A 57671-nucleotide genomic window follows, 5' to 3' on the forward strand; every position below is an offset into this window, starting at 1 on the left:
TATGTTAGTAGATATTTGTAGGGGCGAATTGCAATTCGCCCGTACATTGGTGTCAGTTTGTTGGGGCGAATTGCATACGCCCATATATTAATGTTTGTATTGTAGGGGCAAAATATTTTTCGCCCGTATGTTGGCAGGTTTTTGTAGGGGCGAATTGCAATTCGCCCGTACATTGGTGTCAATTTGTAGGGGCGTATTGCATACGCCCATATATTAATGTTTGTATTGTAGGGGCAAAATATTTTTCGCCCGTATGTTGGCAGGTTTTTGTAGGGGCGAATTGCAATTCGCCCGTACATTGGTGTCAATTTGTAGGGGCGTATTGCATACGCCCATATATTAATGTTTGTATTGTAGGGGCAAAATATTTTTCGCCCGTATGTAGGCAGGTTTTTGTAGGGGCGAATTGCAATTCGCCCGTACATTGGTGTTAATTTGTCGGGGTGTGTTGCATACGCCCCTACGTTATGCCAATTTCACCACCAAATCATCGCCGTTTTTCTCGACTACGGCTACTTTTTTGCCGGTGAGTCCTTTGATGGTTTTGTCCCATTTTTTGTTGGACAAGCCCGATTGTGTTTTCAGCTCCTCCAACGGAAGTATTTCCACCTTTTGTAGGATTTCAAGTACTGCTTTTTCCTCATCTGAAAGTGTTACCTCGGGTGCAACGCCTCGTTGCGGTTTCATTTGTGGGAAGAAAAGCACCTCTTGTATGCTCTCGTTGTTGGTCAGGAACATTATGAGCCTGTCCATTCCGATTCCAAGCCCTGAGGTTGGCGGCATTCCGAATTCCAACGCACGCAGGAAATCTTGGTCGATGAACATCGCTTCGTCGTCGCCTCGCTCGGAAAGAGCCATCTGAGCCTCAAAGCGTTCGCGTTGGTCGATAGGGTCGTTCAGCTCGGAATAAGCGTTGGCAATCTCTTTTCCGCAGACCATCAACTCGAAACGCTCGGTCAAATTCGCATCATCGCGGTGTTCTTTGGTCAGTGGCGACATTTCCTTCGGGTAATCGGTGATGAAAGTCGGCTGAATGAAATTTCCTTCGCACTTTTCACCGAAAATCTCGTCAATCAACTTGCCTTTACCCATTGTCTCATCAACCTCAATGCCAATGGATTGGGCAAAGTCAAACAACTCTTTTTCGGTTTTGCCTGTGATGTCAAATCCGGTGTACTTCTTGATGGCTTCGGTCATCGTAATGCGTGGATACGGAGCCTTAAAATCAATTTCGTGTTTACCGAAAGTCGCTTTGGTTGAGCCGTTTACGGCAATGGCACAATGCTCTAACAATTGTTCGGTAAACGCCATCATCCAGTGGTAATCCTTGTATGCCACGTAGATTTCCATAGCGGTAAATTCGGGGTTGTGGGTTCTGTCCATCCCTTCATTCCGGAAATTTTTCGAGAACTCATACACGCCGTCAAATCCGCCTACAATCAGCCTTTTAAGATATAATTCATTGGCGATTCGCATATAAAGCGGAATGTCGAGCGAGTTGTGATGCGTAATGAACGGACGCGCCGCAGCTCCCCCCGGAATGGATTGCAACACAGGGGTTTCCACTTCCATATAACCGCGGTCGTTAAAAAACTGACGCATTGCATTGAAAAGTTTGGTTCGCTTGATAAAAACCTCTTTCACCTGCGGATTTACCACCAAATCTACGTAACGCATACGGTAGCGAAGCTCGGGGTCGGTAAAGGCATCGAACACATTTCCGTCGGCATCGGTTTTAGGAAGCGGCAACGGACGAAGCACCTTGCTGAGGAGTTTTATCTGCTTCACACGAACGGATTTTTCGCCAACCTGCGTGGTAAAAAGTTCGCCTTCCACACCGATAAAATCGCCTAAATCAAGGAGTTTCTTGAATACTTCGTTGTAAAGGGTTTTGTCGTCATCGGGGCAGATTTCGTCTCGGTTGATGTACAATTGCACACGCCCCTCGCTGTCTTGCAAGGACGCAAACGAGGCTTTCCCCTGAATGCGAACCGACATCAATCGCCCTGCCAAAATCACGTTTTTGCCTTCCTCAAAGTGCGTTTCCACCTCTTTGGAAGTGGTGTTCACGGGATACAAATCCGCTGGATACGGATTGATGCCCATTGCTCTTAATTTATCTAATTTTTCGCGTCTGATGATTTCTTGTTCTGAAAGTTGCATATTTTTTATGTATAATTTATGTATAAATTGTCTGTGTTTTTTTTGAAGTGAAAATGGTCGGCAAAAATACGAAATATTTGTTAATTCTCTAAATATTAATTTGATGTCTTTTGAAAGAATTCAAAAACCTTTTTGCCGCGATGCCCCGCAATGTTTTCCAAGGCTTCGAGACTTGCTTGTTTAATGCGTTTCACCGATTTAAAATGCTTTAAAAGAAGCTCTTTGGTTTTGTCACCTATGCCCTCAATGTTGTCCAACTCCGAAACGATGGCAGCTTTGCTGCGCTTCTGGCGGTGGAACGTAATTCCGAAGCGGTGCGCCTCATTACGAAGTTGCTGAATGATTTTCAAGGTTTCGGATTTCTTGTCCAAATAAAGGGGAATGCTGTCCTGCGGAAAGTAAATCTCTTCCAAGCGTTTGGCAATACCGATAATGGCAATTTTTCCGCGTAGGTTTAAATCGTCTAAGGCTTTTAAAGCTGCGGAAAGCTGCCCCTTTCCGCCGTCAATAACAATAAGCTGCGGGAGCGGTTGCCCTTCTTCTTGCAAACGATGATATCTTCTGTAAACTACCTCTTCCATTGAAGCAAAATCATTAGGTCCTTCAACGGTTTTAATGTTAAAATGCCGGTAATCCTTTTTGCTAGGTTTGGCATTCTTGAACACCACGCAGGCAGCCACCGGATTGGTTCCTTGAATGTTTGAATTGTCAAAGCATTCAATGTGAATCGGTGGGGCGGCGAGGTGCAAATCACGTTGCATCTGTGCCAAAATGCGGTTGGTGTGGCGCTCGGGGTCGGTAATCTTAACTTCTTTAAAGCGCTCCTGACGGAAGAGCTTGGCATTGCGAACCGAAAGCTCCAACAACTGAAACTTTTCTCCGGCTTTTGGGACGGTCAGCCGTAATTGCTCGGGTAAGGTTACCTCAAAAGGCGCAATGATTTCGCCCGAGTTGGAAAAGAAACGGGAACGAATGTCCACGATTGCGAGTTCCAAGAGTTCGCGGTCGCTCTCCTCTAATTTCTTTTTGATTTCAATGGTATGCGCGCGGACAACCGCTCCGTAAGCCACTTGCAGAAAGTTTACGTAACCGTACTCCTCGTCCGAAACGATGGAAAACACATCTACGTTATTGATTTTTGAACTTACAATGGTGGATTTAGCCTGATAGTTTTCAAGAATCTGAACCTTTTCTTTGATAAGCTGTGCCTCTTCAAAGCGAAGTTCGCCCGACAGAAAGTGCATCTCGTCCCGAAACCGTTTCAGCACGTCTTTAAAGTTGCCTTTCAAAATTTGAACAATCTCGGTAATGTTTTGCTCATAGTCCGCTTCGGTTTGAAGCCCCTCACAAGCGCCCAAACAATTTTTAATGTGATACTCCAAGCAAACCTTGTACTTTTGGTTTTCGATATTCTTTTGCGAAAGGTCGTACGAGCAGTTTCGAAGCGGGTACAGCTCTTTTATCAGTTCGAGAAGCGTGCGCACGGTTTTGATGCTCGTGTACGGACCAAAGTAAAGCGAGCCGTCTTTCACGACACGACGTGTTTGAAAGATGCGCGGAAATCTTTCCTTCTTGACACATATCCACGGATAACTCTTATCATCTTTTAAGAGGATGTTGTACCGCGGTTGGTATTTCTTTATCAAGTTGTTCTCTAAGAGCAGAGCGTCGCTTTCAGTGTCTACTACGATATGCGTTATGCGCACTATTTTTTTGACCAAAACACGTGTTTTTCCCGATTCGTGTTGCTTTTGGAAATAGGAGGAAACCCGTTTTTTAAGGTTGCGCGCTTTGCCCACGTATAAAATCACATCGTTTTTATCGTAGAATTGATAAACGCCCGGTGCTTCGGGTAAGATTTGCAGGGTGATGTCTATGCCTGTCGTTTCCATTTAGTTTTTTAAAGCGTTCCAACCCTTGGCAATGATTTCGACCGCCTCGCCCGAACGTGTGATAAGCTGTTTTCCTTCTTGGGAATCCGTGATATAGCCGATGACCGAAAGGTTCGGGTTTCCTTTTATCTTGTCATAATCCTTTTGCGAAATGGTGAAGAGCAATTCATAGTCTTCCCCGCCGTTGAGGGCTATGGTGGTGCTGTCGAGGTTAAACTCCTCACAGGTGCGAATCACTTCCGGGTCAAGGGGAATCTTATCTTCATAAAGGCGACACCCAACACCCGATTGGTGACAGATGTGCAAAATCTCGGACGACAAGCCGTCGCTTATGTCAAGCATTGCCGTGGGTTTGACATTCAATTCTTGAAGCAGGGGTGGAATATCTTTACGTGCTTCGGGTTTGAGTTGCCTTTCGATGATGTAGGCATACATATCCAAATCGGGTTGCGAATGCGGGTTCACCTGAAAAACAGCTTTCTCGCGCTCCAAAACCTGTAAGCCCAGAAAAGCGCCTCCCAAGTCGCCCGTAACTACGATTAAGTCATTCACTTGCGCCTTGTTGCGGTACACGATTTCCGTTTCGGAAGCCTCGCCAATGGCTGTGATTGACAGGATAAGCCCGCGGGCAGACGAGGTGGTGTCACCGCCCACCAAATCCACCTTATAGAACTCACAAGCAAGGCGAATGCCTTCATAGAGTTCCTCCAAGGCTTCCAACGGAAAGCGATTGGAAACCGCCACCGAAACCGTGATTTGCGTGGCTTTGGCATTCATCGCATAAATATCCGAAAGGTTTACCATTACAGCCTTGTAGCCCAAGTGTTTCAAAGGCACGTAGCTCAAATCAAAATGCACGCCTTCAATGAGCAAATCAGTGGAAATGACGGCTTTTTTGTCGGCAAAGTCAATCACCGCCGCGTCATCGCCAACGCCTTTTAGGGTGCTTTTGTTTTTTATCTCAAATTGCTTTGTTAAGCGTTCAATCAGCCCGAACTCACCCAAGTCAGCCAAGGCGGTTCGTTGTTGGTTTTTATCTTCTATCATATATAGGTAAACTATTTTATGGGGTTGCTATAAAAATTCTACTTTCAGGTCGGTTACCTTTCCGTTGAAGTACTCCAAACGTTTTAACGGAAACACCAAGGTTTGCACCCACTTGCGGCGTTTCTTTTCTTCCAAATGCGTGTCTTCGGGGTGGTAGATTTCCTTTAAGGTTTCAATGAGTTGGTCATTGACGTAAAGCGCCGTGGTTTTGTTCGTTCCTTTTATGGTTATTTTCACCTTTTGTCGCGTTGGGACGAAGTAATTAAAACGATAGTTGTATCCGTCTCGTGAAAAGCCCAGCTTTCCTTCCTTAGGGTCAGCCAGATAAAAAGTTGCGTAATCAGAGGTGAAGAGCGGGGTGTCTTTGCCGTTTGATTTGGCATTGACGAAAAACGTTACACGATAGTCATACCCGATGTCGGTAAGCTCTTGATTTAAGTCGGCACCATTGACCGGTTTTTTGATTTCAAAGACTACGCCTTTTTTGGCTTTGGCGGGCTTTCCGAGCAGGTTTACCGAAGGAGCTTCACTGAGCGCTTTTCGTTGGGCATCAAACATTTCAAAAGGGATTGTTGTGTTTTTTCCGCTCCACATCTTTACTGAAAGGGTTTGCATCGCGGGGAAAAGGCGGTGATACACGTCTTGCTGGCTGATGCCGTTGCCCACGTGGTCGTTCCATACGGCAAACATTCCGCCTTTTATTTTCGGGTGTTTGTCATCAAAGACAACATCACCGACAACATTAGGCGTCCATTGGTTGTACAATTTTTTGAGATTGAGATAATCAAAATAATAACCGGCAGCCGGAACAATGTACAACCAACCATCGGGAATGCTTACAATATCGTAGCCCAAAGCCAACATATCCTTGGGTTGAGCGTAGCCGTTGTACCAACAGAACATAAGCACATCGTCTACCTTTACGGGCGTTTTGCCTTGTGCGTGGGTGAGTGCGCCCCACAAAGCGGCTTTCTTCCCGAAACTTTCGATATACTTAATATAATAATCGGTGAAGTAGCGGAACTTCTCGACAACCTCCACATCTTTATTGCTGTACTCGTCCGTACCGATATGCACCAACTCATTCACAAAAACAGGCTTGTCGCCGGATAAGTATTCCTTGAATAAGGCATCTAAAAACTGATATGTTTTGGGGTTGAACAAATCCACGTGGTCGGCGCCATATTCCTTACTTCCGATTTCAGGCAAATAGTGTGAGAATGCCAACGTATGAGCCGGAGCATCGATTTCTGGAATGATGGTAACCCCGACTTTGAGTGCGTCGAGCTGTAATTGACGAAAGTCTTCCTTGCCGTAATGTCCGTCTTTGGCAGCCAAACCCGGGTAAGTGTCGCTTTGCAAACGGAAAGCCGAGTAGGTCTTTTGCCAATCCTCGCCGTAGAATTGTTTAAACCCGTTGTCATTCAAGTGAATCTGGAATGTGTTCATTTTATAGTAAGCCATTAGCTTGACAACCGATTTTAAATAATCGAGTGTGAAGAATTTGCGTCCGGCATCAAGCATAAAGCCTCGGAAATGATAATCCGGATAATCGATAATCTCACCCGAAGGCAAGTGATTGGATTGTTCGGCGAGTTGTAGCAGTGTTCGCGTTGCCCAATACAAGCCCGTGCGGTGGTTAGCACGCACTTTAATGGTGTTGTCGATAATGATTTGATAAGCTTCCTCGCCTTTGTCTTTCAATAGGTTTTTATCAATTTCGAAAAGAATGTCGGCTGTTTGGGCAGGCTTGATTTCCATTTCTTTTTGAAACATTTCTTTAAAGTCATCAGCAAACAGGCGTGCGACTTCATCGGCGCTGTTATCGGCGGCAATGCTTTTCTTTTCGAAGATGTTGAAAGAACCCTTACCTGCCTTCCATTCCCGAAGTTCAGGAATGACAAAAGGTTTGGCGTTCTGTGCGCTCACACAAACAACCAAGCCCAACAAAAAGTACAATAAGACGCTTTTTTTCATCGGTTTATTATTTTAAAAATTTGTTTTATCGAAACATAAGGCAATACAAACCATACCTTAAATATACTTATTTAACGGTTAGTTTATGAAAATAACATATTCCATAAGTTTGTCTAAAAAGAAGACAGGATGCTCGTTGCCTACGGATTTATTGCGGCAAAGATAATACACTTTGCCCAAACGGGCGGCATTCTTGTCTGTTTTCAAACAATCTTATGAAATATGTTTTGCTATTTTTTCAGGATAAGCAAACACCTTGCCAAGGGGTTGGGCAAGCCCGCCCGCTTGTTAGCGTTTGTCATCTATCCCGAATTTGCGCCATAACGCTTGCTCGTAATCGAGTTTTATGCGTTTGCGCATCTTGGCGGAACGTTCGTCCATCATTTTTAGCTTCTGGGCAGCCTCTTCGGTTTTCATTTTTAGTTCCGCTTTTAGGCGCTCTTGCTCACTATTGAGACGTTCCACATCGTTTCGAAGATTTTCTATCTCATCGATAGCTTCTTCTGTAATACCTGCGGGCAGTGAATCTTTGGATTCCCTCAGCCCATCGATTAGCACTTTTGCAAGTGCCATTCTTTCCGCATATGACTTCGGCATACTTAAAAGAATTTTAGTTGTACAAAAATATGGTTAAAAAATAAATTATTTTAATATAAACAACCTTTTGGGTGTGTTTTTTCATTGTTTAGGGGAGCTAAACCAATGTTTAGGCATTGTTTTTTATACTTTCAGATAGTTTTATGAGATTTTTTTGCTTCTTTTTTAGCTTTTGGCCACCAAAAAAATGATTTAAATATGATGAAAAAATATTTTTACATATGTTCTGAATTAAAAATCATCTTTCCCGAGTCTTAGTTCAGCTTCCCGAAGCTAAAATCCACTTGCCCGAAATGTAAAGGCATCTGCCCGAAACACAAAGGTACTTGCCCGAAATGTTAGGGAATGTCTCCCGAGTAATAGTTTAGCTCTTTTAAGCAATGGATTAGTTGGTTTTTGAAATGGTTTAGTTTTCTTAATCAGTAGGCAAATTGCTTTGTTTTATAGTCTTCCTAAAACCTTTGGCAAAGTATCAAACTTTGCCAAAGGTTAGTCTTTCCTAATTACTAATCACGATTTACTAACCACTAATCGCTATTTGCTAATTACGGATTGCTCTTCTATGAAAGTCCGGTAATCACGCCGTTATCGTCGATGTCCATTCCTTCGGCTGCGGGAACACTTGGTAAGCCCGGCATACGCATTGTATCACCTAAGATAGGAATGACAAAGCCTGCGCCCGAAGCAAATTCAAACTCGCGTACGGTTACTTCAAAGTCGGTAGGTCGTGCCAGCTTTTTGTCGTCATCACTTAATGATTTGGGTGTTTTTACCATACAAACGGGCATCTTGTCAAAGCCGAGTTTGTTGATGTTTTTCAGCTGGGTACGTGCTTTTGAAGTGAAGTTCACGCTGTTTGCTCCATAGATTTCCTTAGCGATGGTTTCGATTTTATCTTCGATGGAAATGGCGTGGTCATACAACGGTTTGAAATGGCTTTCTCCACTCTCGGCAATTTCAACCACGGCTTTGGCAAGCTCTTTTGTTCCTTCGCCTCCTTGGGCAAATCCTTTGGAAACGATTGCCTTAACACCTTTTTGCTGACATACTTCCTGAATGAACTTGATTTCTTCTTCGCTATCGTTAGGGAAATTATTGATTGCCACGACTGCCTTCAAACCGAACTTCTGCACGTTTTCGATGTGTTTCTCTAAATTCCCGATGCCCTTTTTCACCTTTTCGAGGCTTGGTGTGTTGTATTGGTCTTTCACAGCTCCTCCGTGGTGACGCAAAGCACGAACCGTGGCGACAATTACCGCAGCGTTGGGAGCAATTCCTGCCGAAACGCACTTGATGTTTAGGAACTTCTCTGCCCCTAAATCGGCTCCAAAACCGGCTTCCGTAACGGTGTATTCGCTGAGCGACATTCCGATTTTCGTTGCCAGAACGGTGTTCGTCCCTTGTGCGATGCTGGCAAACGGTCCGCCGTGCAAAATGGCAGGATTATTCTCCAAAGTTTGTACTAAATTGGGTTTGATGGCATCTTTTAAGAGCAAAGCCATCGCTCCCACAACGTTTAAATCGCGAGCGAAAACAGGGGAACCATCGAATTTCTTTCCGACGTAAATGTTTCCGATTCGGCGTTTCAAGTCCGAAAAACTTTCTGACAAACAAAGGATTGCCATAATCTCGGAAGCGGGCGTGATGTTAAATCCGTCCTCGCGGGGCATTCCGTTTGCACTTCCGCCTAGCCCGATAACGATTTGGCGAAGGGCTCTGTCGTTCATATCCATCACACGTTTCCATACGACGGTGCGGGGGTCAATCCCGATGGAATGCGTTTTGCTTTGGATATTATTGTCGATAACGGCGGCAAGCAGGTTATTGGCTTTTTCGATAGCGGAAAAGTCTCCGGTGAAGTGCAGGTTAATGTCCTCCATTGGAACTACTTGCGAGTAGCCCCCGCCTGCGGCTCCGCCTTTTATCCCGAAAACAGGACCAAGACTGGGTTCACGCAAAACGGCTACGGCTTGCTTCCCGATTTTGTTAAGCCCTTCGGTAAGCCCGATACTTACGGTTGTTTTGCCTTCGCCGGCAGGTGTGGGCGTGATGGCGGTTACTAAAACCAGCTTGTTTTTCTTGATTTTCGCCTCGTCGATGAGTGAGAGGGGCAATTTGGCTTTGTATTTGCCGTATTGCTCCAAATCGTCTTCATTGATATTTAATTTTTTGGCAACGTCTTTAATGGGTTGCATCTTCGCATTTTGTGCGATTTCTAAATCGGTTGGAAAACTCATATGTTTTATTTTTTAAATCGTTATTACTAATTTTTAAATGATTAATTCAGACCCAAAGGTATGAATATTTTTGAAACGGGACAATTAAAAATCAAAAAATTATTTAATTTTTAAGCTTTCGAGCGACTGTAATTGTGATAAAGCAAGATTATATTCTTCAATAAGCTCTTTGACAACTTGCCAAACGGGTTGTACTTTATTAATAACGGCGGCAATTTGCCCGATTTCAAGCTCGCCTTGGGTGAGGTCGCCCTCGAACATTCCTTTTTTGGTGCGCCCCTTGCCTAAAAGTTGTTTGAGATTTTCTGCGGAAGCCTCGCCCTTTTCGTAGAGCAACTTTACTTGTTCATAAAACGGATTTTTCAACAATCGGACGGGAGCCAATTCTTTTAAGGTGAGAATGGTATCGCCTTCGCCGGCTTCAACCACGCGTTGTTTGAAGTTGTCGTGACAAGTGGCTTCGTCAGTAGCAACGAAACGCGACCCGATTTGCACACCGTCAGCCCCGAGTGCCATTGCGGCAAGCATTCCGCGACCTGTGGCGATACCGCCTGCGGCAATAATCGGTAAATCAATATGTTGTTTCACGGAAGGAATGAGCGTGAGGGTAGTGGTTTCTTCGCGTCCGTTGTGTCCGCCGGCTTCAAACCCTTCTGCCACGATGGCGTCAACACCCGCTTTTTGTGCTTTGATGGCGAATTTGGAACTGCTTACCACGTGGGCAACTTTAATGCCTTCGTTTTGAAGTACGGAAGTCCAAATTTCAGGATTTCCTGCCGAAGTGAACACAATTTTAACTTTTTCTTCGATGATAATTTCGATGGCTTTATCCATATCGGGATACATAATCGGGATATTTACACCGAAAGGTTTGTCGGTGGCTTTTCGGCATTTTTGGATATGCTCGCGAAGCACTTCAGGATACATTGACCCCGCTCCGAGTAATCCCAATCCGCCTGCATTACTCACTGCCGAGACCAGCCGCCAGCCGCTTGTCCATACCATTCCGCCTTGAATAATCGGATATTTAATGCCAAACAATTGAGTGATTTTGTTTTCCGTATTTTTCATATTCATTTTACTTTTATTGTGGAAACTTAAAACCTTGCGAAGGTATAAAAACTTTTTCCAAACTGAAAATAAAATACATCTTTTTATTTTTATTAAATCTAAATAGCTATATTTGCCCCGTAATTTTAATTTTGAGATGATGAAAAAAATTATTTTTTCTTTTTGTATTGTGATTTCAGGCTGGTTATCAGCGCAACAAAATGTTTTTTTAAGCAATGATTACTGGAAAACAAAACCCACGGTTTTGCAAGTGAAGCAAAAAATAGCTGAAGGGAATGACCCCACGGCATTGAACGAGAGAGCTTATGATGCTGTTTCATTGGCAATTAACAACGATGCACCGTACGAAACCATTTTGTACTTGCTTTCTATTGACGGAAACAGTGTACATAAACTCACGCACGACAAACGTACGTATCTTTTCTGGGCGGCACTTAACAATAACTTGCCTGTGGCGGAATATCTTTTGAAAAACGGCGCTCAAACCAACGTTCGGGATTCACATCAGTATTCACCGATTTTATTCGCGGCTGTTCGCGGAAATACGCAACCCGCCATTTACGATTTATTATTAAAATACGGGGCTAACATACACGATGTGAACGAAAACGGAGCCAACGTGCTGTTGTTGGCAATTCCTCATATGAAAGATTTGAAAGAAGCGAACTATTTCATCAAAAAAGGACTTTCATTAAAAGCCACTGACACGGACGGGAACAATGCCCTGTTTTACGCTGCTCGAAATGGTAATAAGATTATTGTCAATCAGTTGATGAAGCAGAAAATCAGCGCAAAAGTGCTTAACAAAAAAGGACAAAATCTGTTGTTTGCCGCTGCCGAAGGCGCCCGAATGAAAAGCAATTCGCTGGAATTTTTCACCTTTATTGAAAAATTAGATGTCAATCCCAATCAGAAAGACAATGAAGGTTTGACTCCCTTGCACACACTCGCTGCCCGCCATCGTGATGAGGCTGTTATTAAGTATTTTATCGCAAAAGGAAATGACGTTAATCAAATGGATAAACAAGGAAATACAACACTGATGAATGCTTCTTTGCGAAATACACCCGAAATAGTGGCACTTTTGGCAGAAAAAACTACAGCGATTAACGCAAAAAATAATCAAGGTCACTCCGCTTTAACACAGGCTGTTACAGGAAATAAAGCAGACGTGGTTCGTATTTTATTGCAAAAAGGAGCTGACATTAATGTGAAGGATAATCAAGGGAATACGTTGGTATATCATCTAATAAAAAACTACAATGCGCGTGATACACAAAATTTTAATGAAAAATGGCAATTATTAACTGAAAACGGTGTGAATTTTGCTCAAAATCAATCCGGTAATGAAAATGTGTATCATTTAGCTATTGAAAAAAATAGTTTGGATTTGATGCACAAAGTAGCGACCACAAAAGCCGATATAAATGCTAAAAATAAAGACGGACTCAGCCCGCTACACAAAGCTGTTATGAGCGCCAAGAACTTGGAAATCATTGAGTTTTTGCTCAAAAACGGTGCGGACAAAACTCTTAAAACCGATTTTGACGAAACCGCATATGATTTGGCAAAAGAAAATGAAGCATTACAAAAACAGGATATTAATTTTTTAAAATAATAGCAAATGAGGATAAAAAATTTTATATGGATTTTTGCATTGGTGCTTGTTGCGTTTTCCTTTGCAAAACAAACACCTACAACGAAATACAAATGTATGATTCAGCTTACTAATTACAACGGTGAGGGTGCTTATGTGGTGGTTTCACTTTTGAATCCGCAGGGGAAATACGAAAGAACCTTGCAGGTGTTGGGCGATGACCCCGAGTGGTACAGCGATTTGCCAGAATGGTGGAAATTCTACGGAAAACGGCAAACTATTGATGCCATCACGGGGGCAACCATAAGCGGCGGACAACGAGCCGTTAAAATAATTGAAATTGAGGACAATAAACTAAATAAAGGTTATAAAATTCGTTTTGAAACAGCCGTTGAAGACCAAAAATATTACGCCAATGATGTGGAGTTTGAACTCACTTCCGAAAGCGTGAAAAGCAAAATTGACGGTAAAGGCTACATACGTTACGTTCGGCTGATGCCTAATTAAAAAATGAAAAAAGCTGCTTGGAAAACTCCGAGCAGCTTTTTTCTCATTAACCACCAATAATTATCGTACAAAAGTAATCGATTTTATAATCGATTCAAGTTCAAATAAATGATCGCGTTTATCGGTCATCGGGGCAGATACGAAGCCTTCAACCACCACCAAACGTTTGTTAGGTGCATCTTCAATAACATAATTCACGTACGGACCGCCAAGCAAAAAGTTTTTAACTTCCCACAGCCCTTTGCTTTCAATGGTGTTGCGCCCTTTTACCTTCGTGTTGTAAATGCTTGGTGCAAAGGCTGATTCGGTAATCATATACATACCTTCTTCTCTTCCGGGTATATATCGTTTCCCGATGGAATCACGCATTTTAACAATTGCCTCAGCCCGAGCATCGCCTTGCGGGATACTGTTCAGAGGCATTTCATAAATGATAATGTTTGCCGTTCCGCCTTTAATTTGCCGTTCAATCCAGAAAAAATTATTTTCTTTTTTAACGATTTTATAAACAGCCGGCATCATAAGTTTGAAGCCCAGACTTTTCTCAATGGTTTCATCGGTGTTTAGCGCTTTTTGAAAGCGGAGTAGGTTTTCTTGTATGTCGTTGTTTTTAAATTCTTTAACCAGCTTTTTGAAATGTTCTTGAATTTCACAAGTGATGTCTCTGTTGGTTTTTCCGGTTATGACAGCCACTTTTTGCGGTTGGGCGTACAGATTTTCTTTAAGGATTACGTTGTTTGAATTATTTTCTTTGATAATTAATACATTACGACTATTTCGTGTGTTGTCCGTAAAAATCTGTGGCGGAATTTGATGCAACGAAAAAATAGGCTCTTCGGTTGAAAGCCCTTCCACCGGCGAGGCAAAATACTTACGGATTGTGTCCCCGACGGCTCCTTTCCACAAATTATTTTCAATTACCACAGCCAGTGAGTTTATTTGTCCGCTTGATTGCGGTAAATAAATTTCGCCGTTATTTTTTCCTTCGTTAGCCCCGTTTTTACAAGCTATTAGTAAACACGTTGCCACAAAAATAGAAATGATTCGTTTCATAAAATGGTAGTTAATTTTTTCTTCTTGTTTTTTACAGCTAAAATCGTTCCAAAGTTGCATTTTTTTAATTTTTTTTTCAATTAAATTATATTTTAATTTTTCGTGCGAATGTTAGTTGCTGATTGTTAATTATTTCCTATCTTTGCAACGTTTAATTATCGCAACACGTTAATGGAGATATTACACGCACAAATTATAGGTGAAGGCAAGCCGCTTTTTATTTTGCACGGTTTTTTGGGAATGTCAGACAATTGGAAAACACTGGGGCTTAAATATGCCGAAAACGGATTTCAAGCGCATTTGATTGACCAACGAAATCACGGACATAGCTTTCATTCACAAGTGTTTAACTATTCGGTTTTGGCAGAAGATTTAAAGATTTATGCCCAATCAAAATCAATTGCTGAATTTGATTTGATAGGACATTCAATGGGCGGAAAAACGGCAATGCTTTTCGCTACTGAAAATCCTGAAATGGTAAAATCATTGGTGGTTGCCGACATCGCTCCGAAGTTTTATCCGGCACATCATCAAGATATTTTGCGTGGGTTGGCAGCCGTTGATTTTGATGTAATTACTTCACGTTCAGAAGCTGATAAACAACTGGCTTTGTATGTGAGTGATGGTTCGGTTCGGCAATTTTTATTGAAAAATTTGTACTGGGAAACTCGCGAACGTCTGGGTTTTCGGATGAATTTACAAGCCTTGACGGAAAATGAAAACGAAATTGGCGTGGAATTGCCAAAAAATAATATTTTTGCAGGACGAACCTTGTTTTTGAAGGGAGAATTTTCAGAATACGTGATGCCCGAGGACACGCCTTTGATAAAAACACATTTTCCCAATGCGGAAATTGACACGGTTTCAAAATCAGGGCATTGGCTTCACGCACAAAATCCTGCTGAATTTTTGTCGAAAACCTTACAGTTTTTAATCGATAAAACCTATTGATTATGAAGTATATACTAAGTTTGTTTATTACCGGGATTATTGTTTTTTTATTGGGGAACATCTTGCCGGGAGCCGCAATTTCAGATTATTTTTCGGCTGTTTTGGTCGCCTTCGTGCTTTCAATTTTAGATGTTTTGGTAAAACCCGTTTTACAGTTTATTTCCATACCGATTACGGTCATCACGTTGGGATTTTTCTTATTCGTTATCAATGCGTTAATAATCTTATTGGCAGCCGAATTGGTAAGCGGATTTCGGGTAAACGGCTTTTGGGGTGCTTTGCTGTTTAGCCTTTGTTTGTCATTGGTGCAATCGGTTGCGTTTAATTTAATGAAGGACGATAAATCTCGTAATTAATATAAAGACATTAGAATCATATATTTATGTTAAAAAAAATCATTACAAATCCTACAATTAAAAACATATTTTTCCATTTGGGACTGGCTGTTTTGGTGCTGGTTGTTTTAGGATTTTTGGTGTTAAAATTCTTAAAAGTATGGACAAACCACGGGGAATACGTCGTTGTTCCTGACCTTACCAAAAAAACACTAACCGAAGTGAAATTCATCTTGGAAGAGAATAAGTTACGATACGAAGTGCTTGACTCAACCGATTATAACCCGAAATTTCCGGCTTATTCGGTAATTGGGCAAAATCCGGAACCGGCTGAACACGTAAAGGAAAACCGAAAGATTTACCTGACAATCAATCCGTCGGGATATCGAAAAGTAACCATTCCGAAGGTGATTCAGGTAACGCGCCGCAGTGCCGAAGCCATCTTAAAATCCGTTGGATTGATGGTCGGGAAAATAACCTATGTTGATGATATTGGGAAGGATATGGTGCTTGAAATTTCGTACGAAGGTAAAAGGGTACAACCCGGCGAGCAGTTAATAAAAATGTCGAAAGTTGATTTGACGTGCGGAAACGGGCTTACTGCTTCTCAGAATTCTGAAAATGAAATTGTTATACCTATTGAAGAATTGGAATGATGCAAGCCTTTGATGACGAAATTGAAAAAGACGATGAGCTGTACGAGCATTACAGTTTCAAAGCCGGAAAAGGGCAAGAACCGCTTCGGGTGGATAAATTCTTGATGAATTTTGTAGAGAATGCTACTCGAAACAAAGTACAACAGGCTGCAAAACAAGGAAATATATTTGTAAATGGTGTTGCCGTAAAGTCCAACCATCGGGTTAAAGCCAACGATGAGGTGAAGGTAATGTTTGCCCACCCGCCACACGAGTATTTGCTTACGCCTGAAAATATTCCGATTGATATTGTCTATGAAGACGATGAGTTGCTCGTTGTGAACAAACCTGCCGGAATGGTGGTGCATCCCGGGCACGGAAATTACAGCGGAACGCTTATCAATGCGCTTGTGTATCACTTTGAAAATCTGCCTAATAACAGTAGTGACCGACCGGGTTTGGTGCATCGTATCGATAAAAATACCAGCGGACTTTTAGTCATTGCCAAAACCGAAGAAGCGATGCTGCATTTGGCGCAACAATTCTTCCATAAAACATCTGAACGTGAGTATATTGCCTTGGTTTGGGGCGATGTTCAGCAAGATGAAGGAACCGTTGTGGGGCATATCGGAAGACATTTAAAAGACCGCCTGCAAATGGATGTTTTTCCTGACGGAAGCCACGGAAAAGAAGCCATCACACATTATAAGGTTTTGGAACGTTTCGGGTATGTGACCTTGATTTCGTGTAGGTTAGAAACCGGACGTACGCACCAAATACGGGTTCATATGAAGCACATCGGGCATACGCTTTTCAATGATGAGCGCTACGGAGGCGATAAAATTTTAAAAGGGACAACCTTTGCCAAATACCGGCAATTTGTTGAAAATTGTTTTGACATATTACCCCGACAAGCCCTGCACGCCAAAACCTTGGGCTTTGAGCATCCCGTGACAGGAGCTTTTTTACGTTTCAGTACGGAACTGCCTGAGGATATGACACTTTGTATTGAAAAATGGCGAAAGTACAAAGCGGAAAAATAAAAAACTGACTTAAAAAAGTGTTAAAAAAATTGCTGTCTGTCGGTTTTTTTCTATTTTTGAAAAAATATCAATATTAAATAAAACAATTATGAAGAGGAAATATTTTATTCCTATGGCGGCATTGTTTCTTTCAGCTGCTGTTTTTTCACCGGAAGCTGTTTACGCTCAATCAAAAAAGAAAGAAAAATCGTGTTCAAAAAAGGAGGCTGCTACAAAATCGTGCACTAAAACAACTGATTATGGTAAGCCCGGCGATGTGAAAGCCAATGAAGGTGCTTTTAAAATTGTTCCGTTAAAATATGAATACAACGCGGTGGATTCGTATATTGATGCGCAAACGATGTTTGTTCATTTTTCCAAGCATTATGTAGGGTATTTAAACAATTTGAACAAAGCCGTTGAAGGGAAACCTCAGGCTATGCAACCTATTGAGCAAGTTCTTAAAGGGTTGGATATGAGCAATACCGCGTTGCGAAATAATGGTGGAGGTTATTACAATCACAATTTGTATTTTGATGTGATTTCACCCAAAGGGGGCGGAATGCCTACGGGAGCTTTGGCAGAGGCTATTAACCGTGATTTTGGTAGTTTTGAAAATTTCAAAAAGCAATTTTCAGAGGCGGGTGCAAAACGATTTGGTTCGGGTTGGGCTTGGCTTGTGGTGAAAGATGGTAAATTACAGGTTGGAAGCACTGCCAATCAAGACAATCCGTTGATGCCCGGATTGGAAATTTCGGGGCAACCCATTTTAGGAATGGATGTTTGGGAACACGCTTATTACTTAAAATATCAAAACAAACGCGGTGATTATGTGACTAACTTTTTTAACGTAATTGATTGGAAAAGAGTAGCCGAGCTATATAATGCTGCGATGTCAATGTAATTCAATTTCATACTTTTATTAAAAACGGGTTAATTGGAAATAATTAACCCGTTTTTGTTTTTTAGTAATGTGTTTTTTTGTATTTCTATGGATTATTTGGAACCATTGTTGGGGTTGCATCAATTTCTTTTTCTGGTATTTGAATAAGAAATCTTGGGTCACTAGCAGGAATATTAAGTTTACCAAACTGACCGTGGTTAGAATCAGTATAATTTCTCTCAACTCCTTTACCTAAACGTTTTAAGTCGAAGAAAGCCCAACCTTCTCCCCACATTTCAATTCGCTTTTGCAAAATGATCTCGTCAATGAGTTCACTACCTGTTTTTGTAGATTTTTGATAACCTGAATCTCTTTTAGAGGTGATTTCAAAGAGAATATTTTTTGCTTCGTCTTCATTTCCACTTTTAGCAAGAGCTTCTGCTTCAATATAGTACATCAAAGAGGAGCGTAAATAGATATAATCCCCCTGTCTTCCGTCTTCAGTTAAATCTCTGAATTTAAAACTTGTATATGCAGGATATGTTTTTCCTTCAAACTCTCCCTCTGAACCTGACAAAAACATTGATTTTCGGTAATCTGTATCCGGAATAGCATCATAAAGTCTTTTATCTATCGCTATATTTCCTCCTCTTGAATAACCTGCTCCGGTATTATCAAAATGCGAGAAGAAGTTTGCAACAAATGTGGTTAATTCCGAAGTAATGTCAGCTCCCCACATTGTTTCATCTTGGTTTATATCATAAAAACCATTCTTCCATCCTTTTTCATCCAGAAGCCCATACCCTTGGCGAGCTTTGCGAGCCGCCTGAGCAGCTTCACTAAATTTCCCCATTTCAAGGTAAGCCTCGGCTAAAAAAGCCTGCGCTACACTCTGATCAATAAGTTCTTTATTCTCTCTTTGATAGCCTGCTAATTCTTCCACAGCCTCTTTCAAGTCTTTCTCAATTTGTGCATACACTTCTTGATTTTTGTTTCTAAATTTAGAAACCTCTCCGGTATTTATCGGAATAGCATAAGCAGATTCATTACCTACATAAGTAGGGGCATAAAATCGAGTCAACATCAAATGAAAATACCCTCTAAGAGCTAAGGCTTGTGCTCTAATATATTTACTTTCAGCGCTTGCAGTTGCTACATCAATACTATTGATGATGGTATTTGTATTTTTAATTTGAATGTAATACGTAAACCAAGGCATATGGGAGCGCGAGCTAGTAGTAATTCTCCCCGCGTAATTATAGTAAAAACCATTCCAGCTTAAAGCATTCATTACTACATCATTACCCATCAAATCAGCAATTGATAACATTGACTTATGCCCATAATCTTCGTGACCTCCATAACCGCTAATTCCGTAAGAACGTAATCCAGCTAAAATACCTCTTAAAGAACCCTTTGCGGCTTCAGAAGACGCTCCAAGCTGTTCTTCCGAAATGTACGACTCGGGTGCTTTGTCCATAAAATCTTTAGAACAAGCCCCTAACAATAAAGCTCCTCCTAAACATATATATATTATTTTTTTCATTATGATATTCTTTTTAGTTTAAAACATTTTTTAGAATTTAGCAGAAAGCCCGAACGAAACAGTTCTATACAAGCTATATACGTTTTCAGTACCTCCATTACTTAATCGTGTCATTCGGGGGTCAAATCCTTGTCTTTTTGTCCAAACCCACAAATTGCTACCGGTTAAAGAAAATGTTATGTTTTCTACACCCAGTTTTTGGAGTTGATCATTGGCTAATTTATACGAAATACTTGCATTTTCCCAACTGATATAATCTGCTTTGGTTAAGAACAAGTCAGAGGCTCCAAATTGATTGGTATCCGTTGTTGTTAGCCTTGGTAGTGTTGCGTTTTTATTATTAAAATTCCAAGTTTTGTAAGCATCTTTATGCAAATTGTGCCCACTATTTCCAAATCCTTCTGATTCAACGAGAAGTCCTGCATAAACACTATCGTAATTATATCCTCCGATTTGGTAGGCAAATCCGGTTGAGAATGCCCAGTTTTTATAGTTAAAGTTTAACCCAAAACCTCCGTACACATCAGGGTGGGCAGTTTTATCAGAAAGGAATTTGGTGGATTTGTTGTAATCCATTGTTGTTGTTTTGTCTCCTTCTGCTTCTCCGTTTTCATTTGTTTTCCCTTGATTCCAAATACCTCTTCCGGTTGCCTCATCAACTCCTACAAATTCTCTGATATAAAATGTGTAAGCACTCTTTCCTTCTGCAAATCTATAATTTCCGGAAGTGAAAGGATCCGGCAATTTCGTTACTTTGTTTTTGTAGTGAGTGGCATTCGCCCAAACGTTAAGCCCTGTGTGTGCTTTTTTTATTATATCCACACCAAGTGTAACTTCAAATCCTTTATTTTCCATATTTCCTATGTTCTTAGAAATAGAAGGATTTCCGGAAGATGGTTGTTGTGGGAAATTGTATAACATATCAGAAACAGAACGTTTGAAATATTCAAATTCAAGATTAACTCTACCAAAGAATTCGGCTTCAAATCCGGTATTGAAGTTTTTAGAAACTTCCCATTTTAAGTCTTTATTTCCTAAGTAAGCCTCACGAATTGACGGATTACCTGCTGCATCGGGTGTAATATCATATTGGGTTAAATATGGTTTATAGTTTCTTGTGAAAGAGAAATGCGATCTATGGTCAAAAGAAACATAAGCAGGATATAAGATGTTGTCATTTCCTTGTTCTCCGTAACTTGCTTTTAATTTCAAATGGTTTAAAACATTGTTTTTAGGAATAAACGATTCATTCGTAACTACCCAAGCAGCACCTACCCCATAGAAATCACCCCAACGGTGATCCGGATGGAAAACGCTTGACGCATCTCTTCTATAGCTTGCATTGATGTAGTATTTATCACCATACCCGTAATTTAATTTTGACAAATACCCTTCCGTTTGGTAGTAATCATTATAACCATTCAAATATCCCAACTTTGAAGCATTTGAAATAAATACTTTTTCAGAAACAACTACGTTCGTTTTATTTCCGGCTAACATTTTTGAAATAAGTTCTTGGCTTTCATGCCCTATCATCAAGTCGATGCTATGTTTACCCAACACTTTTTTCCAAGAAAGCAATTGTTGGTTTGTTAGTGTTGTGGAGAATCGAGTGGCATTGGTTATTGAACCCTTAGAGGCAAAAGCATCACCTCCAACTTCCCAACCATATCTAAAACGATTGTCCGCTTTTAAATCATACCCAACATTGTAGGTGAAATTGAAGTCTTTCAAGAAATTGATAGAAGCATACGCTCTTGCACCCAAAGTGTGGCTATCGTTATCTCTAACATCTTTTAGGGTGGTTGCATAAGGGTTCATATTCTCAATATAAACCCTTCTTGTTTTAGAACCATCAAAATTTTCAGTTTGTCCCTTACCAAAGTCGTAGACAACTTCTCCTTTTTGGTTATAAATTATGTTTCCGTAGCGATCACGAGCATAGATAGGGAAAATTGGAGCTGCGTTTCTTGTCCAAGAAAATAGGTTAGAAAATGTCGTAGACCCTTTGCCTGCTTGTGGTGATTTTTGAGAAATATATGCGTAATTTAAATTCGTTCCTACCTTGATGTTGTCATTGAGTTTGAAATCAAGGTTAGCACGGGCTGTTACACGATCAAAACCAGAATTTAACACATAGCCATCTTCATTCAAATAACCAATTGAAAGGTAGCTATTTACTTTTTCTCCCGCCTGCATTAAACTCAAATAGTGTTCTTGTTTGATACCTACGCCAAACAATGCTTTATGCCAATCATCTTGATATAAAAGGCTTGCATTCGGATTTACTAATCCGGTAGCAGGGTCAATCACCTGATCATTAGGTACATTAAATACATTATATCCGATGCTTGACACCAAAGAATTAGCTGCACTTTGTGCTGCTTGCTGTTCTGTTAAAGCATTGTTTGCAACCCAAGCGCCTAATTTTCTTCTTTGGAACTCCAATTGGTAATATTCACGAGGATCGGTAATAATATCGTAATCAGGAACTGCACGCGTATTCATACCTAACTTTGTTTCGTAGGTTACGTGTAACTTTCCGCCACTTCCTTTTTTAGTGGTAACTACGATTACCCCGTTAGCCCCTCTGCTTCCGTAAAGAGCATTCGCAGATGCATCTTTCAAAAATGTAATTGATTCAATATCTTGTAAGGATATTGATGAAATATCACCATTGAAAGGAATGCCATCTACTACGTAAAGCGGATTATTTGACGCAGAAATAGAACCAATACCTCTAAAACGAACCTCGGAACCCTCTCCGGGTTGCCCCGATGTGTTTCTAACTTGCACCCCGGCAGCTTTACCTGTCAATGATTGGATAACATTGGCTGATTGACTTTTGGCAATGTCATCTGATTTTATGGTTTGAACAGAACCTGCCACCGATGCTCTACTTTGAGTTCCGTAAGCAGTAACCACCACTTCGCCAAGCTCTTCGGCTTCTTCTTGTAGGGTTACGTCTATTCTGCTGGTTGAAGCCGTTACCGAACGCTCAACCGTGGCAAAACCGATGGCGGTAAAGGTAAGTGCATCTCCTGCTTTTGTTTTGATGGTGTAATGCCCGTCAAAATCGGTGGCTACTCCACGCGTTGTGCCTTTAACGGTAACCGTTACTCCCGATAACGGCACGCCTCCTTCATCTTTTACTGTTCCGGTAACGGTTTTCTCTTGGGCAAATGCAAAGCCGAATGCCAAGAAAAAGAATGATACCAAACAAACGATTCTTTCTCTCATATGTATCTATTTTAATAGTTAGTTAAGTGCAAAGGTATAAAACTTATTAATAGAATCCAAATTTTTAAAGAAAAAAAAACGCCTTACGTTTATTTAAGTAGAAAAAAATCATAAAAATATCGTATTTATTATTGTATTGTTAATTAAATATTAAATTCGCATTTTTTTAACAATATAAATGTGAAATTCATATTTTTAAATGTTGTTTGTAAAATAATCGTAATCAAAGATATGAAGGTCTTTTGTTTTTTAAATAATTGATTTTGTTAGTTTTAACAACGAATATAAAAGTTGTATTTTTTTTAAAATTATTTTGAAAAAAATGAATTTTATGTTTTTTTAGCTAAATTTGAATGTAGAAAAATGTTTCTCGGGTTAGAAAATATTGCTATTCCGGATATTCTATTCGGATATGATAAATGTTCGTCAGTTTGTTTTTCAAAACTTTTTTTACGATTTCAATTTCTTTTAGTGTAATATCGGCATTACTAAACTGATTATCATCCAGTTGTTTTTTAATGATTTTTTCCACGAAATCATCTAACATTTCGTAAGTTGGGTTTTTCAAACTTTTGGTTGCTGCTTCCACCGAATCGGCCATCATCAGTATGGCAGTTTCTTTTGAAAAAGGTTTCGGACCCGGGTAACGGAAGTCTGTTTCGGTGCAATTTGTGTTGGTTTCCAGTTCTTTACGATAAAAATAATAGGTTAAGCTGGTTCCGTGATGCGTACGGATAAAATCAATGATGCGTTTCGGCAACTTGTTTTTTCGGGCGAGTTCAATGCCGTCACTAACGTGTTTGGTAATGATTTTTGCACTTTGCAAAGGAGTGAGTGCATCGTGCGGATTTATGCTTGTCTTTTGATTTTCAATGAAATAAACAGGGTTTAACATCTTGCCGATATCGTGGTACAGAGCCCCGACCCGCACTAGCAAAGCATTTGCCCCAATTTCGGAAGCGGCTGCTTCTGCCAAATTGGCAACCTGCATTGAATGTTGAAATGTTCCGGGAGCTTTTTCAGAAAGTTCACGCAGTAATTTTGAATTTGTGTCGCTCAATTCCAATAGTGAAACATCTGATACCAAACCAAATACCTTTTCATAGACGTATGTGAACGGTTGTGAAAACAACACACCGATTCCGTTTAAAATAAAGAGCGTGAGCAGTGAAATATCCAATCGTGCAATGGTGCCTTCGGTAATGATGTGAAATGCTACATAAATAACTAAGTAAGAGATTGTTATCAGCAAAGCCGACACAAAGTTGTTCAGCCGATAGTGTAAATCTTTCGGAGCAATGATGATAGCCAATGAGGCAACTATCTGAATAAAAACAAATTGAAAGCTATTCGGAACGATAAATCCTAAAATTAAAATGGTGGAAATGAACACGAAAATCACCGTCCGCAAATCAAAAAATGCTTTGAGAATCAGTACCATCATCGCCACCGGAACCACATAAATATACTGCGGAAGCGTTTGTGTGATAATCCCCACCAAACCAATGGTTATCAGCATATTAAGCAAAATAACCGAAATTTTGGCGTTATTATGGAAAATGCTTTTTTCATATATTTTTAAGTACAAGCCCATCAGTAACATAATGATACTCACTAAAATATAATATCCGGCTGATGACCAAATGTAATTGCTTCGGTTCCACGTACCGTCCTCATACTCTGATTGTAACGACGATAACATATTGAGTTTTTCGTCCTCAACCATTTCACCTTTGGCAATGATGAGTTGCCCTTTTTTTATCCATCCGCGGGTGTAGACCAGTTCTTTTAGGTTTTCGGTAAGTGTTTTTTGCGTAAAATGCTGGTCTACACTGATGTCGGGTTGCAGAATGTCAAAAAACAAATCATAATAGGTGTTTTTATATTCGTTGTACGGATTTTCAGCAAAATACGTGTCAATTTCTGCATTTAGGTTACTCAAATTGAAAATTTCAAAAATCGGTATTTCAACAAATTCATTATTTGCTTTGATGAGATTTATTTCGCCCTCGCTTATGTTTTTGGTGGAAAGCATCACGCCGTTTCGGTAAATTTCTTTCAGAAAAGTTTCGGCTTTGGCAAGCAATTGTTGTTTTTTTTGGTGTGAAACGGCATTGAAGTAAACATCTTTTTTACTGCCAAAATTAGCTGTAACTGACTGATAAACAGTTGTATCTTTTGCGTAATAAACAACTGAATTTTCTTTAATTTCTTCCCGTTCGGCATCAATTTGGTCATCGGTTTTTTTTAGCGAAAAATCAAACGGGGCGTAAAGCGTTTCGTGTTGCCAAAGTTTTCCTTTTTGAAATTCATACTTAAATTTTGCCTTCTTCGGAAATATTTGCACAATAAGAATTACTGCCACCAAAAAGGATAACACCTTAAATGTCAAAGACTTTTTTAAGTATGAAAAGTACCGATTTCGTTTCATTTTCGTTAAAATTAAGTTGTGAACCTCTCAACGTACAAAGATACGCAAAATATTTTAATGACAATCGTTTGTGAAAAAACCGAAAAAATAATTATCTTTGCTTCACATCGGTATAACGTGCTAAAAAAGACTTGAAAAATGGCAATTTTAATACAAAACGTAGCTGAATTACAGTTTATTGACAATTTCAGTGTTGAAAATTACTGCATTTTGGCTTTTTGTGGCAAAGGAAGTTTTTGGGTTGATTTTGCGGAATATACCTATGACGGCAACACGCTGCTTTTCCTTTCACCTTTTCAAAATTTTCAAAAAAAGGACGGAAAAATGGAGAAAATCAAACTGTTACAATTTCACGGCGATTTTTACTGCATTGAGTATCACAAAAAAGAAGTTGCCTGTAACGGACTCTTATTCAACAATATATTTCTGTTGCCGCATATTGCCGTTTCCGATAAAAGTTTTAATGAAATTTTGCATCTTTTTGAGCAAATTCAAAACGAATTGCACTCAGAATCAGCCTATTCACAAGCCGTGCTCCGTTCGTACTTACAACTGATTTTGGCACTTTCAAGCAAAGAAAAAAGCCTCATTTTGGCAAAAACCAAACAAAATACCGAGCATAACGTAGCTTTGAATTTCCAAAAAATGCTTGAAAAATATTTTTTAACCGAGCGAAGTGTATCGTTTTATGCCGAAAAAGCGCATCTCTCACCCGATGCTTTTAGCAAGAAAATCAAACTGTTATTAGGAAAATCGCCTATCAAATTAATTCAAGAACGGCTTGTTTTGGAGGCGAAAAAACAACTGCATCTCACACATAAATCCGTCAAGGAAATTGCTTTTGAAATGAATTTTAAAGACGAATTTTATTTCAGTCGATTTTTTAAAAAAGCTGTCGGGACATCGCCTAAATTTTTTCGCGAAACGGTCGGGATTTCTGTCGTTGCAAAATAATCTATGTTATATCCTTTTTTGTCCATTTGATATACGGACTAAAAAAACGAATTTTGCCACCGAAAAATTTTATTTATAATAAATTTAAAATTAGTATATTATGGAAAAAATTCTTGTTTTTTTGGCTGACAGTCAGCGTTCCTTCGTGAATTTCATACGGGTGGGAATCTTTATTGTGATGGCTTGGATTGGCGGACTGAAAGCCTTTCAGTATGAGGCAGATGGCATTGTGCCGTTTGTGATTAACAGCCCTTTTATGAGTTTTTTTTACAACAACACCGGAAAAACGGCAGTGAATGACAAAGGCGAAACGGTTGCCGAATACACGTTGCATAAAAACCCTGAGGGGAAGATGGTTGCCAAAAACATCGAGTGGCACAAACAAAATGGAACTTATTGGTTTTCATACGGTTTAGGAACTGTTATTTGCCTTATTGGTTTGCTGGTTCTTTTGGGAATTTGGTCGCCTAAAATTGGGATTATCGGCGGGTTGCTTACTTTTGGAATGTCCATCGTAACACTCTCATTTTTAATTACAACCCCCGAAGTGTATGTGCCTAATTTGGGTGGTGATATGCCAACGCCCAACTTTGGTTTTCCGTATCTTTCAGGGGCGGGACGCTTGGTTTTGAAGGATATTATTATGTCGGCAGGTGGTTTAATCGCGGCTTCCGATGCGGCACAGCGCCTGTTAAAAAATAGAACGGTTTAGCGTTTATATCTTTATAAGTGAAGAGGTTGCTGTAATTGCAACCTCTTTTTGTTTTACCAACCAATTAAAAAAGATATTTGTGATAAAGACGAACCAAAGCCAAAAATGTTACAACGAAAGGATATTTTTTTATAGTTCAAACCCGATGTAATTCAAAATAAATGAATATTTTTGCCTAAAAATCAATAAAAATTGGAAAAAGAAACCAAAAATACCTTTTTTATTACGGGAATTTCAACCGATGTGGGCAAAACGATTGTTTCGGCAATTGTAACCGAAGCTTTGCAAGCCGATTACTGGAAACCCATTCAGTCGGGCGATTTGTATAATTCTGATTCTGATAAAGTTAAAAGATTGATTTCTAATCCAAAAAGTGCTTTTCATCCGAGTGCTTATGCGTTACAGACTCCTGCAAGTCCGCATTGGGCAGCTCAGGTAGATGGTGTGCAGATAGAAATAGAAAAGATAATCCGACCTGCTACTGAAAATCAATTGGTTATTGAAGGTGCGGGCGGACTTTTAGTGCCACTGAACAACCAATATACCATTGCCAATTTGATGTTGCCATCAGATAAAATAATTTTGGTTTCGCGTCATTATTTAGGGAGTATCAACCACACGCTACTTACTTTTGAAGCGCTGAAACAGCGAGGGTTATCCGTTTTTGGGATTGTTTTCAGCGGGGAATCAAATCCGTCTTCCGAAGCCGTTATTTTAGAGAAAACGAATGCCCGTCTTTTAGGGAACATTGATGAAGAGCCGTATTTTGACAAAAGTGTAATTGCCTATTATGCCGATAAGTTTAAGAGTATGTTTATTTAAAATTAGAGATTTGTATTTGGAGTGTTTTCTCCAATGATTAAAAAATCGTTTTTACAAGTATTTCTTACAACGAAAAACTTCGGAATTATAGCTGATTCTAAAATAGTTTATCTTACTAATTCTCCTTTTGCAAGGATATGAGTTTAAGAATAACCTCCAATTCAGTTACAAAAATGCTGATAAATCAAAACTGAAAATAGATAAACGGCTGAAACTCGGCAGAGTAGGCTTGGTAACAGATAATTACAATAACCACAGCAATAGCTCCTTTTACCAGAATATGGCTTTCTGAAAAAACGTGTTCTACTTCGTCTTTCCAACGCTGTGGTATCCAATGTGTTATGTAGCCAATAAGCATAATGATGAAAACCGCCCGATAGTGTGTGAGCACCTGCCAAGCCGTTCCCCAATCCATATTATTACCTACCTGATTGAACCATTGATAGATAGCCTCCATATCCTTGCCCCGAAAAAAGATGCGCGTGAAAGTAATAAATATAAAGGTAATAGCTATTTTCCAAAATGTTGCTAACCAGTGTGTTGAATGCTCGTACGGACTTACTTTTCGCCAAATTTTATACACCAAAATACCAATGCCGTTTAATCCGCCCCAAATGACGTACTTCCACGAAGCTCCGTGCCAAAGTCCGCCAATGAGCATCGTGAGCATAATATTGATGTTGGTAACGACCTGTCGTTCAATCGTTTTGTTGTAAAACATTAAAAAAGATGCCGTAATGAGAATGATGCCTGTTATGATTGTGAAAATCAGGCTGTTCACAGCAATAACCAGCCCAACGACAAAAACAAGTGAAATTACAATTGTGCCCACCGAACTGTTTCGGTTGCCTCCCAACGGAATATACAAATAGTCTCTAAGCCAAGTAGATAACGAAATGTGCCATCGTTTCCAGAAATCCCCACAATTGATGGCCTTATAAGGTGAATTGAAATTGACCGGCAACTGAAAACCCATCAGTAGTGCCAATCCGATGGCGATGTCCGTGTATCCTGAAAAATCACCGTAAATTTGCAGTGAATATCCAATCAAAGCCATTAAGTTGGTAAAACCCGAAAATAGGGTAGGGTTATCAAAAACTTGATCCAAAAAATGAAGCGCCAGAAAATCAGCAAAAATCATTTTTTTTATCAATCCTTTGAGAATCATAAAGATACCTTTATTGAAGTTTTCCGTAGAAATTTCTGTTTTTTTAACAATTTGCGGAACAAAATTCTCTGCTCTAACAATAGGACCTGCCACCAATTGCGGGAAGAAGCTCACATAAAAACCAAAATCAAGAATTGATTTCAACGGTGCTATTTTTTTTCGATATATATCCACCGAATAACTAATGGTTTGAAAGGTGTAAAACGAAATCCCGACGGGCAACACAATGGTTTCCACACGGAAATAACCTTGACTGTCAAAACCGTTTGCCCAGTAAGCTAAATAGTTGAAAACTTGGTTGTTGGTGTGAAATAGTGTGTTGTAGGTTTCTGTGAAAAAATAAGCGTATTTGAAATAAGCCAGCACTCCCAGATTGACAATAATGCTCAGCGTTACGCCCAGTTTTCGTTTTTTTTCATCGGTTTGAGTGTAGATGTAATTTCCTAAATAAAAATCAGTTATGGTGCTGAAAACCAGTAATAAAACAAATAATCCGCTGGCTTTGTAATAAAAGTAAAAACTTGCAAAAAGCAAAAACAGATTTCGGAGTTTTATTCGCTTGTAAATCAGAGAGAAAAAAGCATACGTGATAGCGAAAAATATCCAAAAATCAATCCGAACAAAGTTGAGCGGACTTTTTTCGTTAAAAGTGAATATATTTAGAATAAAATCCATATTATTCAATTGCTAAAATATCGTTATGTAAATGCTCAAAAAACAATTCTGAAATCAGGTGCGTGCCTTTCGGGCTTAAATGCACATAATCAGAGGCTGCCATTCCTTTTTTAACCCAATCAACCATTGAATTTTCACCGCCCATTGCTTCGTAAATGCTCCAAAAAGCAATGCCGTTGCTTGTGCATTCAACCTTCATCATTTCGTTCAGGGTGATGAGAAACGGGTAGGTAATCATTTGTCCGTCTTTTGAAACTGACATATCGCCCGGTCCAATTACAATCACCGAAGCCCTTGGATTACTGCGTTTTACCCACCGGATGTTTTGAATAAACGAAAAGACGTAATCCACAATTTGCCTTTCACTTTCAAGATAGGGAACCGTATTTCCGCCAAACTGAAAAATAAAAATATCGGGTTTGCGAACGTTTGACATCTGTCGGAAATTTTCGTAGTTCAAACGGGTAAACAAATTCCCTGATTCACCCCGCATCGCCACGTTATCCATACGAACACCTTTCGTATCGTCGAGTGTAATTCCATAAAAATCAGGGCTTACCGTGCCTTCCAACTCCACTTTTATTTCTTTGGGCGTTTCAACAAAATCAATTTTGAAGTTGTGATAATTTCCGTCGGTGTTTAGTGAATCTTCTTTTATAAGTGTCCCGTCTTGGTAAACGGCAATTTTAGTTTTGTGTGTGCAATTCCCGTAATGCAAGCCAAATTCTTTAAATTTTTGCAAGCGGTTATAGACTCTGGTTGAGGGTTTTATGATAAAAGAAGCCTTTTTAACGGTGGTTGTGTCAGTTGATTTGTACTCAGTAAATCGCGAAAAAGTGGTGTACAATCCGAACTTTTGATGCGGAACTTTTCGTCGGCTGTTGCGGTCAAAAAAAGCAAACCGAAACCAATTGGGGCTGGCTTGTAAATTAATGCTATTTTGTTGATAAGCAATCTTTATCGGAATAAATCCGGGACCACCACCACCAAAAAGCGTTTGAAACCGATTGCGAATATACACCGTAATGCGGTCGCCTTCAATTTGTGAATCGCCGTAGTGAACTATCTGGCAATTAGGTTGTTTCAGTTTTTCTTTAAGTTGAGTGATAAATTCATTGGCATTGTCTGGGTAGTAAATTCCTCCCGGGGTATGAGATGTTGTATTTTCTTCCTTGACGGTTTCAACAGCAACCGAAGCCGAATCTTGCACTGTTGTCTTAAGTTCGTCTTTCTTTTTTTCGATACTTTTGATGGCCTGTTTTGGCTGGGTGTTTTCAGACTTACTGCTTTTTAAAAGAATGTCGGAAGTCGGGTATTTTATGATGGTACTCCCCATAACAATTCCCTCTCTTTCAAAACCTTGTGATGTTTTGTAATGCCCACTGAGAAATGTGAACATAAAAAGAGACAGAAGTACTCCGATGATGAATATTGTTATTTTTTTGGGGGTCATTCCTTATTTTAAATTTTTGAAGCTACGAAAGTACACTTTTTTGATTATTTACAAAAATTTTGAACCAATATTACCATAAATTTTAATTTTTTAATAGCTTTTTTACAATAATTATAGCAATAAGGCTTCCCATTGGTTCATTAGCGTGTCCAATTCATTTCGTTTTTTCTCATAATTTACATAAAAATCATCATTTTGAGCCTCTTGTGCGATGCGTTCATTCATCTGATTGAGTTCATTTTCCACTTCGGTTATTTGTTTTTCGAGTTTATTTATCTTATTTTGAAGCGCTTTTTGCTGTTTTTGCGCTTCAAATGATGGTTTTTCAACTTTTTTTGTGTTTTTTTCGTCAGAAGGTGCGTTTTTTTCTTGTTCCAGTTCACGAAAATGGCTTATTTCGCGTTGTTCCAGATAAAAATCAATGTCGCCTAAATATTCCTTGATGTTTTTATTTTTAAATTCGTACACTTTGTCGGTCAAACCTTGCAGAAAATCACGGTCGTGCGAAATGATGATGAGCGTCCCTTCAAAGGCTTGAAGTGCTTGTTTTAAAACATTTTTTGATTTGATATCCAGATGGTTAGTGGGCTCGTCCATTACCAAAACGTTAAAATCGGAAAGGAGCATTTTTGCCAAAGCCAACCGATTGCGTTCGCCCCCCGAAAGTACTTTTACTTTTTTCTCAACTTCATCGCCTCGGAACAGAAAAGAACCTAATATATCTCTGATTTTCATTCGATTACCGTCATTAGCGGCGTTGAACATCGTGTCGAGAATGGATAATTCACCATCGAGGTAATTCGCTTGATTTTGAGCGAAATAACCAAGCTGTACGTTATGCCCAAGTTTGATGTTTCCGTCAAACGGAATTTCATTTACAATCATTTTTGCCAACGTGGTTTTTCCTTGTCCGTTTTGCCCCACAAAGGCAATTTTACTTCCTCTTTCTATCAGTAAATCAATGTTTTGCAGAACTTTCTTTGCTCCGTAATTCTTCGAGGCATTTTGGATTTCCAGTACCACTTTTCCGGGTGTTACCGAAACCGGAAAACGAACCGCCATCACGGCATTGTCTTCCTCATCAACTTCAATGCGGTCAATTTTGTCTAATTTTTTGATAAGTGATTGAGCCATAGATGCTTTTGAGGCTTTGGCACGGAATTTTTCAATGAGTCTTTCGGTTTGTTGTATCTTTTTTTCCTGATTTTTTTGCGAAGCCAGTTGCTGTTCGCGAATTTCCTGCCGATGTTCCAAAAATTGGGAATATGGCTTGGGATAATCGTAAATTTTCCCAACGGAAATCTCTATGGTTCTGTTAGTTACGTTGTCCAAAAACATTTTGTCGTGCGAGACGATAACCACCGCACCCGCGTATGAAGTCAGGAATTGCTCCAACCAGATGATGGATTCGATGTCCAAGTGGTTGGTAGGCTCGTCAAGTAACAGAATATCATTGTTTTGCAACAGAAGTTTCGCCAGTTCAATGCGCATTCGCCAGCCTCCTGAAAAAGTGTCGGTTTGTTTGTCAAAATCGGAACGCTGAAAGCCCAAACCGAGCAGCACTTTTTCCGTATCTCCTTGATATTGATAGCCTCCGATGATGTCGTAGCGGTGTGTGATTTCACTGAGCGAGTCCATCAATTGATGATACGATTCACTTTCATAATCAGTGCGTTGAGCCATTTGTTGCTGAATTTCGTCCATTTGATGCTCCAAGCGTTTGATTTCCTGAAAGGCTTGATAGGCTTCTTGCAAAATGGTTCTTCCGTTCTCAAAATCAATATCTTGCTTTAAAAAACCGATTTTGACATTCTTGTCAGTGGCAAGTTTTCCCGAATCGGGTTTTAGTTCTTTGGCGAGCAACTTCAAGAGTGTGGATTTTCCGGCTCCGTTTTTGCCGATAAGCCCCACGCGGTCGCCTGCGTTTAACATAAAAGCAACGTTTTCAAATAGATATTCGCCTTGAAATGAAATAGATAAATCGTGTACGTTTAACATTCTGTGAACTTTAAGCGGGCAAAGATATGTATTTTTCTGTTATTTTTCGCTTTTCACGATGGTTCCGTCTTCTAAAAAAATCAGGTACTTTGCCGTGATTTTCCAGCCCATTGTTGCCAAATCGGTGGCGTAATCCTGCATTTGTTGCTCGTATTTCGGGTTGGGTTTTCCGGTTTTATAATCAATAATGATGGCTTCTTGGGTTTGCCGATTGTAAACAATACGGTCGGGTCTGAAAAATTTTCCATTTTGGTTAATGAATTCTTTTTCAATGAAATATTCATATTTTTCGGTAAAAAAATCTGAAATTTCAGGGTGGTGAATCAAATCAAAAAGTTGCGGATAAATAACTTCATACTGAACGTTGGTCAGAATGCCTTCGGTAAGGAAGTTATTCATAACTTTTTCTAAATCAAAGTGATATGTTACTTTTGAGAGGATTTCGTGAATAAGATTTCCTTTTTCGATGGCGTGTTGCCGTGAAGTGTCCCACAGCAGTGATGCGCCCGTAGCGATTTTGTAATTAGGCTGCATTCCGTCTTTTTGAAAGTGAATCAGAGTGTCGGTTTCAGGTGTTGTTTTTTGTTTTTTTGCGGGGAAAACAGGCGTGCCAAACTCGTATGTTTGTACGGCTTCGTCCCAAGTGCTGTGTTGCTGAATAAAATGTTTGAAAAGCGTTCCGTAAGTTTCTGATTTTGATTCTTTTCCGCTTTTTGTTTTAGGCTGTGAAGTGATGACGTATAAAAACGATTCGGGGCGGGTTAATGCCACGTAAAGTACGTTAATTTGGTCTAACAATTGTTGCTCGTTGTGTTGCAGCATAAGTTGCTCTGAATGTGGCTCGTAGTGAATCCAATTTTTGCTAACCTGCACCAAAAGCGACTGAAACCCACTGAATTCCGTCTCAGCAACCGGATACCAAATCGTGTCGTCTTTATGCTTGTCAATGAGCTTGTTATCAGCAAAAGCATAGATAATCACAGGAGCGGACAGCCCCTTGCTTTTATGTACGGTCATTATTGAAATGGCATCTAAGCCTTCGGGTGAACTGATGCTGATTTTGTCTTTTTCTTCTTCCCAAAAGGCTAAAAAATCAGCCAAACCACCTTTTCGAGCCGTTTTAAAATCGAATATTAAATCCAGAAAATGAGTTAAATACGCATCCGATTCCTTTGCTAAATCAAAACAATTGACGGCAAAAGTAACGCCTTCGTACAACGAATGTGTATTGAATTGAGTCAGTGAAAATCCGTAATCAGCAAAAAAGACATCAAGCGGAGCTTCAATATACTGGGTCATAAACTCGTGTACTTCTGTTATCTTTTTCACTCCGACGAAATTAAATAGCATTTTTGATTTAAGCTCTTGACTGTCTGAATTATAAATCAATTTCAGAAGGGATATTAAAAACTGTATGCTATCAACGTTTTTCAGCAATAACGAGTCGGGCGAGATGATATTTCTGCCTTTTGCCGATAAAAAAGAAGCCACGGCAGCACCTTCCGAATTTTTTCGCACCAATACGGTAATGTACTGGTCCTTAACCCCTGAGGCATTGGCGTGTTCAACAGCTTTTAAAATAGCTTGGCAATAAATGAGTTCTTTTTCGGTGAAATCGGTGGTGTTTTCGGAGGAATCAGTTTGATTTTCAGCTTCTTCATCTTCTTGTAAATCAACAAAATGAATATTTACGTATCCTTCCGGTAATTCTTTTCCCTTTTTGATTTCAGGAAAATTTTGAGCAGCATTTTTGTACAACTCCCGATATGTTTCTGACTTAAATTTTTCTGAAATAAATCTGAAAAACAGGTTGTTAAACTGAATGATGCTGGGTAAACTTCTGTAATTTTCTTCCAAATCAACCACCCTTCCTTCAATTAAAAAAGGATTTTCATCACCCGAATACAACGAGATGAATTGTTCTGCTTTTCCGCCCCGCCATCGGTAAATGGATTGTTTGGCATCGCCCACCAATAGCACCGAGCCGCGTTGTTTGGTAAGCGTTTCGCTTTGTACTGCATTTAATATCAGCGGAATAAGGTTCTTCCATTGCAAAACGGACGTATCTTGAAATTCATCGATAAAATAGTGGCGGTAACGCTCACCGATTCGTTCGTAAATGAATGGCGCGGGTTGTGTAGCTATTTCGTTGAAAATGATTGAATTAAATTCCCAAATGGGTAGGATATTTTCGTCTTCTTTAATCAGTTCAATTTCATTTTGAATGCGATTGAGTAACGCTAACGGAACCACATTTCGGAGTACATTTTTTACAAAATTTAACAAACCAAAAGCTGATTTTATATTGTTAAAATAGGTAACGATTTGAGGTTGTAAAGCATCGATTAGGGCTGTGTTTAAGTTTTTTGCTGTTGATGCGTAAAGCGGTTTGTCGGGTAAATTTTCTTGCCAAGCACTTCCCCAGTTAGGTTCATTTTCAGGGTTTTGATTAAGTTTGTAAAAAAAATCGTAGGCATATCCACCTTTGAAAGCCGATTTATCCAATGCATTTTCGTCCAGTAACTTTAAAAAATCAGCAGCATTTTTTTGAATGGAATCAAGTGCCTTATTTTTTTTGTTCAACAAGTTCTTTTTTAACGCTTGAAAGTCGTATAAATTTTTGCTTTTCAGATTGTTAAGTTGCCAATAATGATTTTCAACGGTAAGCATTTGCGCAACACGAAGCAATTCGCCTGTGATGTCCCAGCTTTTATCTTCTTTGATTTTTTCTTTTGAAAATTCGTTTAAAAGTTGGGTCAGTTCGGCATCTTCTCCGGCTTGATTGAGCAAATTATCAACGGCGCGTTGCAAGAGTGTTTTTGCATCTAACTGAACTTCAAAGAATTGGTTCAGACGCAAGTCAAAGGCAAAATTCCGAATCAGTTGGTGATTAAATCCGTCAATGGTGCTGATACTGAAAGCGGCATAGTTGTGCAAAATGTGTTTCAGTACCATTTCGGAGCGTATTTTCAGTTCGGTAGGTGCTATTTTTAGTTCTTTGCTCAGCTCTGAAAACATCGGGTCGGGCTGGCTCAGCATTTTGTCATCAGAGAAGAGGGTCAAGTACTCAATAATTCGGTTTTTCATCTCAAAAACAGCCTTGTTGGTAAAGGTAATGGCTAATAATGAGCGAAATACTTCCGGATTTTTGTTGCTCAGCACAATTCGCAAATAGGATTTTGCCAATCCGTAGGTTTTTCCGGAACCAGCAGAGGCATTGTATATAGTATATGAAGCGGGTTGCATAGTTAATTTTCAGCTAATTTTACATAAAAAAAGAATGAGATGCTAATCTAAAAAATAAACTCCAAACGAGTTAAAGTTTGGAGTTTATTTTTTTTAAGATTTTATTATTTTCGCCCGTTCACCTTGCTGATGTATTGCTCTAAGGCTTTTGTCATTGACGGATTTTCGGGTGAAGGTGCTTTGATGTCGATGGTGAGTCCGGCACTTTCGGCGGCTTTCAGGGTTGAGTCGCCATAAACGGCGATGCGCGTTTTTTTCTGTGCAAAATTCGGGAAATTTTTAAACAATGATTCAATGCCGGCAGGGCTGAAAAATGCTAAAATATCATAATTAATTTCCTTAATACCGGATAAATCACAATGCACGGTACGATAAAAAACGCCTCGTTCCCATTTCAATTTCAAATCGTCAAGTGCTTTTGAAATTTCGGGTTTTTGTGTGTCTGACCCCGGCAACAGAAAGTTTTCCTCTTTGTATTTTTTTAAGGTTGGCAACAAATCGGCAAATGATTTTTTACCTACGTAAATCTTTCGTTTTCGGTAAGTTATGTACTTTTGCAGGTAGTATGCAATGGTCTCGGACTGGCAGAAATACTTCATCGTATCAGGCACTTTGAAACGCATTTCTTCTGCAATTCGGAAGTAATGATCAACCGATTTTCGGCTGGTTAAGATGATAGCTGTAAATTTAGTTAAATCAATTTTTTGAATTCGGATGTCTTTGGCTGACATTCCCTCCACTTTAATAAACGGAATGAAATCAATTTTTACTTTTTGACTTTCAATTATTTGAGTGTAAGGAGAGCCTTCTGCTTTGGGCTCGGGTTGTGAAACTAAAATTGTTTTTACTTTCATAAATTTATTTGCTTTGCGCTAAATATTCTTCTAACAAAAAGGGGAAACCCCGAATTTATTTCTATAAAAATCGATGTCCGTAGGTTAAAAAAATGTAAGGCGCTATTTCAAGGGTGCAAAGATACAAAATAAAATAAATAATATACCGTTTTATTGCATTTTGGTTCATTTTTATTATCGTAACCCAACTTAATAGGTTGATAACTAAAAAGATAAGTAAAAGGATGTAAAAATAGATTTCTTTCAGCTCGGTAGCGTACATCACAAAAAATAACAGCATAATCATCAAAAGAGCGGCGTAACTGGAATAGGCAATCCGAGTGAAAATATAGGGTTTTGCAAAATTTTTAAGTTCAAAAAGTGAACTTATCCATTTTTGAATTGCTAATTTAATCATAAAAAAAAGCAAAATACCTATAATAATATCTAAAAAAAGAAAATGACTCACAAGGGTTTTAATTTGGAGGAATTGCGCCCAAACATAGAAAAACAACCCTAATGAAATCCATTGTAAAAACAAGGAAACTACGGTGAAAGGTTGTACTTTCCGTTCTTTTTTTTCATAAATAACGATGTATTTATTATCAAACGGAAGTTTTAAATATTCCCAAAAATGATTCGGATACGCCACACGAAGCAGTGCAACGACCGCAAAAATGCCCAAAAAAGCCGGAAAAATCCAAGGTAGGGAAGCGTTATTTAGTGCGATAGATTCCAATGTATCAATTATTTATGGGTTCACTTGTTAATTCAGTCGTGTTGATAATTTCATCAATTGGTTGTTGGTTTTCTTTTTCAGTGGGGGCTGAAAGTTTTTGACGTTCTTCTTTCAGGCGAGCCTCTACTTTTTTGATGATTTTATCGTATTTATTTGGAAATGAGGCGTAGTACACCATATTTTCAATCAGTGAGAGGCTGTCGGTATCGTGTTTTTTGTACACAAAATCATTGACGTTGATTTTCAGCGAATCCAGCAGTGAATAGTCAGTGAGCCGAACCCCGTCAATGATTGCCAAATCATACATCAAATCTTCCATTTGCTTTTCGGAAAGCATTTTTTCAGGGGGCGGAACAACACTTTGCCCACAAGCCGTTATCAAACTGATTATTAGTATGTAAATGTAATTTTTCATTCGTTTAACGATTAAAAAGAATTCGTTTTCCGTATGGTACGGGATTGATTTTTCCGTTGTCAAAAGCCAGATTTCCGTTCACAAAAGTAGCTATTATTTTTGAATGGAAAGTAGTCCCTTCAAAAGGAGACCAGCCGCATTTGTACAAAATGTTGTTTTTGCTCACTTGCCAAGGTGCGTTTAAGTCCGCCAAAACCAAGTCGGCAAAATAGCCTTCGCGGATAAACCCACGGTCTTTCACTTCGAAAAGAATAGCCGGATTGTGGCACATTTTTTCAATTATTTTTTCAATGGAAATTTTTCTATTTCGCACATTTTCAAGCATTGCTACGAGTGAATGTTGCACCAAAGGACCGCCCGAAGGGATTTTTCCGTATGCCGAATTTTGCTTTTCATCAAGTGTGTGCGGGGCATGGTCGGTGGCGATAACGTCCAAGCGGTCATCAAGCAGAGCTGTCCACAATTCGGCTCGGTCAGCAGGGGTTTTCACGGCAGGATTCCACTTGATGAGGCTTCCTTTTTCTTGGTAGTCTTCATCGGAAAACCATAAATGATGCACGCATACTTCGGCAGTTATTTTTTTGTCTTTCAATGGAATAGTATTGTCGAAAAGTGCTGTTTCACGTCCTGTTGAAAGGTGGAAAACGTGCAGTCTTGCGCCCGTTTTCCGAGCTAAATCAACCGCCTTTGATGACGAAATGTAACAGGCTTCACCACTGCGGATTAGCGGGTGCATTTTCATCGGAATGTTTTCGCCGTATTGTTGCGTGTAAATTTCCAAATTTTTGCGAATGGTTTGCTCATCTTCACAATGTGCGGCAATGACCAAATCGATATTTGAAAAAATGGTTTCGATTGTTTTTTCATTGTCTACGAGCATGTTACCGGTGGAAGAGCCTAAAAATAATTTTATTCCCACGCAGGCATTACGGTTGAGTTTTTTGAGTTCTTCGAGGTTGTCATTAGTTCCGCCAAGAAAAAAAGAATAGTTGGCAAAGGCTGTTTTTGAGGCGATTGCAAATTTTTCTTCAAGTAGGTCTAAGGTTGTTGTTTGTGGCAAAGTGTTGGGTTGCTCAAAAAAAGTGGTAACACCACCAGCAACGGCAGCAGCGCTTTCAGTGGCAATGGTTGCTTTATGTGTCAAGCCCGGTTCGCGAAAATGCACTTGGTCATCAATCACGCCCGGAAGCAGGTACTTTCCTTGTCCGTCAATGATTTTATAATTGTGTTGTGCTTGAATTTGAGGAGCAATTTTTGCAATTCGATCATTATCAATAAGTACATCGCCTTGCTGAATGGTATTCTCATTAACAATAAGTACGTTGGTGATGAGTGTTTTCATAAAAATGCGTATTTTGCCACAAAAGTACTTTTTATTTTGCGAAAACCAAAATAAGTGAATGAAATTATATGTTGGTACTGCCGAAAAAGAGTTTTTAAATAAAAAGAAAGTTTTCGCAAAAAAAAAATATCGTCTTGTACTTTATTATAATACAACTCACTACTAATAATTATTGATAATATCCTCTCTTTTTTGTTTTAATAATTTTGTCATTATGTTAATATGTTGTATATTTGTACACTGTTTTTTGAGGATTTTTCAAAAAAAAGAGGTGAAAACGGAATTAAATAAAAAAACGGTGTTTTACAACTTTAAATACTATTGCTTTAAAATGGAAGCTATTAATTTGTAAATTTTTGGATTCGTTTCTGTGGGTTAGCTTGCCCATAGGAGCGTTTTTTTATAATTTTAAAAAATATTAACTAATTAACAACTAATGTAGAGATGGTGAATTTATTAAGAAAATCTGGAGCAAGGAAAGGAAGATGGATACTTCTTGCATTGCTCATCAACGGATTTTGGATGGCATCGGCTTCGAATGGGGTCGAAAATTTGCGTGAGGGCTACGAAGAAATAGTCCAACAACGTACCAAGAAGGTAAGTGGTATGGTTACGGACGCCAATGGTGAACCGCTTCCGGGAGTGAACGTTTTGGTAAAGGGGACTTCTGTTGGGGTGGTTACGGATTTTGACGGAAACTTTGAGATTAACGTTCCGGAAGGGAAGACCGAGTTGGTGTTTTCATACATCGGTTTTAAGGATCAGACTCTTACAGTGACGCAGGCGCGCTCGGGCGTTAAAATTGTTTTACAAGAGGATACACAACAGCTTGACGAAGTGGTAGTAACCGCTTTGGGTATCAAACGCCAAGAAAAAGCGTTGAGTTACAACGTGCAGCAGGTAAAATCTGATGAACTTACCCGTGTGAAAGATGCAAACTTTGTAAACAGTCTTAACGGTAAAGTTGCCGGGGTAAATATCCAACGAAGTGCTGCCGGAGTAGGAGGTGCTACTAAAGTGGTGATGCGGGGCTCTAAATCCCTTGAAGGAAATAACGGGGTGCTTTACGTAATCGACGGGGTGCCAATGTATAACTTCCAAACTCGCGAAGGAGGTGGAGGTGTAGGCACCAAACCAGTCAGTGGAGAAAGTATTTCAGACATTAATCCAGATGATATTGAAAGTATCAACGTACTTACAGGTCCTTCGGCGGCAGCTCTTTACGGTAGTGAGGCAGCTAACGGTGTTATACTTATCAACACTAAAAAAGGTAAAGAAGGGAAAATGGAGGTTACAGCTTCCAGTGGTTTGGAGTTTTTGACTGTTGGTATCCTTCCTGAATTTCAAAATACTTATGGAAGCGTAAGAGGTTCACACAGAAGTTGGGGGGAGAAATTAGAAACTCCTTCGGATTTTAATCCTAAGGGTTTTTTTAACACAGGGACTAATATAAATAATTCTGTTACCCTTTCTACCGGAAATAAACAAAACCAAACTTTTGTGTCTGTTTCTCAGACTGATGCGAAAGGGTTGATTCCATCCAATGCTTATTATCGTTATAATATTGGAGCCAGAAATACATCTTCTTTTTTGGATGATAAATTGCATTTGGATGTAAGTGCAAACTACATTTTGCAAGGAGATAGAAATATGATTACAGGAGGAGGTTACTATAATCCGTTGGTGGCTTTGTATTTGATGCCTCGCAGTATGGATTATCGTGATATCCAAGCGTATGAGAGATATAATCCCGAGCGTGGTATTCACGAAAAATATCAACCCTACGGAGAGAGACCTGGTATAGGAATTGCGTTTTCAGAAAATCCTTATTGGGTAGCTAATAGACAGATATTTTTGTCGAACAAGAAACGTTATATGTTTTCTGCGGCTTTGAAATATGATATATTGGATTGGTTAAATGTTTCAGGACGCGTTCGTATAGACAATACAGATGCTATTTTGGAAGAAAAAATTTATGCAAGTTCAACGTTACTTTTGGCAATATCAAACAAAGGACGCTATGCACACAAAAGTGCTAAGTATGACCAAACTTACGCGGATGTAATCTTCAATATGAATAAGGATTTTGGAGAAAATTTGAATTTGGTAGCTAACGTAGGAGCGAGTTTTAATGACCGTTATGAACACGGAGTTTCAATAGGAGGTCCTTTGTTACACGTTCCTAATTTGTTCTCTGCTCCAAATTTAGATCCTGCACACCCTGGACAAGGACAATCGTATAACCGAAACAGAAATGTAGCTGTTTTTGCAAGTGGAGAATTGGGGTATAAGCGTATGTTGTATTTAACTTTAACAGGACGTAATGACTGGTCTTCTCAATTGGTGAATTCAAAAGAGCCATCTTTCTTTTACCCGTCAGTTGGACTTTCTGCTGTTGTGTCGGAAATGCTTATAATGCCTAAATTTATAAATTACTTTAAGGTGAGAGCTTCATACACCGAAGTAGGTTCTCCTATTAGTAGAACGGGGCTTACACCAGGTACGATTACTCACGGTTTGGGTAATTCCGGAATTCAGGCTCGTTCGGAATATCCTTTCCCTGATTTTAAAGCAGAAAGAACTCGTTCGTGGGAAGCAGGTGTTAATGCTAAATTCTTCAACGGTTTAGGATTTGATTTAACTCTTTATAAATCAAACACATTTAATCAATTTTTTGAGCAAGAATTATCAGCCTCATCGCCATATAGCAAATTTTATTTGCAAGCAGGTAATATTGAAAATCGTGGTATTGAGTTAGGACTTAATTACAATAAAGAGATATTTAAAGGCTTTACTTGGGATTCATCATTTACGTATTCGAGAAACATTAATGAAATTATTGAACTAGTTAACGGCTACACAAATCCATTTACAGGTGCAGATTTGACATTTACTGAATTGTATAAAGGAGGAAATCGTTTAGTTGTAGGAGGAAGTATGGCTGATATTACTACTACAGGTGTACTTCTTCGTGACGCGAATGGAAATTTGATAGAAGAGGGAGCCGATAAGTATAAAGTGGATAAATCACAGATTATTAAGTTAGGGCGTTCTACTCCTGATTTCACAATGGGTTGGAGAAACTCTTTTGATTACAAAGGATTTAATTTAGCTTTTGTGTTTAACGGATACTTCGGAGGTGTGGTTCAGTCTGATACTCAGGCATTTTTAGATGCTTTTGGAGTTTCGAAAGTTTCCGCAGAAGCTCGTGATAATGGAGGTGTTTGGGTTAACGGAAAACAGTATTCTGCTGAAAGATATTACAGAACCATAGGTGATGAGCAATTGGGTGGATATTACACTTATGATGCTACAAACGTTCGTTTGCAAGAAGTTGCTTTGAGTTATAGTCTTGATGGAAAGTTGATAAGTGATAAAATCAAGCGTATCACATTGGGAGTAACGGGAACTAATCTTTGGATGATTTACAACAAAGCTCCTTTTGACCCACAAGTAACCGGAGGTACTGGAACGTATGCTGCAAGAGAGTTTTTCCAAGTTCCGAGTATGAAAACTTATGGGCTTAATGTTAAATTACAATTCTAAATAATAGATAATTATGAAGTTAAGATATATAGAAAGATACAAGGCCATTGCTTTATTGGCTGTATCAGGAGTATTTTTAACCACTTCTTGTGCAAAATTTGAGGAAATTAATACTAATCAATTACTTCCTACCGACAAACACAAGCAGTTAGATGGGTTGGCATCAGGAGGTTTATTTCCGGGGTTGATGCAAAAGGTAATCCCTACGGGTAACGGAGGTACGGATTTTCCTAATACGTATCAGAATGTTATCAATATGACAGGGGATAACTGGATTGGTTACTTTTCACCCGGCGCATATCCTTGGGATGGGGGTTCAAGTTTCCCTAACTATTATGCAACAGATGGTCGTTTAGATGGTGTTTTTGCTTCAATGAGTGACATTATGAACTCGTATTTGCAAGTTAAAGTGGCAACACACAATTTGGAAATTACTCCAGACAAAAAATATGTGTTTCATAAGAAAGATTTGAAGGAACAGGCAATATATTCTGTTGCTCAGATTGTTAAGATTATGGGCTTTCATAGAGCTACGGATATGTTTGGACCTATGCCTTACAGCAAAGTTGAGCCTGGGGTAACTTACGCCCCCTATGATTCACAAGAGGCTATTTACCAGTCTTTTTATGAAGAACTGAAAGAAGCTGTTACAACATTAAATAATTACAAGGCATCTTCTGCAAAAATTATCCAAGATTACGATCCTGTATATCAAGGAAATGTTGAAAATTGGGTTAAATTAGGAAACTCGTTGATGTTACGTTTGGGACTTCGTGTGCGTTTTGCCGATAAAACGTTGGCAACTAACTTCATTACAACGGCTCTTGACCCCAACAACGGAGGCGTAATTACAGAGGTTAAAGATGCGGCCAAATTGGTAAGTAACGGAAAGTACCGATTTTTCCATTCGTTGTATACGCTGTCTGTAACTTATAATGAGGTGAAAATGGGAGCAACTATTCACTCTTTTTTAAAGGGATATAACGATGCTCGAATTGAAAAGTATTTCCATAAAGGGAAAGATGATTTAAAAGAGGATTATCATTCAGTTCGTTTAGGAGTGCGAAACGGTGATTATAAAGGATTTTCTGCCCCTATTGTTGAGGAGAATTCAGCAACATATTGGATGCGCCCCTCTGAAGTCCAGTTTTTATTGGCAGAAGCACGTTTGGCAGGTATTATTACCGAGGGCACAGTGCAGGGTTACTATGAAAATGGGGTAGCACTTTCTTTCCAAGAAGCAGGTGCGTCATTAGGAGATTATTTACGAGTGTCGGCAACTCCGGCAAGTTATACAGATCCTAAAAATGCCCAAAATAATCTTTCTAACGTAAGTACAGTTGATAGAAAGTGGGACGAAGGAGATATTGATGAGGTTAAACTTGAAAAAATTATTACACAGAAATATCTCGCTATATTTCCTGATGGATTAGAAGCGTGGAGTGAATGGAGAAGAACAGGATACCCCAGAATTTTCAAAGAAGTACAAAATTTGAGTAATATTGGGGCTGTTGGGGTTTCTGCAAGTGGTAAAAACGGAGGAATGAGAAGATTTCCTTTCCCACTTAAAGAACATCGATTAAATAAAGACAACGTAGCAGCTGCCAAAGGAATGTTAGGAGGAGTAGATAAGGCTTCTACCAATGTTTGGTGGGATAAGAAATCTAAATAAATTATAGTAATTATGAAAAAATATATAATAGGACTAGCAGTAGCTTCGATAGTTTTGACTTCCTGTGATAAGGATTGGACAAAATCTGAAGCAGACATAGAGAGCTTTGAAAAAATCGCTCTTGAAGATTTGAAAGAAAAAAGAGACCAGTATAAGTGGACAAAAGAAAGTGAAATTACCGGAGAATCAAAAGCGGTTATGGACAAGTATTTTGCCGAACTTACTGAATACAAGAAAAAAGCTTGGCTTAACGGAGGTGACGAAGTTGGGCAAAAACCAATGTTTTATTTTTGGTATGCAGATTGGAATGCTACACCGGGGATTCCTAAATCTTGGTTGCAATCAATTCCTGATTCAGTTACGTGTGTTTCTATTTGGGGTGGTCTTGGGGGAAAACGACCTTCTGAGTTGACTCCGGAGCAGAAAAAGGATATTGAAGTTTTTCATCAGAAAGGAAGTGCTATTTTAATGTGTTGGCAAACCCCTAGTGTGGGTATTGCTTTGCCCGGTAAAAAAGATGGAAGTATAGATGGGTATCGATATTTCCGTGAAAAATATCCTTTTGACACACGTTATGAAAAATGGGCAGAAATTTATGCTCGTGAATTATCACGCTACATTATAGCCCTTGACTTTGATGGTTATGATGTGGATTGGGAAACTTGTGGAGATCATAGAAAAGATTTAACAGAAGAAGAAGCAAAAAAATCTATTCCGTTAATGGTGGATCATCAAAACCCTGATAGTAATATAGCAAAGTTTGTCAGAGAAATGGCTAAATATTTTGGGCCTGTTGGAGCAGAACACACTGTAAAAACACAGCAAGAGCGAGAGCGTAATTTACAGGCTTTGTTTGATGCTGGTACAGCAGGCTTTGATCCCAAAGAGACTGAACTTATTGAAGAACTTAAGCCATTCTTGCCTAAAAACTATCTTACAAAAAGATACTATTTCTGTGCGGACGTGCCTTGCGGTGTTGCGAGAGTTTTTGAAACTGAATTTGAACAACACTTTGATAAGCATTTTATGCAGGATTACACAATCGGAGGAGTAGGAACCCATATTAAACAATTGGGAGGAAAACTTTACAATTCCACCAGTGCAAACTATCAATCAGGAGGTTTTGGTGTAGTTCCGGCCAAAGCAAGAGCTATTAGTAATAAACAAATATGGGGCTTTGGGGCTTATCACGGAGGAACAGATTATGGTAAATCAAGTGATGATCCTCAGTTTCAGGTGTATATGAGTAGTAATGGAGTAAAAAGAAAATACAATCACTATGCTTGGACAAGGGAGGCAATACGCATAGCAGATCCTCGTCCTTCATACTTTAATACCAAAGAGTTTGACCAAGTGATTATAACCCCTTAATATTATGATAATGAAAAAAATAATTTTTAAAACAGCTATGTTGGCTATGTTTGCTGGCATTATGGCTTGTGATACAGAACTTGATACCGTGCCGGGTTATGTGAACGGGAACGTTAGTGGTTCAGCTACTACTAGTGCGGGTGCTTATATGAGTAAAACAAGTGCCACGGTGGTTTTCCCAAAAGAAACTGAAGGAGGAGAAACAATAATTGAACCTCGATTAACGGATATAGCAGCAGCAGATACCAAAATAACTCTTTCGGTTGAGGATTATCTGACAGCATTTAATCAAAATAACAATACTGAGTATCAAATGCTGCCATTGGAAGGGTTTGAGATGTACGAGGAAGCAAATCCTGCTAACAAGATGAGAAACGGAAAACTTACTGTAACCGTTAAAAAAGGAAATTTTTCTTCAAAGGTACGAGTAAAAGTAAATCCACTATTGGAAACCAAGTATCCTATCAGTAATCGATATGCCATACCGGTGCGGATTGCTTCTACTTCGGCTGCTCGTGTTTTAAGTGATGGTAAAGATGCTTTGGTAACGTTTTCGCGTCCGTTCAAAACCTCGGTACTTGAACTTCCACGTGGAAGATCGTTTGTTTTAAAGCTGTCCGATGAGATAAAAGAAAGTTCCGAATTTACTATACAAGCCCAATTTATGTTTCACGACCAATGGACAGAATATGAGCCTAAAACGATTAATATGACTCTGATGAATATGGGATATTATTCACGTGTTTACCCTCACGCTATCCAAATTAAGGATGGATCATCAGATGGAGATGATACGCACGCTAAATATGATATGAAACTTGATACTTGGTATCAAGTGACTTTCACTTTCAAAGATAATGACTTTAAGGTGTATTTGAATGGAGAACTTATTAAAGTATTCCGTAGAGCAAATTTAAGAATTCGTCCTGGTTACGGAATAAGTATTTTAAATCCACAGAATTCGTATTCTACACGTACTCATATTAGAGAATTTAGATTGTGGGATAGAGTGCTATCGGATGCGGAAATTAAGGATAAGCTATATTTGCCTGTAAATCCGGAGAGTGAGGGTTTAGTAGCTTATTTGCCTATGGATAAGAAAAATGTGTTTAAGGATATTTCAAAATATAAGAATGAAGTAAGTCTGAATATTGGTATAGGTCCAAATAGTGGTAACCAGGATCATCCTAGGGATCGCTATGTTAAGGATAATGTAGAAATAGAAGAATTTACACATTCTTGGACGGATAATGTAAAATTTCCATCAAAGGATAATAAATTAGAGATAGAACCTTAAAAATAATAAAGATGAAAAAGATAATATATACACTTTTAAGCGCAGGAGTTTTGTTTTCCTGTGGTAAAGATGAAATTTCCATAGAGAAAAACCTCAATCTTGATTGGGAGGTTGATCAAAAAGTAATCGAAGAAGATATTCGTAGCCGTATTGGTTATGATCCCAATTTTGAGTACGTGTTCTTGCCTAATGGCTATGCGGATATTCCTATGATTTCTTTTTCTACACTAAATATTGTAGAAAATAATGTTCGTGATGTGGAGGCAAAGTTTCTCAAACCGCTTCAAAAAGATTGTAAATTAGTATTGGAATATGATGCAAGTCTTTTTGAGAAAATTAAAGCAACCTTTCCTGATTACGAACTGGGGGAAGCTAGTTTGGTAAAAATTGCCGAACCTGAAAAAAGCCTAACCAAGGATGCTACCGGAACAACTTTTCAAGTAGAAGTAGCAAACAATTCAAGTTTTACCAAAAAACTATTGGTGCCTTTTTCACTCAAAGTAAAAGAAGGAGATAAGATTAAGGTTTTTGAAGAAAATTCCTTCTTTGTTGTGAAAATTCACCCTGAGAATATCAGTTTGGATTTTCCTGCGTCTATCAATATTGATGGCCAGATGAATTATGGGGAAGCCCAATTATCTCCCTACGTGACCGTTAAGGTACAATCTTCAAAACCGATTCCTACCAATGTTAAATTAGGCTTGGTTCGTGACAATACATTGTTACCGGAAGGAAGTACATTGGCTCCTGAAGGAATGGAGGGAGATTTATCTGAAGAAGATTGGGTTGATTTCCAGAATAAAACAGAAGCAGAGTTTCGACTTTATCTTGAAAATACAGAGCAAATAACAGAGGCAGGGACTTATGTTCTCCCTTTGAAGTTGGTAATGTATGATGAGAATAAGCAAGCGTATAAAGTTCCTGAGGAACAAATTTTGTTAAATGTCAGAGTTGTAGAAAAACATAATTTGCAATCTGATCATTCTGAATTGATAGATTTTCGTTGGAAAGGAGTTGACAAAAACTCTATTACGTCTTCTGCTAAAAATGGAACGATTTATGGGTTAAATAGAAGTCACGATGGTTTGTCTCGTACATCTGTTAACATTCCAACTGGGAATAAAAATTTAGAGCTCACCTATGCTTTTGACACGTCTCGAAAGATAAAAGCAATTGTTTTAAGGGTTAATGCTTATAAGAATAGTTATTATTTATCTTCTATCAAAAGTGTTAAGGTTACTTCGATTAAAAACTCCGTTTTTGAATCAAAAACACAGGTTCAAGGGGTAGCCACTTTTGATCCGGAAGGAGGTAATAGCGTTTTAAGAATTATATTTGATAAACCCTTGGAGCAAATAGATGGAATTACGTTGAGTGATTTTATGCCAACAAATGAGAAAGGGTATATTTATTCTCTGTATGAAATAGATTTCTATGAAGAAGAATAATTTCTAAAAGGATAAACTCTTTTTTGAGTAATTTTATTAAAGAAACGGGCCATTCAAAATTTTGAATGGCCCGCTTTCTTATGGATATTGTTTGCATGTGGTAATCTCAACCAAAATAAACCTAAATTTTTCTAAAATTTTAACGACTATTATTTTTTTTGAATTTTAATGAATAATGGCTTGATAGGTGTTTTCTTCTTAAAAATTTAACTATTTAACAGCATTAAATTTGCTCTTACGCTTTATTTTTTTTAATTTTCTTCAATACTTTAACATTTGCCTGTTTGCAAAAGAAATCGTAAATTTGCCCCAAGAAATTAACTTATTATTAACTCTTTAATACGAATGAATTATGTTGAGGATTTTATTTATGCTAAGTTTGGTAGTATCCGTATTTAATGTTTCCGTTGCACAAGTGGGCACGCCCGAAAAGCCATTGAGCAGACTGGAAGACTACCAATTAAGAGGAAAGGTCAAAACGTATAAATTAACACCCTATCACGTGCTTGACTCTTTCGGAATTATCAGAAAAGACAAAAAACCCACTTTTTGGAAAGGTGACATCCTTTCAATGTTTGACAATAAAGGCTACAAAGTGGAAAGTGAAGTTTACAACCGCTTAGGCAAACTTCAAAACAAAATCATTTACAAATACGATGACAAAAACCGCCGCTTATCACGTGATGTTTACGGTGAAAACGGACTTATTAAACACAAATACGTATATGTATATGATGAAAACGGACACAAAACAGCTTATCAATGTTACAGTGACCGTGGCGAAATAATGGAATCGTGGTTGTACAGCAATGACAACAGAGGGCGTGAAACCGAAGTGATTCATCAAACGCCAAAACGCTCGCCCGAAATGCGAAAATACACCTATAAATATGACAATGCGGGTAAACTCATTGAGCTGACAAAATTTGCCAAAAACAATATGCCCGAAATCACTTGGAAATACAATTACGACAAAAGAGGGCAAGTAGTCGTATTGTACACATACAAAGGAGATAAATTATTCCGTAGGAAAACAACTAGTTATGACGCGTATAGTAACCCCGTAAAATCAATGGAATACGACGGGAACGGGCGTTTCATCGAGGAAACTGACTACGAATACCAATTCGATAACCACGGAAATTGGATACAACGTGTTGATTACGTGAATAGTTTTCCGAAAATTATGTACGAACGAGAAATTACATATTATTAATTTAGTTATTGCACATAGATTTTGTTTGTGAGATTCACTTAAAAAAACCTCATTCGGCGATGGCTGAATGAGGTTTTTGATTGGATAATACGAGGTTTTTACTCGCCGGTGATTTTCTTTTTAGAAACATCCATTACGGGAACCAATCCTTCCGAAGGCATATAAATAATCTGCGGAAGATTGCCCTTATCTGCCAATTTTTCAAGCGTACGAATAAATAAATATTGGTTGTACACCGAGTTGAGCGTTCCGTTTTCGATTTTCATTGCCTCTGCCATTCCGCGTGCGCGTTCAATTTCGGCTTGAGCGTTGAGTTTTTCGGCTTCGAGGCGGGCTTTTGCTTCTTCAATAAGAATTTTGCGGTTTTGTTCGGCTTTTGTCATTTCGGCTTTTCCTGCCATTTCTTGTTGCCAAACGTTGTAAACCGGCAAACCAAACATCATCACAACGATAACGATAACTGCCACGCTCACAATGCCCGCAATGGCTGAAATTGATAATTTCCCTTTCATAAATTGAGCTGATTTTTTGTTGTTTTTCATTTACAAATCATTCTGACGGAATGTTAAAAATTAGGTCGGAGGTTGTATTTTAAATAGAATTTTTCAATAATATCGATAACCTCATCGGCCGTGTCCACCACTTTGAAAAGGGACATATCCTCGGGCGAAATATTTTGAAATTCGTCCAAAAGTGTTTTCTGAAACCAATCTACCAATCCTTTCCAAAATTCGCTTCCCACCAAAATAATCGGAAATTTATCGATTTTTTGGGTTTGAATCAGGGTGATGGCTTCAAAAAGTTCGTCCATCGTTCCGAAACCGCCCGGCATCACCACAAAAGCCTGTGAGTATTTGATAAACATTACTTTACGGGCGAAAAAATAGTCAAAATTTAGGTTTTTATCGCGGTCAATATACGGATTGTCGTGCTGCTCAAATGGCAAATCAATGTTCAGCCCCACTGACGAGCCGTGCCCCTGATGTGCCCCTTTGTTGCCGGCTTCCATAATGCCGGGTCCGCCACCAGTAATCACGCCAAAGCCCGATTCAACGACTTTTTCGGCAATTTCCACCGCCAAATTGTAATATTTACTATCGGGTTTGGTACGTGCCGACCCAAAAATCGACACACACGGACCTATTTCACTGAGTTTTTCGTATCCGTTTACAAACTCGCCCATTATTTTGAAAATCGACCAAGAGTCATTGGTTTTTATCTCATTCCAAACCTTTGAATGTTGTTTTTTTGACATTATTTACTGATTTTATGAATTAATAATAATGCAAAACTATATTTTTTTTCTGAAAAAAGCAAGTGTGGTTCATCAACTGAAAACGGACAAACAAGGGGGATTGTGAAATTTTCTTTCAAAGATATTTTTATTATTGCCCAGAAAGTATTATTTTCGCCCACTAAATTAAAATTACTAATTAATATAGATAACGAAAGATGGCAGTTCTTGAAAAAATTAGAAATCGCACCGTATTTCTCATCGCAATTATTGGTTTAGCCTTATTTGCGTTTATCATTTCGGACTTTATCGGTTCCGGAAGATTCAGTAACTCAAACCCTACCGAAATGGGAACGGTTAATGGTGAAGACGTTTCAATTGATGCTTTCCGCTACCAAGTGGAAGCTACCGTGCAAAATTCAAACGGGCAGGCAAGCACCATTGAAGCAGCAAAATACGTTTGGGAACAAAACGTGCGAAGCATTTTATTGAAGCAACAATTTGAAAAATTAGGTTTAAGCGTTGAAAAAGACCAAATTTTGTCGGTTTTGGCAAAAAGTCCGTTGGCGCAAAGCCCTGAATTTACCAATGAGTTTGGCGTGTTTGATCCGTCAAAATTCGTAAATTATCTGGCAACACTCAAAGCCAACAACCCGCAGGCTTACCAACAATGGAAAGCGCAAGAAGATGCCTTAATTGAAAGTGCCAAACAACAAATGTACTTCGGGTTAATTCGCGCCGGATTGGGGGTTACCAATGCCGAAGCCGAAATCGCCTATCACCAAGAGCAAGACAAGGCAGACATCAAGTTCGTAACCCTGCCGTATAGTTCCATCGCTGACAGTACCATTACCGTGAGTGACAGCGAAATAAAATCATACATCAGCAAACACGAAAAGCAATTCAAGCAAGAAGCATTTCGAAACATTCAATACATCGTTGTGAACGAAAAAGCCTCTGATGCTGATGTTCAAGCAAGTAAAGATGCTTTGAATAAGTTGCTTGCTCCTGAAATTGTGTTCAATGCGCAAACAAACGCCAATGACACCATCGCAGGATTTGCAACCACAAACCGCGTAAGAGAGTTCGTCGATAAACATTCCGATACGCCTTATGATTCATTATTCGTTACAAAGTCTGAATTATCAGGTGTTTACGCCGATACGTTGTTTACCTTGCCCATCGGAAAAGTATTTGGTCCGTATGAAGAAGGGGGCGTTTTAAAACTTTCGCGAATGATTGCCAAAGAAGCTAACGGCGCCGTAAAAGCAAGTCATATTTTGATTCCGTATGCCGGAAGTCAGGCTGCCGCTCAAAATGTTACACGCACCAAAGAAGAGGCGCAAACCAAAGCACAAGAAATTTTAGCTTTGGCACGTGCCGCTGATGCTGATTTTGCTGCCTTGGCAAGAGAAAATTCAGAAGAACCCGGTGCAGCTTACAGCGCAGGTGATTTAGGTTTCTTCACCAAAGGGCGAATGGTAAAACCTTTTGAAGAGTTTGTTTTCGGTAACCCAACCGGAACTATTGACATTGTTGAAACGGATTTCGGTATTCACGTGGTAAAAATTACCGATAAAGCCGATGCTGTACAAATCGCCAATATCACTCGCAAAATTGAACCATCGGAAGCAACTGTAAATGAATTGTTTTCAAAAGTATCAAAATTTGAAATCGACGCCTTAGCCGATGTGAAAAACTTTGGTGAAGTGGCTAAAAAATCAGATTTATCCGTTTTACGTGCCGATAACTTAAAGAAAAACGATGAGTACATCATCGGTTTGGGTAACAACCGCGCCATCGTGCAGTGGCTTTTCCAAGAAGATACCAAAGTGGGCGATATTCGTAAGTTTACCTACGGCGGAAACTACGTAGTGGCGCAACTTACCAAGAAAGCCGAAGCGGGTATTAGCTCTGTGCAAGATGCCGCTCCGTTTGTAAAACCAATTTTAATCCGTCAGAAAAAAGCCGAAATCCTTGCCGAAAAAGCAAAAGGAGGTTCGTTAGATGCTGTTGCTTCTGCCAATAAAACCGAAGTAAAAACCGCTACCGGACTTACGATGAATAACCCGACCATTATCGGGGAGGGGCGTGAACCCAAAGTAGTCGGAACGGCTTTTGCACTAAAACAAGGTCAAGTTTCAAAACCTATTGAAGGTGAGAATGGTGTGTACGTAGTTGAGGTTACTTCGGCTGTTAAAGCTCCTGCAATGAATGATTACAAATCGTATGGCAAAACCTTAGAAACCTTAAAATTGAGCCGCGCTTCCGAAGAGGTGTTTAACGCACTGAAAAATTCAGCCGACATCAAAGAAAATTTGAGTTTATTCTACTAAAATATATGTTTTAAACAGAAAAAAGGAAGGCGCACAAGTCTTCCTTTTTTTGTTTTTGAAATAAATCTATTGTTTGTTTGATTTAATTTCCTACCTTTGCTCATCTTATAGCTTTTCCTGATGCGATTTTTACGAGTATTTGTCTTATTTCTCGGTTTTTACAACAGTGTTTTTTCACAAGAAGAACGCCCGTTGGCTACGGCTTTTCCATTTTTGCTGCTAAGCCCCGATGCGACGGCTTCGGGCAGGGGTGATACGGGTGTGGCATCAACGCCGGATGTGTTTTCCCAGTATTGGAATGCTTCAAAATATGTCTTTGCTCCTGAAAATTCGGGGGTTGCTCTTGGTTATACGCCTTATTTGAGCAAAGTGGTTCGCGATGTTTTTATCGGCAATTTATGTTATTACAAAAAAACGCACCGCAGTGCTTGGGCAGGCAGTTTTCGATATTTTAGCATTGGCGATGTGACACTCACGCAAGGGTTTAACAATGATTTTTATGTTTTAGGTAATTTTCGTCCGTCGGAATTTGCCTTCGACCTTTCGTATAGCTTAAAACTCAGCGAACACTATGCTATGGGTGTGGCAGCCCGATTTTTAAGTTCCAATTTGCGTCTGCCCACCGAAGAAAGTTATACGGCACGCGGTTTGGGGTTTGATATTTCGGGGTATTATCATTCGCCTAAGCATCTTATCGGAAATTACTTTGGTAGCTATCGATTTGGTTTTCAAGTTTCTAACATTGGTGGTAAAGTGCAATATGAAAATCACGGACACGCATTTTTTATTCCCACCAATTTGCGTTTAGGCATCAGTTACACCTTGCTACCCGACAGTTATAATCGCTTTGAATTACTACTGGAAATGAACAAGTTGCTAATTCCATCACCGCCAAAATATCATTATACCGACCATAACGGAAACGGAAAGCAGGATGCCGATGAACCACTTGAAATTGTGGCAGGTAAAAACCCAAATGTTGATTTTTTTCAGGGAATATTCCGGTCGTTCAGTGATGCTCCCAATGGTTTTTCGGAAGAGTGGCACGAAATTGCTTGGTCAGCAGGATTTGAATATGCTTTTGACGAGCGATTTTTCTTGCGAACGGGCTATTTCTATCAACATAAAAACAAAGGCGACCGTCAGTATTTAACCATAGGTACCGGGTTTAAAATCAAAACATTACAAGCTGATTTTTCATACCTGTTTTCAACAGCAAAAACGCACAATCCGTTGAGTTCTTCCCTGCGGATTTCATTGCAATACACCTTTTAGTATTTCCCTATTTTTTTAGTATATTATATGTTACTTCGAAAATTAGAAGTGAAAATTACGTAAGCATTGAGCAAAATTCTTAATGTTTTGCTAAAATGTTGCAGGATATAGTTTACTTCATTACCTTTGCCCCGAAAAATTAACACATTTATTTAGTGATGAAAACAAAGTTTTACACATTTATTGTAGCGCTGTTGGTAGCGCAAGTTGCGTTGGCACAAAATACACCTGTTATAGACACGTTGATGGCTACCCCGATGCAACCCGTGAAAACAGAAGCCGAATTAAAAGCTGAGAAAGAGCGACTTAAAGCGGAACAAAAGGCGCAAAAAGAGCAAGAAAAAGCATTGAAAGCTGAGGAAAAAGCGCGAAAAGCTGAGGAAAAAGCCAAAAAAGAAGCTCAAAAAGCCGAAGAAAAAGCAAAAAAGGCAGAGGCAAAAGCTAAAAAAGAAGCCGAAAGAGCACAAAAAGCGGCACAGAAAAACAAGCAAAACCTGATAAAAGCCAATCAGGAGGTGTCAAAAATTCAAACCAAAATCAAAAAGGTAGAGAATGAATTGGCGCGCGAGCAAAACAAGTACAACGTAAAGAAAGCCAAAGGCAGCCTCTCACCCAATGACGATGCCAAATACAAAGGCAAAATTTTAAAAAAAGAGCAAGAAATCAATAACTTAAACTTGAAACTGATAAAAGCACAGGGCAAAGTAAATAAGTATTCCGCTCAATAAAAAACGAAAGCTACTCCGGTTAGAGTAGCTTTTTTTATTACCAGTGAATTTGAGTTTTTCCAACAGAAGCCAAATAGGCATTTGCTTTGCTAAAATGTTTATTTCCAAACCAATAACCTCTATTAGCACTGAGCGGCGACGGATGCCCCGACGTTAAAACGCAATGTTTGGAAGTGTCAATTAAAGCCGTTTTCTTTTTGGCATATCCGCCCCAAAGCATAAAAACAACTTGATTGCCTTGTTGTGAAACGGCTCGTATGACCGAGTCGGTAAAGGTTTCCCAGCCTTTATTTTGGTGGCTTCCGGCTTGGTTGGCGCGCACCGTCAGGGTGGCATTTAAAAGCAAAACCCCTTGTGATGCCCATCGCTCCAAATTGCCGCTTGTTGGATAGGGAAGCCCCAAATCTTGCTGAATTTCTTTAAAAATATTGACAAGTGATGGCGGATGTTCTATTCCGTCTTGAACCGAAAAACATAATCCATTAGCTTGATTTACACCGTGATACGGGTCTTGCCCAATGATTACCACTTTTACGTTTTCAAACGGACAATGCTTAAAGGCAGCAAAAATTTGGCTTCCTTTTGGGTAACAAATCCCTTGCGCATATTCTTTTTTTACAAAAGCGACCAAATCCTTAAAATAGTCTTTTTCAAATTCAGAAGCCAAATGTGATTTCCAACTTGAATGTATGTTTACTTCCATTTGATGTATCTTTTTGGCAAAAATACTATTTTTACGATAAAAGAACAAAAAACAATGAGCAGGACTATTTTGCTAAAAAAACAATTTTCCAGGTGATTGTTAAAAGAAAATTTGTAAAAATCATTTTTTCTTTGTATTTTTGGAGCTTTTTGCAGGGCTTCTGTGCGGAAATCGTTTTATTTTAACAATTTCAAAAGATGAAACGATAACGTTCAAAATTTCAGCAATAAATTAACTATTAGTGTATTAAAAAAGATTAGACAAATAAATATGAAAGCGACAAAACTTTTTAAAGATTTTTTTGATAGTGAAAAAGCAGGGGGTATCGTCCTTATATGTTGCACCGTTTTGTCATTAATCGTGGCAAATTCGGCATTAGGTGAAAGTTACCACCATTTTTGGCAAACACAATTTCAAGGGCATAGCATTGAGCATTGGGTAAACGACGGGCTGATGGCGATTTTTTTCTTACTCATTGGTTTGGAGTTGGAGCGTGAAATTTACGTAGGCGAACTCTCAAATGTTAAAGATGCTCTTTTGCCTATTTTCGGGGCTTTGGGCGGTATGCTTTTTCCGGCGGGAATTTTTCTTTTATTCAATTACGGAACACCTACGCAATCGGGCGCCGGAATACCAATGGCAACCGATATTGCTTTTGCGCTGGGAGTGTTGGCGCTGCTCGGGAATCGCGTACCTACCTCGCTGAAAGTTTTCTTGACGGCTTTGGCTGTAATTGACGATTTGGGTGCCATTATCATCATTGCGGTTTTTTATACCAAAACGTTGTTCTGGACAAATTTATCTATTGCTTTGGGTATTTTTGCTTTCTTGCTGATTTTGAACCGATTGAAAGTGCGAAATCTCATTCCGTATTTAATCGGCGGAGTGGCGATGTGGTATTTTATGTTGCATTCGGGCGTGCACGCTACCATCACGGGAGTATTGTTGGCTTTTGCCATTCCGTTTGGTAACGGTGATGAAAAATCAACCTCGTATGTGCTGCAACATTTTTTGCACAAGCCGGTTGCATTTGTGATTTTACCCATTTTTGCTTTGGCAAACACAGCAATTGCGTTCAGCGGCGATATTACTCAAATACTAACCGAAAACAACAGTTTGGGTATTGCCTTGGGGCTGATTGTCGGGAAACCGTTGGGGATTTTTGCATTGGCTTTCTTGGCGGTAAGCCTTAAAATTTGTAAACTTCCGTCTGATTTAAATTGGAAATCGGTTTTGGGCGTGGGGCTTTTGGCCGGAATCGGGTTTACGATGTCCATTTTCATTACGTTACTTGCCTTTGATGA

43 protein-coding genes (1 of these 43 running past the window's edge) are annotated in these 57671 nt (G+C 39.1%); 20 read left to right on the forward strand and 23 right to left on the reverse strand.

Annotated features, from left to right (window positions below):
* The 8 genes from Q4D72_RS05830 to Q4D72_RS05865 form a co-directional block, all read right to left on the reverse strand.
* The coding region (locus Q4D72_RS05830) for a hypothetical protein (RefSeq protein ID WP_303076687.1) at positions 1 to 425 on the reverse strand (425 nt) is incomplete at its 3' end.
* A 40-nt stretch (positions 426 to 465) separates the two neighbouring features.
* Complete coding sequence (gene lysS / locus Q4D72_RS05835; protein WP_303076688.1) at positions 466 to 2163, reverse strand: lysine--tRNA ligase; 1698 nt, start codon at positions 2161 to 2163, stop codon at positions 466 to 468.
* 95 nt (positions 2164 to 2258) lie between these two features.
* Entirely contained in the window at positions 2259 to 4055 is a 1797-nt protein-coding gene (uvrC, locus tag Q4D72_RS05840; protein WP_303076689.1) for an excinuclease ABC subunit UvrC, read from the reverse strand.
* Positions 4056 to 5102, reverse strand: a complete 1047-nt coding sequence (thiL, locus tag Q4D72_RS05845; protein ID WP_303076690.1) for a thiamine-phosphate kinase — start codon at positions 5100 to 5102, stop codon at positions 4056 to 4058.
* 27 nt (positions 5103 to 5129) lie between these two features.
* A complete protein-coding gene (locus Q4D72_RS05850) occupies positions 5130 to 7079 on the reverse strand; it encodes a family 20 glycosylhydrolase (protein ID WP_303076693.1) in 1950 nt (649 codons plus the stop codon).
* A 288-nt stretch (positions 7080 to 7367) separates the two neighbouring features.
* Positions 7368 to 7676, reverse strand: a complete 309-nt coding sequence (locus tag Q4D72_RS05855; RefSeq protein WP_303076694.1) for a membrane-binding protein — start codon at positions 7674 to 7676, stop codon at positions 7368 to 7370.
* A gap of 560 nt (positions 7677 to 8236) precedes the next feature.
* Positions 8237 to 9913 carry a formate--tetrahydrofolate ligase gene (locus Q4D72_RS05860; RefSeq protein ID WP_303076696.1) on the reverse strand — a complete coding sequence of 559 codons (1677 nt, stop codon included), beginning with the start codon at positions 9911 to 9913 and terminating at the stop codon, positions 8237 to 8239.
* A 99-nt stretch (positions 9914 to 10012) separates the two neighbouring features.
* The gene (locus Q4D72_RS05865) at positions 10013 to 10984 is read right to left on the reverse strand and encodes a nitronate monooxygenase family protein (RefSeq protein WP_303076698.1); all 972 of its coding nucleotides are present in this window, start codon (positions 10982 to 10984) and stop codon (positions 10013 to 10015) included.
* Positions 10985 to 11120: 136 nt separating this feature from the next.
* On the opposite strand from Q4D72_RS05865, the gene Q4D72_RS05870 reads away from it, so the two are divergent.
* Both Q4D72_RS05870 and Q4D72_RS05875 read left to right on the forward strand, forming a co-directional pair.
* Complete coding sequence (locus Q4D72_RS05870) at positions 11121 to 12602, forward strand: ankyrin repeat domain-containing protein (RefSeq protein WP_303076700.1); 1482 nt, start codon at positions 11121 to 11123, stop codon at positions 12600 to 12602.
* Between the two features lie 6 nt (positions 12603 to 12608).
* Positions 12609 to 13088, forward strand: coding sequence for a DUF2271 domain-containing protein (locus Q4D72_RS05875; protein ID WP_303076701.1), 480 nt, complete (start codon positions 12609 to 12611; stop codon positions 13086 to 13088).
* 60 nt (positions 13089 to 13148) lie between these two features.
* On the opposite strand, the gene Q4D72_RS05880 is transcribed toward Q4D72_RS05875, so the two are convergent.
* Positions 13149 to 14141 (reverse strand): DUF4837 family protein, encoded by a 993-nt coding sequence (locus tag Q4D72_RS05880; RefSeq protein WP_303076703.1) that lies wholly within the window; start codon positions 14139 to 14141, stop codon positions 13149 to 13151.
* 177 nt (positions 14142 to 14318) lie between these two features.
* Here Q4D72_RS05880 and Q4D72_RS05885 point away from each other — a divergent pair, with 177 nt between their 5' ends.
* The 5 genes from Q4D72_RS05885 (at position 14319) to Q4D72_RS05905 (ending at position 17988) form a co-directional block, all read left to right on the forward strand.
* The gene (locus Q4D72_RS05885) at positions 14319 to 15092 is read left to right on the forward strand and encodes an alpha/beta fold hydrolase (protein ID WP_303076765.1); all 774 of its coding nucleotides are present in this window, start codon (positions 14319 to 14321) and stop codon (positions 15090 to 15092) included.
* Between the two features lie 2 nt (positions 15093 to 15094).
* The gene (locus Q4D72_RS05890) at positions 15095 to 15448 is read left to right on the forward strand and encodes a phage holin family protein (protein WP_303076704.1); all 354 of its coding nucleotides are present in this window, start codon (positions 15095 to 15097) and stop codon (positions 15446 to 15448) included.
* Positions 15449 to 15474: 26 nt separating this feature from the next.
* Entirely contained in the window at positions 15475 to 16083 is a 609-nt protein-coding gene (locus Q4D72_RS05895; RefSeq protein ID WP_303076705.1) for a PASTA domain-containing protein, read from the forward strand.
* Positions 16080 to 17105, forward strand: coding sequence for an RluA family pseudouridine synthase (locus Q4D72_RS05900; protein WP_303076706.1), 1026 nt, complete (start codon positions 16080 to 16082; stop codon positions 17103 to 17105). Before Q4D72_RS05895 ends, Q4D72_RS05900 begins: the two co-directional genes overlap by 4 nt.
* An 88-nt stretch (positions 17106 to 17193) precedes the next feature.
* Entirely contained in the window at positions 17194 to 17988 is a 795-nt protein-coding gene (locus Q4D72_RS05905; RefSeq protein ID WP_303076707.1) for a superoxide dismutase, read from the forward strand.
* Between the two features lie 85 nt (positions 17989 to 18073).
* Here Q4D72_RS05905 and Q4D72_RS05910 read toward each other — a convergent pair whose 3' ends face one another.
* The 3 genes from Q4D72_RS05910 to Q4D72_RS05920 all read right to left on the reverse strand — a co-directional run bounded on the left by Q4D72_RS05910 (position 18074) and on the right by Q4D72_RS05920 (position 25184).
* Positions 18074 to 19513 carry a RagB/SusD family nutrient uptake outer membrane protein gene (locus Q4D72_RS05910; protein ID WP_303076708.1) on the reverse strand — a complete coding sequence of 480 codons (1440 nt, stop codon included), beginning with the start codon at positions 19511 to 19513 and terminating at the stop codon, positions 18074 to 18076.
* A 30-nt stretch (positions 19514 to 19543) separates the two neighbouring features.
* Complete coding sequence (locus tag Q4D72_RS05915; RefSeq protein ID WP_303076710.1) at positions 19544 to 22753, reverse strand: SusC/RagA family TonB-linked outer membrane protein; 3210 nt, start codon at positions 22751 to 22753, stop codon at positions 19544 to 19546.
* 388 nt (positions 22754 to 23141) lie between these two features.
* Positions 23142 to 25184, reverse strand: coding sequence for an HD family phosphohydrolase (locus tag Q4D72_RS05920; RefSeq protein ID WP_303076711.1), 2043 nt, complete (start codon positions 25182 to 25184; stop codon positions 23142 to 23144).
* Positions 25185 to 25322: 138 nt separating this feature from the next.
* Between Q4D72_RS05920 and Q4D72_RS05925 the strand changes: the two genes are divergently transcribed.
* The 3 genes from Q4D72_RS05925 to bioD all read left to right on the forward strand — a co-directional run bounded on the left by Q4D72_RS05925 (position 25323) and on the right by bioD (position 27672).
* The gene (locus Q4D72_RS05925) at positions 25323 to 26138 is read left to right on the forward strand and encodes an AraC family transcriptional regulator (protein ID WP_303076712.1); all 816 of its coding nucleotides are present in this window, start codon (positions 25323 to 25325) and stop codon (positions 26136 to 26138) included.
* A 100-nt stretch (positions 26139 to 26238) separates the two neighbouring features.
* Positions 26239 to 26850 (forward strand): DUF417 family protein, encoded by a 612-nt coding sequence (locus Q4D72_RS05930; RefSeq protein WP_303076714.1) that lies wholly within the window; start codon positions 26239 to 26241, stop codon positions 26848 to 26850.
* A gap of 192 nt (positions 26851 to 27042) precedes the next feature.
* Complete coding sequence (gene bioD, locus Q4D72_RS05935; protein WP_303076715.1) at positions 27043 to 27672, forward strand: dethiobiotin synthase; 630 nt, start codon at positions 27043 to 27045, stop codon at positions 27670 to 27672.
* A gap of 184 nt (positions 27673 to 27856) precedes the next feature.
* Here the strand turns inward: bioD and Q4D72_RS05940 are convergent, their stop codons facing one another.
* The 8 genes from Q4D72_RS05940 to Q4D72_RS05975 form a co-directional block, all read right to left on the reverse strand.
* Entirely contained in the window at positions 27857 to 29515 is a 1659-nt protein-coding gene (locus tag Q4D72_RS05940; protein ID WP_303076716.1) for an MBOAT family protein, read from the reverse strand.
* 1 nt (position 29516) lies between these two features.
* The gene (locus tag Q4D72_RS05945) at positions 29517 to 30968 is read right to left on the reverse strand and encodes a lipase (RefSeq protein ID WP_303076717.1); all 1452 of its coding nucleotides are present in this window, start codon (positions 30966 to 30968) and stop codon (positions 29517 to 29519) included.
* Between the two features lie 111 nt (positions 30969 to 31079).
* Complete coding sequence (locus tag Q4D72_RS05950; protein ID WP_303076719.1) at positions 31080 to 32966, reverse strand: ABC-F family ATP-binding cassette domain-containing protein; 1887 nt, start codon at positions 32964 to 32966, stop codon at positions 31080 to 31082.
* 39 nt (positions 32967 to 33005) lie between these two features.
* Complete coding sequence (locus Q4D72_RS05955) at positions 33006 to 36212, reverse strand: exodeoxyribonuclease V subunit beta (RefSeq protein WP_303076721.1); 3207 nt, start codon at positions 36210 to 36212, stop codon at positions 33006 to 33008.
* 104 nt (positions 36213 to 36316) lie between these two features.
* On the reverse strand, positions 36317 to 37066 hold the full coding sequence (locus Q4D72_RS05960; RefSeq protein ID WP_303076722.1) for a uroporphyrinogen-III synthase: 750 nt from the start codon (positions 37064 to 37066) through the stop codon (positions 36317 to 36319).
* 61 nt (positions 37067 to 37127) lie between these two features.
* The gene (locus Q4D72_RS05965; protein ID WP_303076723.1) at positions 37128 to 37784 is read right to left on the reverse strand and encodes a DUF4271 domain-containing protein; all 657 of its coding nucleotides are present in this window, start codon (positions 37782 to 37784) and stop codon (positions 37128 to 37130) included.
* A 4-nt stretch (positions 37785 to 37788) separates the two neighbouring features.
* Positions 37789 to 38199, reverse strand: coding sequence for a DUF4296 domain-containing protein (locus tag Q4D72_RS05970; protein ID WP_303076724.1), 411 nt, complete (start codon positions 38197 to 38199; stop codon positions 37789 to 37791).
* 4 nt (positions 38200 to 38203) lie between these two features.
* Complete coding sequence (locus tag Q4D72_RS05975) at positions 38204 to 39541, reverse strand: dihydroorotase (RefSeq protein ID WP_303076725.1); 1338 nt, start codon at positions 39539 to 39541, stop codon at positions 38204 to 38206.
* A 444-nt stretch (positions 39542 to 39985) separates the two neighbouring features.
* On the opposite strand from Q4D72_RS05975, the gene Q4D72_RS05980 reads away from it, so the two are divergent.
* The 6 genes from Q4D72_RS05980 to Q4D72_RS06005 all read left to right on the forward strand — a co-directional run bounded on the left by Q4D72_RS05980 (position 39986) and on the right by Q4D72_RS06005 (position 50091).
* Complete coding sequence (locus tag Q4D72_RS05980; RefSeq protein ID WP_303076727.1) at positions 39986 to 43087, forward strand: SusC/RagA family TonB-linked outer membrane protein; 3102 nt, start codon at positions 39986 to 39988, stop codon at positions 43085 to 43087.
* Between the two features lie 13 nt (positions 43088 to 43100).
* On the forward strand, positions 43101 to 44759 hold the full coding sequence (locus tag Q4D72_RS05985) for a SusD/RagB family nutrient-binding outer membrane lipoprotein (RefSeq protein ID WP_303076728.1): 1659 nt from the start codon (positions 43101 to 43103) through the stop codon (positions 44757 to 44759).
* 12 nt (positions 44760 to 44771) lie between these two features.
* Complete coding sequence (locus Q4D72_RS05990) at positions 44772 to 46130, forward strand: glycoside hydrolase family 18 (protein WP_303076729.1); 1359 nt, start codon at positions 44772 to 44774, stop codon at positions 46128 to 46130.
* 10 nt (positions 46131 to 46140) lie between these two features.
* Positions 46141 to 47427: a DUF1735 and LamG domain-containing protein gene (locus tag Q4D72_RS05995; RefSeq protein ID WP_303076731.1), complete on the forward strand. Its 1287-nt coding sequence runs from the start codon at positions 46141 to 46143 to the stop codon at positions 47425 to 47427.
* Between the two features lie 11 nt (positions 47428 to 47438).
* Positions 47439 to 48875 (forward strand): hypothetical protein, encoded by a 1437-nt coding sequence (locus Q4D72_RS06000; protein WP_303076734.1) that lies wholly within the window; start codon positions 47439 to 47441, stop codon positions 48873 to 48875.
* Between the two features lie 352 nt (positions 48876 to 49227).
* The gene (locus Q4D72_RS06005; protein ID WP_303076736.1) at positions 49228 to 50091 is read left to right on the forward strand and encodes a sugar-binding protein; all 864 of its coding nucleotides are present in this window, start codon (positions 49228 to 49230) and stop codon (positions 50089 to 50091) included.
* Between the two features lie 98 nt (positions 50092 to 50189).
* Here Q4D72_RS06005 and Q4D72_RS06010 read toward each other — a convergent pair whose 3' ends face one another.
* Together Q4D72_RS06010 and Q4D72_RS06015 are read right to left on the reverse strand one after the other, a co-directional pair.
* Positions 50190 to 50633 (reverse strand): hypothetical protein, encoded by a 444-nt coding sequence (locus Q4D72_RS06010; protein ID WP_303076738.1) that lies wholly within the window; start codon positions 50631 to 50633, stop codon positions 50190 to 50192.
* A 23-nt stretch (positions 50634 to 50656) separates the two neighbouring features.
* Positions 50657 to 51346 (reverse strand): TIGR00730 family Rossman fold protein, encoded by a 690-nt coding sequence (locus Q4D72_RS06015; protein ID WP_303076740.1) that lies wholly within the window; start codon positions 51344 to 51346, stop codon positions 50657 to 50659.
* Between the two features lie 197 nt (positions 51347 to 51543).
* Here Q4D72_RS06015 and Q4D72_RS06020 point away from each other — a divergent pair, with 197 nt between their 5' ends.
* The 3 genes from Q4D72_RS06020 (at position 51544) to Q4D72_RS06030 (ending at position 55664) form a co-directional block, all read left to right on the forward strand.
* Positions 51544 to 53661: a peptidylprolyl isomerase gene (locus tag Q4D72_RS06020; RefSeq protein WP_303076742.1), complete on the forward strand. Its 2118-nt coding sequence runs from the start codon at positions 51544 to 51546 to the stop codon at positions 53659 to 53661.
* 120 nt (positions 53662 to 53781) lie between these two features.
* Entirely contained in the window at positions 53782 to 54936 is a 1155-nt protein-coding gene (porV, locus tag Q4D72_RS06025; protein WP_303076743.1) for a type IX secretion system outer membrane channel protein PorV, read from the forward strand.
* A 158-nt stretch (positions 54937 to 55094) separates the two neighbouring features.
* Positions 55095 to 55664, forward strand: a complete 570-nt coding sequence (locus Q4D72_RS06030; RefSeq protein WP_303076745.1) for a hypothetical protein — start codon at positions 55095 to 55097, stop codon at positions 55662 to 55664.
* 37 nt (positions 55665 to 55701) lie between these two features.
* Here Q4D72_RS06030 and Q4D72_RS06035 read toward each other — a convergent pair whose 3' ends face one another.
* Positions 55702 to 56367 carry a uracil-DNA glycosylase gene (locus Q4D72_RS06035; protein WP_303076746.1) on the reverse strand — a complete coding sequence of 222 codons (666 nt, stop codon included), beginning with the start codon at positions 56365 to 56367 and terminating at the stop codon, positions 55702 to 55704.
* A gap of 270 nt (positions 56368 to 56637) precedes the next feature.
* Here Q4D72_RS06035 and nhaA point away from each other — a divergent pair, with 270 nt between their 5' ends.
* Positions 56638 to 57671: the 5' portion of a Na+/H+ antiporter NhaA gene (gene nhaA / locus Q4D72_RS06040; protein ID WP_303076748.1), read on the forward strand. It continues 112 nt past the right edge of the window; the window shows 1034 of its 1146 coding nt (coding positions 1-1034); the start codon lies at positions 56638 to 56640; its stop codon lies off the right edge, out of view.

The organism is Capnocytophaga sp. (assembly GCF_030532915.1).
Classification (GTDB): domain Bacteria; phylum Bacteroidota; class Bacteroidia; order Flavobacteriales; family Flavobacteriaceae; genus Capnocytophaga.

Bases quoted from the DNA above. Each gene is read 5' to 3' on its own strand.
- lysS (WP_303076688.1), bottom strand. From the start codon at position 2,163: ATGCAACTTTCAGAACAAGAAATCATCAGACGCGAAAAATTAGATAAA.
- uvrC (WP_303076689.1), bottom strand. From the start codon at position 4,055: ATGGAAACGACAGGCATAGACATCACCCTGCAAATCTTACCCGAAGCA.
- thiL (WP_303076690.1), bottom strand. From the start codon at position 5,102: ATGATAGAAGATAAAAACCAACAACGAACCGCCTTGGCTGACTTGGGT.
- Q4D72_RS05850 (WP_303076693.1), bottom strand. From the start codon at position 7,079: ATGAAAAAAAGCGTCTTATTGTACTTTTTGTTGGGCTTGGTTGTTTGT.
- Q4D72_RS05855 (WP_303076694.1), bottom strand. From the start codon at position 7,676: ATGCCGAAGTCATATGCGGAAAGAATGGCACTTGCAAAAGTGCTAATC.
- Q4D72_RS05860 (WP_303076696.1), bottom strand. From the start codon at position 9,913: ATGAGTTTTCCAACCGATTTAGAAATCGCACAAAATGCGAAGATGCAA.
- Q4D72_RS05865 (WP_303076698.1), bottom strand. From the start codon at position 10,984: ATGAAAAATACGGAAAACAAAATCACTCAATTGTTTGGCATTAAATAT.
- Q4D72_RS05870 (WP_303076700.1), top strand. From the start codon at position 11,121: ATGATGAAAAAAATTATTTTTTCTTTTTGTATTGTGATTTCAGGCTGG.
- Q4D72_RS05875 (WP_303076701.1), top strand. From the start codon at position 12,609: ATGAGGATAAAAAATTTTATATGGATTTTTGCATTGGTGCTTGTTGCG.
- Q4D72_RS05880 (WP_303076703.1), bottom strand. From the start codon at position 14,141: ATGAAACGAATCATTTCTATTTTTGTGGCAACGTGTTTACTAATAGCT.
- Q4D72_RS05890 (WP_303076704.1), top strand. From the start codon at position 15,095: ATGAAGTATATACTAAGTTTGTTTATTACCGGGATTATTGTTTTTTTA.
- Q4D72_RS05895 (WP_303076705.1), top strand. From the start codon at position 15,475: ATGTTAAAAAAAATCATTACAAATCCTACAATTAAAAACATATTTTTC.
- Q4D72_RS05900 (WP_303076706.1), top strand. From the start codon at position 16,080: ATGATGCAAGCCTTTGATGACGAAATTGAAAAAGACGATGAGCTGTAC.
- Q4D72_RS05905 (WP_303076707.1), top strand. From the start codon at position 17,194: ATGAAGAGGAAATATTTTATTCCTATGGCGGCATTGTTTCTTTCAGCT.
- Q4D72_RS05910 (WP_303076708.1), bottom strand. From the start codon at position 19,513: ATGAAAAAAATAATATATATATGTTTAGGAGGAGCTTTATTGTTAGGG.
- Q4D72_RS05915 (WP_303076710.1), bottom strand. From the start codon at position 22,753: ATGAGAGAAAGAATCGTTTGTTTGGTATCATTCTTTTTCTTGGCATTC.
- Q4D72_RS05920 (WP_303076711.1), bottom strand. From the start codon at position 25,184: ATGAAACGAAATCGGTACTTTTCATACTTAAAAAAGTCTTTGACATTT.
- Q4D72_RS05925 (WP_303076712.1), top strand. From the start codon at position 25,323: ATGGCAATTTTAATACAAAACGTAGCTGAATTACAGTTTATTGACAAT.
- Q4D72_RS05930 (WP_303076714.1), top strand. From the start codon at position 26,239: ATGGAAAAAATTCTTGTTTTTTTGGCTGACAGTCAGCGTTCCTTCGTG.
- Q4D72_RS05940 (WP_303076716.1), bottom strand. From the start codon at position 29,515: ATGGATTTTATTCTAAATATATTCACTTTTAACGAAAAAAGTCCGCTC.
- Q4D72_RS05945 (WP_303076717.1), bottom strand. From the start codon at position 30,968: ATGACCCCCAAAAAAATAACAATATTCATCATCGGAGTACTTCTGTCT.
- Q4D72_RS05950 (WP_303076719.1), bottom strand. From the start codon at position 32,966: ATGTTAAACGTACACGATTTATCTATTTCATTTCAAGGCGAATATCTA.
- Q4D72_RS05955 (WP_303076721.1), bottom strand. From the start codon at position 36,212: ATGCAACCCGCTTCATATACTATATACAATGCCTCTGCTGGTTCCGGA.
- Q4D72_RS05960 (WP_303076722.1), bottom strand. From the start codon at position 37,066: ATGAAAGTAAAAACAATTTTAGTTTCACAACCCGAGCCCAAAGCAGAA.
- Q4D72_RS05970 (WP_303076724.1), bottom strand. From the start codon at position 38,199: ATGAAAAATTACATTTACATACTAATAATCAGTTTGATAACGGCTTGT.
- Q4D72_RS05975 (WP_303076725.1), bottom strand. From the start codon at position 39,541: ATGAAAACACTCATCACCAACGTACTTATTGTTAATGAGAATACCATT.
- Q4D72_RS05980 (WP_303076727.1), top strand. From the start codon at position 39,986: ATGGTGAATTTATTAAGAAAATCTGGAGCAAGGAAAGGAAGATGGATA.
- Q4D72_RS05985 (WP_303076728.1), top strand. From the start codon at position 43,101: ATGAAGTTAAGATATATAGAAAGATACAAGGCCATTGCTTTATTGGCT.
- Q4D72_RS05990 (WP_303076729.1), top strand. From the start codon at position 44,772: ATGAAAAAATATATAATAGGACTAGCAGTAGCTTCGATAGTTTTGACT.
- Q4D72_RS05995 (WP_303076731.1), top strand. From the start codon at position 46,141: ATGAAAAAAATAATTTTTAAAACAGCTATGTTGGCTATGTTTGCTGGC.
- Q4D72_RS06000 (WP_303076734.1), top strand. From the start codon at position 47,439: ATGAAAAAGATAATATATACACTTTTAAGCGCAGGAGTTTTGTTTTCC.
- Q4D72_RS06005 (WP_303076736.1), top strand. From the start codon at position 49,228: ATGTTGAGGATTTTATTTATGCTAAGTTTGGTAGTATCCGTATTTAAT.
- Q4D72_RS06010 (WP_303076738.1), bottom strand. From the start codon at position 50,633: ATGAAAAACAACAAAAAATCAGCTCAATTTATGAAAGGGAAATTATCA.
- Q4D72_RS06015 (WP_303076740.1), bottom strand. From the start codon at position 51,346: ATGTCAAAAAAACAACATTCAAAGGTTTGGAATGAGATAAAAACCAAT.
- Q4D72_RS06020 (WP_303076742.1), top strand. From the start codon at position 51,544: ATGGCAGTTCTTGAAAAAATTAGAAATCGCACCGTATTTCTCATCGCA.
- porV (WP_303076743.1), top strand. From the start codon at position 53,782: ATGCGATTTTTACGAGTATTTGTCTTATTTCTCGGTTTTTACAACAGT.
- Q4D72_RS06030 (WP_303076745.1), top strand. From the start codon at position 55,095: ATGAAAACAAAGTTTTACACATTTATTGTAGCGCTGTTGGTAGCGCAA.
- Q4D72_RS06035 (WP_303076746.1), bottom strand. From the start codon at position 56,367: ATGGAAGTAAACATACATTCAAGTTGGAAATCACATTTGGCTTCTGAA.